The sequence below is a fragment of the Paenibacillus sp. USDA918EY genome, from assembly GCF_009870825.1.
In the GTDB taxonomy this organism is placed as follows: domain Bacteria; phylum Bacillota; class Bacilli; order Paenibacillales; family Paenibacillaceae; genus Paenibacillus_AQ; species Paenibacillus_AQ albilobatus.
This window is the reverse complement of the sequence record NZ_WTWY01000015.1, coordinates 113,934-158,398: the sequence shown is the minus strand read 5'-3', so window position 1 is coordinate 158,398 and position 44,465 is coordinate 113,934. Positions and strand designations below refer to the sequence as shown.

Below are 44,465 nucleotides of genomic sequence, written 5' to 3'. Positions count from 1 at the left end.
AACGATCGCTTCCCGCTGCCAGCTCTTCGAACATACGACTCCCGGCGCTATCGTATTTGTACAGGGTTAGCGCCTCGCGTAGCGAAGTGTTGTCTTCGCACTGAGAAGATTGCCAGTAGAGACGTCCTAACGAATAGGCGGAAAAATAGTGCATCCAGCTGTGATAGTAATGGTGAGCTCGTACATAGACGCGCGATTGCAGCCATAAACTCTCTTCTTCCGTCAGCCACTTGTTGAGCACACCGACCCGTGACAGAAACCCCATTCGAACATAATCCCAGGCTTTGATTCCCCCTTCCCCACAGCACATAGCGGTTTGGGCAACGAATTGGGTATAAATCAACCCTCTCTCCGAGCCACCAGCAATTAATGCTTTCCACTCTTCAGGCAGCGTCAGTTCCAGACTGTGTTTATGATGATGCCAAGGGATGCGGTCCGTTTCGATGGAACCTTTGACGGACGCCCCCAGTCCCCCGTACATTTCGTGTTCGCTTTGGAAAACCGGGACGTACGATCCGGATCGCGGGACGCCGATACGGTAACGCTCGCGCCGAACCGGAAGAAAATTGATCAGCACGATCAGCGTATCGCTTTGCTTCTTGCCTTTCCTCATGAATGAAATGACGCTCTGCGAAGCGTCGTGCGGACTGATCCATTCATACCCCTCCAAGGCATGGTCCAGCTCCCAAAGGGCTTTTTCCTCCACGTATAACCGATTCAGGTCCGACGCGTATCGCTGCAGCTGACGGTGCTTTTCATATTCGAGCAAAAGCCAATCCAGTTCATGCTGGTCCCTCCATTCGATGAACTGCCCGAATTCCCCGCCCATAAACAGCAGCTTTTTTCCCGGAAACGTCATCTGGTAGCCAAGCAGGAGGCGAAGGCCGGCAAATTGCTGCTCATAGGTTCCAGGCATTTTGCCAAGCAGCGATTTTTTGCCGTGGACAACTTCGTCATGGCTCAGCGGTAAAGCGAAATTTTCCGAGTAGGCGTACACGACCGGGAACGTCAGCAAATGATGCTTGGACGGACGCTCCTCGAAGGCGGCCTCCACATAATCCAGCGTATCGTTCATCCAGCCCATGTTCCATTTGTAATTGAAACCAAGCCCGTTTTCGCTTACGGGAGCCGTTACGCCCGGCCATGCGCTGGATTCCTCGGCCATCATCAGCGTGTACGGGTAATAGGAAAAAACGGTCGTATTCAGCTGCTGCAAAAACCGGACCGCTTCCAAATTTTCGACGCCGCCCCGCTCGTTTAAAGGATAGTGCCCTTCATTTTTCTCGAAATCAAGCCGAATCATGCTGGTCACGGCATCCACGCGAAGCCCGTCGATATGAAACACGTCCAGCCAGAACAGGGCATTGGAAATGAGAAACGAGCGGACTTCGGGTTTCCCGTAATCGAAGCTAAGCGTTCCCCAGCCCGGTTTTTCCGCTTTTAACGGATCTGCATATTCAAAGAGCGGCGTACCGTCGAACAAGCGCAGTCCATGGGCGTCTTTTGTGAAATGGGCCGGAACCCAATCCAAAATGACCCCGATACCGGCCTGATGGCATTGATCGACGAGGTACATAAAATCATGCGGCGACCCATAGCGGCTTGTCACAGCGTAATACCCCGTGCATTGATATCCCCATGACAAATCGTATGGATGTTCGGCCAGCGGCATAAACTCTACATGCGTGTAATTCATCCGCTTCAGGTAAGGGATCAGCAGGTCGGCGATTTCCCTGTACGTATGCAGTGTCCCGTCTTTTTTTTGCCGCCATGTTCCCAGATGCATTTCATAGATGTTGACCGGCTTGCCGTACACCCCCCGTTTTTTCCGCCGCCAGGCAGCGTCTCCCCAATGGTAACCGCTCAGGTCGGTCACGACCGAAGCCGTTGCCGGACGCACCTCCGCCTGAAATGCGTAAGGATCGGCTTTCAAAAAACGTTCGCGATGCGGGCCTTCGATATCGAATTTGTAAAAAGTACCTGTCCGGATCCCCGGAAAAAAACGAGTCCAAAAGCCCGATTCGGGTATCTTATGTAATGAATCCTTTGCTCCGTTCCAACCGTTGAAGTCGGAAGCCAAGCCGACGTGCCGGGCATGCGGGGCCCAGACGGTAAACCGGACGCCTTCCAGACCATCTTCCACAGCAGGATGAGCGCCCAAAATTCTGTAACTGTGGTAGGAGGTCCCTTCATGGAATAGGTATATATCTTCCTCCGTCGGCAAAAGTCCGGAAACAGCTTTCGTCATCACCAAGCGATCATCACCTTCTTTATACAAAGAGTGAACGTGTACCATTACCCCATTTTAGCCAGATTAAACATAAAAATGACTCCTGAAAAATAAATCCGTAATTTTTCAATTTTTTTTCAATATAATCGTTTCAGTGGGCGGGGCCCCGTTTAAGCAGTAATTACCTTGAAAAATTTTTGGGAGGGAAACGACATGAAGAAGAAAGAATGCATCGCCATGTTGCTTGCCGGGGGCGAAGGCCGCAGGCTCGCTCCTTTGACATCCAAACAGGCAAAGCCTGCCGTTCCGTTTGGCGGCTATTACCGGATTATCGATTTTCCTCTCAGCAACTGCGTGAATTCGGGGATCGATACGATCGGCGTCCTCACGCAGTACGAGGCGGAGTCGCTTCACCGCCATATCGGAGAAGGCGAACCTTGGGGCCTGAAACGCAGCGGAGATGAAGGCATCACGCTTTTGCCTGCAGGCACCTCCGGCTCTTTGACATATTTAGGGACGGCCGATGCGATCTACAAAAACATGGAATACATTGAACGCCAACACCCCGAGCATGTGCTCGTCCTTTCGGGTGATCATATTTACCATATGGATTACAAAAAAATGCTCCGTTTTCATAAAGAGCATCGTTCGGAAGCGACCATTTCGGTCATGGAGGTTCCTTGGGAGGAAGCAAGCCGCTTCGGCGTCATGAGCGTGGACGGAAATCACCGCATTTCCGAATTTGCCGAAAAACCGGCGGTTCCGCAAAGCAATTTGGCTTCGATGGGCATTTATTTATTCGAATGGGATTACCTCCGTCGCCACCTGATCGAGGATGCGGCCGACGCCGCATCGAGCCATGATTTCGGCAAAGACGTCATCCCTAAAATGCTCAACGAGCAAAACCGGATGTATGCCTACCGTTTCGACGGTTACTGGAAAGACGTCGGCACCGTTCACAGCCTATGGGAGGCTCATATGGACCTGTTGAGAAACGACAACGCTTGGAAGCTCCACAACAGTGAATGGCCGATGTACACACGCCCTTGGTCGGCAAGAACGGCTGCCCATCGTTCAAAAGCCGGTATGACGGCGAACTGCCTGGTTTCCGAATCGTCCGCCGTCGAAGGCACGGCGCATCAATCCGTTGTTTTTTGCGGGGTGGAAATCGGCAAATTTTCGGAAATCAAAGACAGCATCGTGATGCCAAACGTCAAAATCGGCAGAAACGTCCATATCGAACGCGCCATCATCGGCGAAGGAGCCGTGATCAAAGACGGAGCGATCCTGAAAGGCAGTCCCGATCAGGTGATGGTCATCGGACCGCACGAAACGGTGTTTCCGAAACCAACGATCCGCACCCAACCGACCCGCTTGCTGCAGGAAGTGTACGAAAAGACTGGACGGCTGCGCGCGGAAGGCTTATCTTCATAATATTCAACAAAAGGGAAAAGCTTGTTCTTTATTTTTCGCGCAATCTTTAAACCTATGCCCCAAAAACGAAAAGAGCGAAGTCCTTTGTTCGGATTCCGCTCTTTTCCTTTATGATTCGTGTATGCCTTGATCCCCGTCGGGAAGCTCGTAAGGCGTTGCCTGCAGGCCTTCAGCCTGCTCTTCTTCCAGCAATCTCGGCAGCCGGACGACAATCGTCGTCCCGACGCCCAGCTCGCTTTGGATCAGCAGGATGCCGTGATGAAGCTCGACCAGCTGCTGTGAAATGGCCAATCCGAGCCCGGTGCCGCCATTCAGCGGATCCACCTGGAAGAAACGGTCTTTCACCTTGACCAAATGGTCCTCGCTGATGCCGATGCCCGTATCGTGAACCTTGACGACGACGTTGTTGCCTTCGAACGTCACCTGCAGGTCGATAAACGAGTTTTCATGCGAAAACTTGATGGCGTTGTCCACCAGGTTCAAAAACACCTGCTTAAGCCGGTTGGCGTCCCCTTCCACGAGTGGTTTGTCAACCGAATCGAGACGAAGCTGAATGGAGCGTTTTTCCGCTTTGGTCCACAGATTCAGCATGATCTCCTGGAGAAGCTCCTTCAAATCCACCCGGCCGAACACGACCTTCATCTCGTTTTGCTGCAGCTTCGAGAAATCGAGGATTTCTTCCACCAGGCCGATCAGGCGCTCGGTCTCTTTCGTGATGATTTCCATCCCGATTTTCGTTTCCTCCGGATCGTATCCGCCGGAATTGATCGTTTCGCTCCAGCCCTTGATGCTGGTGAGCGGCGTTCGCAGCTCATGGGAAATCGACGATATGAAATCATCTTTTACCTGATTGCTGCGTACGATTTCCTGTGCCATATAGTTCAGCGTCGAAGCCAGCTCGCCCAATTCGTATTTGTAGTCGCCCTTGATCCGGACGTTAAATTTGCCTCTGGCCATCTGGGCGGACACCGCCGTAATGGTATTCAAAGGTTTGACGATCGAGTTGGCCAGCCCCAGGCTGAAAGCAAGCACGAGGGCAAGCACCGCGGCGGCCACGCCCGTGGCAAGCAGCGTGACGTTCAGCAGCTTTTCGTTCACCCTTTCCAGGGACGTGACGTATCGGACGATATACGTGTCCTGTCCGTTGGTCTGCTCCATTTTGGAAACGGCCATGACGTCTTCGCCCGTAATCGGCTGGCGCCCGACCCAGCGCCCGATATTGCCGGATTGGGCTTGGGAAATGTCGCTCGTTTTGATCGACACGTCGGGCTGGAACTCCGAGGAGTTGATCAGCACGTCGCCCTGCATGTTCAAAATCTGCAGCTCGGTGTAATTAAGCTTATAGTTCGAGAGCAGGTTGGCAAGATCGGTTCTGCCGTCGTCCGACGTGGTAATGAACTTCTGGTATTCCTCCATCAGCTTGATATGCTGGGTAATATGGCTGTATATGCTGTCATAATAATAGCTTCTTATCGCAAACAAAAAAATGACTTCGGCCAGCAGCAGCGTCGAAAACACCACGATAAAGTAGTGCATGACGATCTGCCGGCGAATGCCTTTTTTGATCATTGTCCCTGACCCTTCCATTTATACCCGTGACCCCATACGGTCTGGAGGAACTCGGGCTCGGAAGGATTATCCTCGATCTTCTGGCGAAGACGGCGGATGTTGACGTCCACGATTTTCGGGTCGCCCATATAATCCTTGCCCCATACATGATCCAACAGCACATCCCGGCTGAGCGGGGTATTTTCTTTTTCGAGGAAAAATTGCACCAGCGAAAACTCCGTTGGCGTAAGCTCAATGATATGCCCGTTTTTCCGAAATTGCTTGGAAATCAAATCCAGCGAAAACGGCCCGGATTGGAACGTCACCTTGGCGGATGTTTCGCGGTGAATGTTGACTCTCCGCAAAAGCGACTGAATCCGCGCGATCAGCTCGGTCGGGCTGAACGGCTTGCTGACATGGTCGTCGGCGCCAACCGACAGCGCGTAAACCTTGTCCTGCTCCTGGACCTTCGCCGTCAGGAAAATGATGCCGACACGCTGGTTGGTTTCGCGGATCCGGCGGCATACCTCGAACCCGTCGATGCCCGGCACCATAACGTCCAGCAGCGCAATATCGATGTCCGGCGTGCTCAGCAGCAGTTCGAGCGCCTCGTTCCCGTTTGACGCCTCCAGAACTTCGAACCCGTTGCGCTTCAAATTGATCACGGTAAACCCGCGGATCGAATCTTCGTCTTCCAAAATTAAAACTTTACTCACTTTGCCTGTCCTTCCTTTCTATTGGCGGTACTTCGTCTTTGGATTTGTTTTTGTTGTTTGTGATGTCAAAATCGAAGTTTTTCTTGTAGCCGATCACTTTGCCGTTGTTCCGGTACAGGTACCTCCAGTCATCGCTTTGCTTATCCCATTCGCTTTGCGTGAAATATTTGATTTCGGCGATCGTTTTGCCGGTGTCGGTCGCAACGAAACGCAAATATTTGCCAAGCTGCGATTTGGTGTCCACCGTAATTTTGTTATGCAGCTGCGGAGGGAAAAATCCGAAATCGAAATCATTTTTGAAATCGTGGAATTTCTCCGCCACGAACTTCAGACCGCTTTTGCCGTCCCAGCGGTAGTACGCATAAAAATAAGGCACATCGTCCTGGTTCTTGAAATACGACCAGCCGACGGGCGGCTCGAGCAGCGGGATTTCGATGATTCCGTCATCGTTGATATCCTCGCTGTACACCCGGTACATCCGTAAAGTCTGGTCTTCTTTCGGAAGCACCGATTTCAGTTTGCCGTCTTCCATGACGATGATGCTGGTAATCGAGGACTCCCCGACCGGGGAAAGCGAAGCGTCCAGCACGATGCCGTCCACGCTATTGCCTTCTGGATCGGTGTATACTTTACCTGCGACAACATTGTAATAATTGTAAATATACGGTTTCAGCTCAAGCTTATCCAGTTCCAGAAAGCTGCCATCCTTATATTGATACGTCGTGATGAAATTGCTTTCGCCCCGTTTCAGGTTCACGATCGTCAGATCGTTCACGTGATCCCGGTTCATGTCGCTGATGACGTAGTTGGTGTAAGGCAGCTCGAGGATCCGTTCGACGTTTTTGCCGTTGTAGCTGTATACGATAAGTCCGTTTTGAAGGTCCTCTTCGGATTCGTTGTCGCTTTTCCCGGAAAAACCCGCAACGATATCCACGCGGCCGTCGTTCGTCATGTCTTTAAAATATAAAGACTCGAGAACTTTGCCTTCGCCGTCGAACGTGGTTTGTTTCGCCCAAGCGTCGCCGGTCTTTTTAAAAATCATGCCATGAATGCCGACATTCTGATCCTGTGTCTCGTAAAAAACGACCGCTTCGTTCACGCCGTCCCCATCCAGATCGACAAAGTGAATAATATTGGTGTCTTCTTCCTGGTTGGAACGGATCAGGCTGGAATTTTCCGGACGGTTCGCCTCGATAATCGAGCGCAACGATTCCTTTTCGGCCGAAAGCTCCGGCGTTTTCATGAGCAGCACGGGATCGCTTATAAACGAGCAGCCGCTAAGCATCATCATTAGCAGCAAAGCTGCGGGAATATAAAACCAGTAGCGTTTTACCAAACATGATCACTCTTTCTATCCAAAGCCTTGGCTTGCAGGCTTATAGCATATTTCGTTCGCGCACCGTCAGCCGCCGTCCGGAAATATCGAAGGCGATTTCGCCGCCGGATAAGGCGACGATCCGCGTCGCGTAGCGTTCGGCCAGTTCGATCGGGATCACGGTCAGCACGGTGGCCCGCTCTTCTTCGCAGAGCTTTTTCAGCGTTTCCATGACGCTCTCCTGCGATTTCGGGTCCAGCCCGATCACGGGCTCGTCCGCAAGGATCACCTTGGCGCCGTGCACCAGGGCGCGCGCGATCGCGATCCGCTGCCGTTCGCCGCCGCTTAACTTCTCGCATTTATCATGCGCCTTCTCCAGCAGGCCCAGCTGTTCGATGACGTCCATCGCACCCATATAATCGTCCGACCGCACCATGCCCGTCGCCATCCGCCACAGCGGCGTTTGGCCGGCTTGACCGATCAACACGTTTTTCAAAGCCGTACGGTTCAGGTTCAACTGCGGGTTCTGTTCTAAGTATGCCCATTCGCGCCTTATTTTTCTTTTGCCGGCAAACGGATCTTTTAAAATGTCGGTTCCGTCGACGGCAAAGCTGCCTTGATCCCATTTTTCCTTCAGCGCCAAACAGCGCAGCAGCGTGCTTTTTCCGCTTCCGCTCGCCCCCACGAGCGCAATCATTTCCCCCCGCTGGAAATCGAGAGAGACGCCTTTTAAAACGGGAATTTTATCGACTCCGACGGATTTGGTCAAATGCTGAATTCTGATCATGACATTTCTCCTCTTGTCTCTCGTTCTCTTTCTTCTATCATAATGCATTCACAATCAGGAGTACAGCGATACGCCGGAATCGGCTTTTCGCCTTTTCCCGAAGAAAACGCCCAGCAGCCCGAAGACGATAAATCCCAAACCGAGCGCGACGAACAGCCCTCCGTTCCATCCGTACTGCATCAGCGTCCCGCCGATATTCGGTCCGGCGATGCTGCCGACGTTAAAATGAAAGGACGCGATGACGTTCGCCGCGGGCAGCAGCAGTTTCGGAAGGATGTCCGCCGCATACGCAAGCCCGAGCGAAAAGAAAGAACCGATCATGCCGCCGGCGAGGAGAAGCAGGACCAGGATCGCGGCCGTCGACGTCCCCGCCAGCGGCACGAGCATAAACGACAAGCCGCCAAGGATGCCGCAGATCATAAGGACCCGCTTCCGGCTGAAACGGTCGCTGAGCATGCCTAGCGGGAGCTGGAGGATCAGTCCGCCCACCCCGATAAACGGCAGCAAAAACGCGATCTGCTGCTCGCTCAGTCCGACGCGCAGGCCGTAAATCGGAAAGTTGCTGTTGATTCCCGATTCCATATAGCCGTACAGCAAGGCGGGAACAAGCGCATACCAGGCAAGCGCGTAGCTGCGGCGGAACCGTTTGGCCGGACGCTCCTCCGCGTCGACCTTCTCGGGGCGCAGGTCGGGCAGCTTCACAAGCACCAGCAGGAGCACGAGCAGAACAAGAACGGCCAGCACGATAAACGGCGCGCTGTCCCCAAGCTTAAGCAGCGGAATGCCAAGCGGGCCCAGACTGAATCCGAGGCCGTAGGACATGCCGTATATCGAAAGATTTCTGCCTCTTTTCTCTTCCGGGGTTACCATGAGCACCCAAAGCTGGGCGGTATAATGCACCGCGCTGTCTCCGATGCCGACCAACAGACGCAGGATGAACCAAAACGTGACGCTGGGCACAAGCGGAAACAGGATGACGGAGATCAATACAAGCACCAGCCCGGCGCTCGCAAGTTTTTTAAAGCCGAGTTTTCCGAGCGTCCGTTCGGCGATCAGCGTCATGGCAAACGAGCCGACGTAAAGGGCCGCCGCGTTTAATCCGTTCATCGAGGACGACACGCCGAGTCGTTCCAAAAATATCGAAAGCAGCGGCAAAAGCAGCCCTTGGCTGATCCCGGCTGCTACAATCACGGTAAGCAATATGAAATAATGAAAAGACGTGCTGCTATTTTTACTGCGATGGTTAGACACGAAAATAATTCCTCCTTCTAGACTTCCGGGCAAACTACTTGAACATTATAGTGGACAACCCGCTACTCAACAAGCCATAATGAATGAAGGTGCACTGATTTCATAGGAGGTTGTCAGTTTCATGAACTATGAAGTGAAGGTAGACGTTTCACCCATATACGAGCTGCTGGGCAGTTTCATGGTATATATATCGAAGAAATGGGTCCGCAATCTGGACATCGGGCCCGAATGGATCAGTGAAGTCGCAAACAAGCTCGCGCCGGAAGTGTCCGCGGCCTTGTCGCAAGCGGCGGCTTGGCCGTTCGATGATTACGACGTGCTTTATGCTTGGGCGATTCACCGAAACAACGGCGACTCGGTGCCGAACTTTTTGGAATGCCTGTACGAAACGCCCGAGGACGTGCTTTACGCGGCGGCATCCCCGTATCTTCCCGATTTTACGGTTGCGGAAGCCCGGCGAATTCGCGATCATTACACGCCGCTGCTCGAGCTGTGGTACGAGCATTATTTCAAGAACATCGAACCGGACATTATCCCGCTGATCGAAGAGGACGCCTTGGAAAAACGGATCCTGCTCACGAAAATGGACCCGCTGAGCCTCGTGGAGTACGCTTCGGGGGGACTCGTGATCGAAAACGCGCCGGAAGTGCAAACGATTGTTCTTTTCCCGACGGTTCATAACCGGCCGATCAACGCTTATTGTTATTACAAAAAAATGATGCTGATCCAATATCCCGTCGACGTGCCCGAGGAGGATGAAGACGAACCGCCTACATGCCTGCTGCGGATGACCCATGCGCTTTCCGATCCGAAACGGCTGCGCCTGCTGCGCTATGTGGCGGAAAAGCCGCATTCCCTCAAAGAAATGATCCGGGATTTGGACCAATCCGAAGAGCTGCTCAAACATCATTTGATGATCTTGCGGGTAGCCGGCTTGCTGCGGATCCACCTGGGCGTCGAGGAGAAAGAGAAATTCAGCATCCGTCCGGACGGTGCGTCGGAGCTCCAGATGTTTCTGGAATCTTACATGCGTCTATAAGGAGTGACAACGATGAATCATACGTTCAAGCAGCATATCATATTCGATCTGGATGACACGCTCATCCATTGCAATAAATATTTCGGGCTTGTATTGGGAGAATTTTTCGAGCTGATGCATCATTGGCTCGGGGCCGGCACGTTTACAACCGATGAAATCCGGCAAAAGCAAATCGACATCGACGTCGAGCGGGTAAGCCGGACCGGTTTCAGCAGCGGCAATTTCCCGAAATCCCTCATCGAAACGTACCGGTTTTTCTGCCGCAAATTGGGACGTCCGGTCCGTTCGGAGGAAGAGCTCGAGCTGAACAAGCTCGGTCTCAGCGTATACGAACGCGATGTCGAGCCATACCCCGGCATGGTGGAAACGCTCGAAACGCTGCAAAAGGACGGCCACCGGCTGTACCTTTATACCGGAGGCGAAACCAAGATCCAGCAGCGCAAAATCGATCAAATGAAGCTTAGCGACTACTTTGGCGACCGGATCTACATTACGCAGCACAAAAATGAAGCCACGCTGGAGAACATTTTGCAAAGCGGCGCGTTTGACCGCATTTGCACCTGGATGATCGGCAATTCGCTGCGGACGGACGTCGCTCCCGCCCTTTCCGCCGGACTGAACAGCATTTACATCCGGCAGGACAACGAGTGGGCGTTCAATATGGTGGAGCTTAAGCAAAAGCCGGACAGCTCATTTTACACGATCTCCTCGATCGAGGAAATTCCGGGCATCGTCGAACGGAAGGTCCAAGAGGAACAAAAACAACGGGCTCTGAATTAAGAGTCCGTTGTTTTTTTATATCGCTTCATTTACGATTCCTCAACCCCGATAAGGCCTTTTTCCCGATCCAGCAAAACAAGCGCGCCTTGCCGCTCCCGCCCGTCGCCCGTTACGTGAAAACTTCTCGCGGTTCTCCCGTTTGCCGCCAACGAAGCGATGTCTTCCGGTTCAAGCGAAACGCCGAATTGATCCTTCCAAATGACGAACGTGCAGCCCTCCTTGTATCGGGAACAGCCATAACCCCGTCGCCCCATGATCAAGGTGCCTTGGCAGCCGGCCCGCGGGCAAGGAGCGATGCCGGTCACGGTACGGGTTTCCGATCGGGATGCGCCAGGTTGGGTTGCCTCCCGGCTGCCTTCGTTCGCATCGCCTTTTGGTTCGGCCGTTTTTTGGGAAGCAGCCTTTTTCGCCGCCTTCGGTTTGGCCGACGCAGCCGCCGATGCAGTACCGTCCCCGTCCTTCGCCGTTTTTTTGCGGCTTCTGGCGGGTTTGGTTTCCTCGCCCGGCTTTTCCTCAAAGGATTCTTTGGCGACCCGGGACTGCATTTTCACCTTGCTGATGATCATGGTCGCAAACTTTTTTACGTTCGCCATAAACGTTTCATCCGAAGCGATCCCTTTGGCGATTTCGTTCAATCGGCGCTCCCATTGCCCCGTCATTTCCGGCGAAGTCAACAGATCGACCCCGGCCCCGCGGATGACCTCGACGGCCATTTTTCCCTTTTGGGTAATGACGATCCGTTTGCCTTTCATCACGATGTATCCGACCTGCTTCAAGCGCTCGATGATGGCGGCGCGAGTGGCCGGCGTGCCGAGGCCCGAATCCTTCATCGCATCCCTCAGCTCTTCGTCTTCGATCTGTTTGCCCGCGCTCTCCATCGCTTTCAGCAGCGTGCCTTCGGTGTATGGCTTGGGCGGCTGCGTTTCTTTTTCCTTCGCTTCGCTGCGGGCGCAGCGGACGCCTGCTTTCCCATCGAGATGAAAAGGCGTGGTGACCTCTTCTTCGGGCTGCGCGTCGTCCTCGTCTTCCTTGCCTTTTTTGGAACGGCTTTTTTTGGCGTCCTTTTTCTGATCGGCATAAATGATTTTCCAGCCTTCGGAAAGGAGCTGCTTCACCGTCGTTTTAAAGGATTCCTTTTCCACTTCCGTCATGACGGTATGCATTTTATATTCGGCCGGCGGGTAAAAATGGGACAAAAACCGGCGCACGATCAGATCGTATATTTTGGCTTCGTCCGGCGCCAGGTTGCGGGCCGTTTTGTTGGTCGGCAATATGGCGTGGTGATCTTCCACCTTGGCCGGATTGCACACCGACTTATTGTTTTTATGTACGAATTTCTTGTCGGCCTGCTCCGCCAATTTCGCATAATCCGTTCCCCGGAGCTGGTCCAACGATTTGTACATCTGCGGTATGTTTTGCTCGGTCACATAGTTCGAGGTGGTTCTCGGATAACTGATTACCTTGTGTTTTTCGTACAGCGCCTGCGCCAGGTCCAGCGTTTTTTTCGCGGAAAAACCGAATTTGGCGTTTGCCTCCCGCTGCAGCAGCGTAAGGTCGTACAGCTTAAACGGATATTCCTTTGTATCTTTGACTTCATAGCTGAGAATGACTCCGTCTTTTCCCTTCACTTTCGCGGCAATCGCCTTGGCTTTTTCTTCATCCTGAATGCGTTCGCCCTGCCATAAGCCTTTGTATTCGGTGTCTCCCTGCTTAAAAAACGCCTCTACGTCGTAAAATTTGGCGGAGCTGAACGCGTCGATTTCCTTTTGCCGGTCGTATACCAACGCAAGCACAGGGGTCTGAACCCGCCCTACCGACAGCAGCACATTATGTTTCGTCGTAAAAGCGCGCGAGCCGTTCATGCCGATCAGCCAATCCGCCTCGCTTCTCGCCCTTGCCGCTTTGGACAGGTTTTCGTATTCGCTGCCGTCCTTGAGCTCCTCGAAACCTTTCCGGATCGTTTCGGGCGTAAGGTCCGAAATCCACAGCCGTTTGACGGGCTGCCGCAGCTTCAGATGCTGCTGGATGAGGCAAAAAATATGCTGGCCTTCCCGCCCGGCGTCGCATGCGTTTATCAGCAAATCGCTGCGTTTGGCAAGCTCGGCGATCACTTTAAGCTGATCCTTCGTTTTCGGATTCGGCTTCAGCTTGAATTGATCGGGAATGATCGGCAGGTCGCCGATGTTCCATTTTTTATATTTGTCATCATAGGCGTCGGGTTCGGCCAGACCGATCAGATGCCCGATCGCCCAAGTAATGATGTAATTCTCGCCTTCGATGTAGGTGCGGGCATTTTTGGCCTTCGGTTCGATAACGGCCGCGATGTTGCGCCCCATATCGGGTTTTTCTGCAATGACAAGTGTTTTCAAACTACCGTCTCTCCTCAAGTGGACGTTCGCGTTTCCACGGCAATACCCCCGCAAATGGAAGCTTCAGCATGAATGGCCAGGCTGCTTTCCGGGGCTCTAAATCATATAGCTGTTAGGAATGCAAAAGGCCGAGAAAAGGAAGCTTCCTCGGGCCGCGTTTCGTTCATTTCATAGATTCGAATAGTAATAGGATAGCATAAAACCGACGTTCTTTCAATGAAAGCGACAATCTCGGCACGTGCGAAACGGCGACTTTGCGCATGCTCATTGAATGATCCCCCTGATTTGTTGAAAAGCGGTTATGCCGAGCCGTTTTTACAAGAGTAACTCTATCGACGTGCTTTTATAAAAGACAGGCCAGGATATTCTACTAAAAAAGACTTCCCTAAATAGGGAAGTCTTTTCGGAAAAGGATAATGAATAACGGATTATTTATACGAGGACCGTTGCGCCCATCAGGTATTTGTCCACCTCGCGCGCAGCCTGGCGGCCTTCGTTGATCGCCCAGACGACCAAACTTTGGCCGCGGCGCATATCGCCGGCGGCGAACACTTTATCGACGTTCGTCTGATATTTGCCGTAAGGTGCCTTGACGTTCGATCTGCGGTCGGTTTCCAAACCGAGCTGATTTACGATCGTTTGCTCCGGTCCGTCAAAACCGATGGCGATCAAAGCCATTTGCGCCGGAAACACCTTTTCCGTGCCCGGAATCGGCTGATAGATTTTGCGTCCGGTCTCGTCGACGATCCGCTGGATTTGCACGGTATGAAGCTCCTTGAGGTTGCCGTCCTCATCCCCGACGAATTTGGTCGTCATGATGGAAAACTCACGAGGGTCATTGCCGAATACCGCTTTGGCTTCTTCCTGCGCGTAATCGAGCGTATACACGTTCGGGAACTGCGGCCACGGGTTGCTGATCGGATCGCGTTCAAGCGGCGCCATCGGATGCGTACCGAATTGGGTTACGCTGCGGCAGCCATGGCGAAGCGCCGTAGCCACGCAGTCGGAGCCGGTATCGCCGCCGCCGATGACGATGACGTCCTTGCCTTCCGCGGAGATGTACTTCCCGTCGGACAACCCGGAATCCAGCAGGCTTTTGATGGTACCGTTCAAATAGGTCATCGCGTAATGAACACCGTTCAGGTCGCTGCCTTCGATATTGAATTCACGCGGTTTGGTTGCGCCGCCGCAAAGCACCACGGCATCGTAATCGTCAACGAGCTGCTGCGAGGAAATGTCCTTGCCGATTTCGGTATTCGTCACGAAGCGGATGCCTTCGGCAGCCATCAGGTCCACACGGCGCTGCACGACCGCTTTATCCAGCTTCATGGACGGAATGCCGTACATCAGAAGCCCGCCGATCCGGTCGGCCCGTTCGTAGACGGTCACGCTGTGGCCCGCCTTGTTCAATTGGGCGGCTGCAGCCAGGCCTGCCGGGCCCGAACCGACGACGGCGACGCGTTTGCCTGTGCGTTTTTCCGGCGGTGTCGGAACGATCCAGCCTTCTTCAAAACCTTTGTCGATGATCGCCTGCTCGATCGTTTTGATCGTTACCGGCTGGCCGATGAGGCCCACGGTACACGAGCCTTCGCATGGAGCCGGGCAAATGCGTCCGGTAAATTCGGGAAAGTTGTTGGTTTTCAGCAGGCGGTCGAGCGCTTCCTTCCAAAGCCCGCGGTAGACCAAATTGTTCCACTCCGGAATCAGGTTGTTCACCGGGCATCCCGACGTGCCTCCGGTCATGTCGATTCCCGTATGGCAATAAGGCGTGCCGCAATCCATGCAGCGTGCGCCTTGCGTGCGCAGCTCTTCTTCGGACAAATGCTTGTGGAATTCTTCCCAGTCTTTTATGCGTTCAGCCGGCTCGCGGTCGGCCGGCAGCTGGCGGCTGTATTCCATAAATCCTGTAGGTGTAGACATGACGTGTTTCCCCCATCCGTTCTTTTCCTGTTGATTCTACGCATCTATAAGAACGACGCAATGATATTTCAATTATAGTAGCATCCCATTCTTTGAATATTAAATGGATTATCCGAATAATTATTTGTACTAATTAACATGCTGTTTACATTGCGATGCCAGTTATGCGTTGAGGCTACCGTCGTTCGTACGTGCAAAAACGGTAATCAAACGGATTTTTTTCATCACGGATTCCTTGTACTTCCTGAATACATTTCCATTCGCTTTCGTCGATTTCCGGAAAAAACGTATCCCCTTCGAACGTCTCGTCGATTTCCGTAATGAGCAGGCGGTCGGCGTAGGGCATCAGCAGCCGGTAAATCTCCTCGCCGCCGATCACCATCACTTCTTCCCCCCGGCTCGTTTCGACCGCTTCTTCGACGGTATGGATCACCTGCGCGCCGGCGGCCGTATATTGAGGATCCCGCGTCATTACGATATTGGTGCGGCCGGGCAGCGGCTTGGCTCCGAACGATTCCCACGTTTTCCGCCCCATCAGCACTTTTTTGCCCATCGTCTGCTCTTTGAAAAATGCCATGTCTCTCGGCAGCCGCCAAGGAAGGGCGTTATCGCGGCCGATGACCCTGTTTTTTCCCATGGCCAAAATGTACGTCATGCTCATGCCATTCACGCTCCTATTTTCAGGGATAATGCAGTTGATTGCTTATATAGCGACCGGCGCTTTAATGCCCGGATGATGCTTATAATTGAGAAATTCGAAGTCTTCGAACTTGTAATCGAAAATCGACTCCGGCTTCCGTTTGATCACCAGCTGCGGAAGTTCGTACGGCTCGCGCTCCAGCTGCGTTTTGACCTGCTCCAAATGGTTCGTATAAATATGCACGTCGCCGCCGGACCAGACAAACTCTCCGGGTTCAAGCCCGCATTGCTGCGCGACCATATGCGTGAGCAGGGCATAGCTGGCGATGTTGAACGGAAGGCCCAGGAACGTATCGACGGACCGCATCGTCAACATGCAGGACAGCTTTCCTCCCGCCACGTAGAACTGAAAGACGAAATGGCATGGCGGAAGCTTCATCTGCTCGATTTCGGCCACGTTCCAAGCGCTGACGATATGCCGGCGCGAATCCGGATTGTTTTTGATCGAATCGATGACGTTTGCGATCTGATCGATGTGCGTGCCGTCCGGCGACTTCCAATGGCGCCATTGCGAGCCGTACACCGGCCCCAAATCCCCGTTTTCGTCGGCCCACTCGTCCCAAATGGTCACGCCGTTTTCCTTCAAATAACCTATATTGGTTTCGCCGCTGAGGAACCACAGCAGTTCATGCACTACCGATTTGATATGAATCCGTTTTGTCGTCAGCAGCGGAAACCCTTCGGAAAGATCGAATCTCAGCTGTCTTCCAAAAACCGAGATCGTGCCCGTTCCCGTGCGGTCCTCCTTTGGCGTTCCATTTTCCAAAATATCATGAAGCAAATCCAAATACTTTTTCATGTTCGTTTCAACCCTTCCACTTCGCTCTGTTTGCCTTGTCGGGACCAACTTACAATTAAGGCTCGGTCACTCGGTATACCCGCAGGGGCAACTTCCCTATGATCCGATCCTTCGTTTTAACCAAAATCCTTTTTACTAGTTTACCATGCCGCAAAGCTGCGAGAAAATACATAATTTCATCCTCCGGCATCCAAAACGTTCGGAAAAACCGTATATTGATCGCGTCATTTTGGTGTTATGTACAAGGATCGGAAGTAAATGCAAAAAAACAAGAGCCTGCAGCATGCAAGGCTCTTGTTCATCACGTTATTTAATGGAGACCTCATTATCTGCGCGGCGCAATGACATGAATCGGATTGCCAAGCGCAAGCTCAGCCGTTTCCATCACGATTTCGCCCAGCGTTGGGTGAGCATGGATCGTCAAAGCGATATCTTCAAGCGTAGCACCCATCTCGATTGCGAGACCCAGCTCGGCAATCAGGTTCGAAGCTTCGATACCGGCGATGTGGCAGCCCAGAACCAATTGGGTTTCTTCGTCGAAAATCAATTTCACGAAACCGTCGGCATTGTTCAGGGACAGCGCGCGTCCGTTACCCGCAAACGGGAATTTGGCCGCTTTCGCTTTGTAGCCTTTTTCTTTCGCTTCTTTTTCGGTGTAACCTACGCTTGCGCATTCAGGATCGACGAACGCTACCGCAGGAACCACTTTATAATCGACAACCGAAGGATGTCCGGCGATGGCTTCGGCAGCTACTTTGCCTTCATAGGAAGCCTTATGCGCCAATGCAGGTCCGGCAACAACGTCGCCGATGGCGAAGATGTTCGGCTTGTTGGTGCGTCCTTGATGGTCGACTTTGATGAGTCCGCGGTCGGTCATTTCGATGCCGATCAGGTCCAGACCCAGATCTCCGTCGGTGTTTGGACGGCGTCCAACCGTTACGAGCAGGTAGTCTGCCGTAACTTCTTTCGTTTCGCCGTTCACCTGATATTTAACCGTAACGTCTTTATCCGTTTGCTCTGCGCTTTCGGCTTTGGCATTCGTAATGATTTCGACGCCGGTTTTGTTCATGCTCTTCACGACCAGTTTCGTCATGTCCGGATCGAATCCGTTCAGGATCGTATCCATACCTTCGAGAATCGTTACCTTCGTTCCGAATTTCGAGAACATTTGGCCAAGTTCGGCTCCGATGTAGCCGCCGCCGATAACGACGAGGCTCTTCGGAATTTCAGGCAGGTTGAGCGCTTCTGTCGAGGACAGGATGCGTCCGCCGAACGGGAATGCTTTCAGCTCGATCGGACGGGAACCCGTCGCAATGATGCAGTGTTTGAAACGGTAACGAGGAGATTCATGCTCGTTGAAGCAGCGTGCCTCGTTTTCGCTGATGAACATGCATTCGCCATGGAAAACTTCGACTTTGTTGCCTTTCAGAAGGCCCGCAACGCCGCCTGTAAGCTTCTTAACAACGCTGTTTTTGAATTCCTGGGTTTTGGAGAAATCCACTTTGACGTTTTCGACGGATACGCCGAATGCGTCCGCATGTTTAGCCGACTCGTATTGATGTGCCGCGGCGATCAACGCTTTGGAAGGAATACATCCGCGGTTCAAGCACACGCCGCCCACTTCGGATTTGTCAACGATCAGAACTTTTTGACCCAGCTGTGCGGCGCGGATGGCGGCAACGTAACCGCCAGGACCTGCACCAATGACCAATGTGTCGATATCGAGAGAAGCGTCTCCTACTACCATGTCTTATACCTCCATTACCAGCAGCTCAGGATTGCTGAGCAGCGATTTGATATAGTTCATAAAGTTTTGAGCCGTCGCGCCGTCGATGATGCGGTGGTCAAAGCTCAAGGACAGAGCCATAACAGGAGCGGCAACGATTTCGCCGTTTTTCACGACAGGTTTTTCCGTAATGCGTCCGGTACCCAAAATCGCAACTTCAGGGAAGTTGAGGATTGGCGTAAAGAACATGCCGCCGGCGGAACCGATGTTGGTGATGGAGATCGTGCCGCCTTTCATTTCAGCCGGAGTCAGTTTGCCTTCGCGGCCGCGTGCCGCGAGGTCGCGGATCGCGTCAGCGATCATCCAGATGCTCTTACGGTCCGCATCTTTGATAACCGGTACGATCAGGCCGTTGTCCGTATCCGTAGCGATACCGATGTTGTAGTACTTTTTGTAAACAATTTCGTTGTTTTCTTCGTCGATCGTCGCGTTCAATGCAGGGAATTGGCGGGAAGCCGCAACCAGCGCTTTGACGATGAAAGGCAGATAGGTGACTTTCGTGCCTTTTTTCTCGGCGATCGGTTTCATGCGCGCACGGAAGGCAACCAGCTCGGTAACGTCCACTTCGTCCATAATGGTAACGTGAGGCGCCGTGTAAGCCGATTTAACCATCGCATTGGCGATTACTTTGCGGATGCCTTTGAATGGTACGCGTTCTTCTTCTGCGCGAGCATCCACTGCCGGAGCTGCTGCGGACGCTGCCGGAGCGGCTTTTTCCTCTTTCGCTGCCGGAGCTGCTGCTTGGCCTCCGCCGTTTTTGAATGCTTCGACGTCTTCTTTGGTGATTTTGCCGTTGTTGCCTGTGCCTGTCACTTGAGTGATGTCAACGCCTTGTTCGCGCGCAAATTTGCGTACGCTCGGCGTAGCCAGCACTTCTTTGTTTGGAGCTGCCGGAGCCGGAGCGTTTTCTCCGCCTTGCTTAGCCGCTTCAGGGCTGTTTTGGGCTGGAGAAGAAGTCGTTTCCGCGCCGCCTTGAGCCGCGTCAGCTTCCATGGAATCATGATCCGCTGCAGGAGCCTCTTGTTCCGGAAGTTCGCCTTCCGCATCGATAATGGCAACGACCTCGCCTACGCGGCACACTTGTCCGTCCTTGGCGAAAACTTCCTGCACCGTACCGTTCACCGGGCAAGGAACCTCGACCACCGCTTTGTCGTTTTGTACTTCCATGATGATGTCGTCGTCTGTTACTTTATCGCCTGGCTTGATGTGCATTTTAATAATTTCGCCTTCATGCAAGCCTTCGCCCAATTCCGGGAACCGATATTCAAATTTTGCCACCTTTAGTACCTCCTATCAAAACTCTTTTTCTTAGAATTCCATGACTTTGTTGACTGCAGCGATAATCCGAGCCGGCGTAGGAAGCCATGTATCTTCGATTTGCGCAAATGGATATACCGTGTCCGGAGCCGCTACGCGGAGAACCGGCGCTTCCAGGTGCAAAATGGCTTTTTCGTTGATTTGCGCGATAACTTCTGCGGCAACGCCGGAAGTTTTTTGCGCTTCCTGCACGACGATGGCACGGTTTGTTTTCTTCACCGATGCAACGATCGTGTCGATGTCCAAAGGATTCAGCGTGCGCAGGTCGATGATTTCGGCTTTGATGCCTTTCGTTTTTTCAAGCTCTTCGGCAGCTTTCGTCGCGGTGTGAACCATCATGCCGTAAGCGATGATCGTTACGTCGGAACCTTCGCGAACCACATTCGCTTTGCCGATTTCTACGGTATAGTCCCCTTCAGGCACTTCCGCGCGGAACGCATGGTACAAGTTCAAATGCTCCATGAAAAATACGGGATCGTTGTCGCGGATGGCCGCGATAAGCAGGCCTTTGGCGTCGTACGGGTTCGAAGGCACTACCACTTTAATACCCGGAGTTTGCACCGCCAAACCTTCGAGCGAGTCGGTATGGAGTTCGGCTGCTTTAACCCCGCCGCCGAAAGGCGTGCGGAACACGATCGGAGCGTTGTAACGGCCGCCGGAACGGTAACGCATGCGAGCCGCCTGCACGAACATTTGGTCCAGCGCTTCGAAAATAAAGCCGACGAACTGGATTTCGGCTACCGGACGGAAGCCTTGGATTCCCAAACCGACAGCCAGGCCGCCGATCGCGGATTCAGCCAGCGGCGTATCGAAAATGCGCTCTTCGCCGAATTCTTTTTGCAGCCCTTCCGTTGCACGGAACACGCCGCCCACATTACCAACGTCTTCACCGAACACAATGACGTTAGGGTCACGCTTCATCTCCACGCGGATTGCGTCGCGGATTGCTTCTTTCATATTCATTTGTGCCATTGCTTCATTTCCTCCTTAACATTCACAGTTCACGTTGCAAGTCCAAGTAGCGGATTTTCGATTATTGGAAATCGGCTTTTTGCTCTTCCAAATGTTTCGGCGTCGTTTCGAACATGCTGTCGATGAGGCCAGGAACAGTCATTTTCTCGGTTTGTTCCGCTTTTTTGATTTCTTCGTTCACTTTCGCTTTCGCTTCTTCTTTTACGCGAGCCGTATCTTCTTCGGACCACAGTCCTTTTTTCTCCAGATATTTGCCGAGGCGGATGATCGGATCCTTCGCGTTCCATTCGCCTTCTTCGTCTTTCGTACGGTATTTCGTCGCGTCGTCGGACAAGGAGTGCGGACGGAAACGGTAAGTTACCGCTTCGATCAAAGTAGCGCCTTCGCCTTTGCGGGCAAGTTCAGCAGCTTCGCGAACCGCGCTGATGACTGCGAACACGTCCATTCCGTCGACTTTGACGCCGCGGATGCCTGCCGCTACCGCTTTGTGGGCAATGGACAACGCCGCCGTTTGTTTCGAGAAAGGAGTTGTAATGGCATAGCCGTTATTTTGCACAAAGAAAATGACCGGAAGCTTGTAACGTCCAGCATAGTTGAGGCCTTCGTAGAAGTCGCCTTCGGAAGAACCGCCGTCACCGGTGTAAGTGATGACCACTTGTTTTTGCTTTTTCAGCTTGTAACCCATCGCGATGCCCATCGCATGCAAAATTTGCGCGCCGATGATGATTTGCGGCATCAATACGTTGACGCCTTCCGGAATTTGGCCGCCATGCTGATGGCCGCGGGAGTAGAGGAACGCTTGATACAATGGCAGTCCATGCCATACGATTTGCGGCATATCGCGGTAACCAGGGCAAATGAAGTCGTCTTTTTCCAATGCAAATTCACTGCCGACCATCGTCGCTTCTTGACCGGATACCGGAGCGTAGAAGCCCAGGCGGCCTTGACGGCCAAGGTTCACGGCGCGGTCATCCCAGGTGCGGGTAAATACCATGCGGTACATAATTTCTTTCAGTTGATCATCAGTAAGGTTAGGCATTTTATCTTCGTTAATGATTTCACCTTCGGGAGAGAGCACGGAAAGTGCTTCGACTTCCTCGGTATACACTTCATAAGGCACCTTGCTCATTATCTTCACCTCAACAAAAAAATTTGAATATCAGGCTCTGCTGTTATAGAATTATTATACACCTGTTTTACTCGATTCGTCAAAGCTATTGCGGATAAATTTCGAAAATATCGAGTTTTGTATATGTAACAGTGTATTGATAAAACTATAACAGTTTTCGAGTATTTGACAAAAGCTTGAATATTCCCACATGATGGAAACGCAAACGGCAACGTTTATGGGGATGAAAAATCAACTGCAAGAAGGGTGAACACGGATGACGGATTCAAAGTATTTAAAAAGAACGATTCTTAAGGAACAAATCGAAAGCCGGTTTCTGAATGAAACACGCAATCTTCGCGTTTACCTCCCGCCGGGATATAATGAAATTTTGAGCTACCCTGTCGTGTATTGCCAGGACGGCGAGGAGTTTTTTAACTTCGGACGGATCGCGACGACCGCCAATTATTTGATTCTCGACGGTCATGCCGACCCTTTCATCATCGTCGGGGTTGACGTGGATACCTCGGTCCGCACCGATGAATACGCGCCGTTCGGCAGCCGTTTCGACGCCTATACGCGCTGCTTCGCAGAAGAGATTATTCCCTTCATCGAAGCCAAATATCCCGTGCGGCGGGAAGCATCCGAGCGGGTTCTGGCCGGTGACTCCCTCGGCGGCAGCGTCTCTTTGCACCTGGCTGTCCGGTATCCGGAGCTGTTCCGGCGCATCATCAGCCTTTCCGGCGCGTATTATCCGGCTTCCCAGGACATCTTCGAAGCGCAGGACGACTTGTCCTGGCTGGACGTTTATATGATTGTCGGACTGCAGGAAACGGCATTCGAAACCGATCACGGCACCCATAATTTCGTGGAGTTAAACCGCCAGACCCGCGAACTGCTTCTGGACAGAGGAGCTAAAGTGGAGTATGCGGAAAAAGACGGCAAGCATATTTGGGGATTTTGGCAAAAAGAACTGCCGAATGCGCTGACGTATTTTTTCCGCGCGTGATACTGCACAATCATGCGGGTTAAGACTTAAAAAGGTGAACTGAAGACGTACGCCGACTTGCGGGATAACGTTCTTTGGTTCACCTTCTTTTTTTCGAACCTCCCCTCATTCAGAAATGATTGCGTTTTCATTGTTTTTCCGAAAAAACGGCAACAATGCCGCTTTTTCATGAAAAATGTACGGTTCATTTGCAAAATCTTCAGCAGGTTACAGCTTCTCTGAACGGATTTTATTTAATAATGCTTCGCAGCCGGCATCGATCAACTCGTACACCTGCTCAAAGTTCCCCGTGTAATACGGGTCCGGCACTTCCCGAAGCTCATGCTCCGGCAGCAGATCCATAAATTTGAGCAAACGTTCCGTTTTGGCTCCCGGAAGCTTTTTCACGTTTTCGAGATTGCTGTTGTCCATGCACACGATGTACTCGAAGGTTTCAAAATCCGGGCTTGCGATGCGGCGGGCCGAAATGCCTTCGTAACCGATCCCCTGCTCGTCCAGCATACGGCGCGTGTCCTGATGCGGTTTTTGGCCAAGGTGCCAGTCTCCGGTTCCGGCCGAGTCCACCGTGATCAGGTTTTGAAGCCCGGCTTGCTTTACTTTATGGCGCATGACGGCCTCGGCCATCGGCGAACGGCATATGTTGCCCAAACATACGAATAATACGGATACCATGTTGTTGAATTGCCTCCTCTGTTATGCTGTCTTCCGGCTTTGTTTGCCCTTGGTTCCCTTTATGGATAGATCGGTCGAAGAAGACATGTGAAGCGAGCGCCGCGGAAGCTTCCATCTATAATGTACGGAAAGCATGCGCAGCAGGACGATCACAGCAAAGAGAAGGACCGCCTGCCAGGTCGAACGGACCCAGTCCAGCCCGATCATCGCACCGGCGATGGCTGCCCATACGGCGTAGATTTCATCCTTGAGCACTAGCGGCTTGCGTCCCGCAAGCAAATCGCGGATAATCCCTCCGCCGATGCCTGTCATCACTGCGGCAACCACGACGGCCGACAGCGGATGGTGCATGTTTGCGGCGTAAAGCGCTCCCTGAATGGCGAAAGCCGACAGACCGATGGCGTCGAAAAAAGCCTCCGTCCGCTTCCAATGTTTGATCCAACCCAATGGCAGCAGGAACGCCACGATAATCGACAAAATCGCCAGCTTGATCAGCAGGCCTTGGCTCCATAACGTCGTAACCGGCACGCCGATCAGCACGTTTCGGATGACGCCTCCGCCGAACGCCGTCACAAGTCCTAGCACCAGGATGCCCAGGATGTCGTATTCTTCCTCCATGGCGACGAATGCGCCCGACATCGCAAAAGCGATGGTGCCGATGATGCTGAATATTTCAAATGCATGCATGTCCAATTTCTCTCTAACCTCTCCCCTATCCTATGTCTTCATTATTGTAGTCGTGCCCGGCCGGATTGCGCAAGATCGATTTTATCTTTTTGGATTTTTGCGAACTCCTCCTTTATACTGGAATCACAACTTAGTAGGAATGAAATGGATTTAGGGGGAAACGTCGATGAACCGTAAACGCGTCGTTATTTTTTCCGGAGGGGATCTGTATCCCCAATACATCAACGAAATTCAGCCGGCGGATTTTGTCATTGGAGCGGACAAAGGAGCTCTGTTTTTGATTCGCCACGGCATCAAACCCGATCTCGCCGTCGGCGACTTCGATTCGATATCGCCGCAGGAATTGAAGCATGTCCGTGCGGAAAGCGGAAATATCATCGAATGCGATCCGGTCGACAAAGACCTATCCGACACCGAGCTCGCGTTCGAAATGGCGGCGAGGCAGGAGCCGGACTTTATTTTGCTGATCGGCGGGACGGGAACGCGCATGGACCACACGCTGGCCAATGTGCAAATGCTGAACTGGGCGCTCCAGCATCAAATCCGATGCGCCATCATGGACCGCAACAATTACATTACGTTAACCGGCTCCACGATCGAAGTGCTCGACCGGGGCTTCAAATATGTATCCTTGCTTCCGATGACGCCGGAAGTTACGGGAATTACCCTCGAAGGGTTTCAATATCCGCTTGAAGACGCCACGCTCAAAATGGGCGATTCCCTCGGCATCAGCAACGTTCTTCTTGGAGACCGCGGCCAGGTAAGCATTGCAAGCGGACTGCTGCTCGTGATTCAAAGCCGTGATTAACCGATTGGAAAAAGGATGGTACGCTGCCATTGAAAGAGTTTAAAATGGTTACAGCCTTCTGAAATCGAACCGTCGAAAAGACACCGAAAAACCCTTGTGTATCAAGGGTTTTTCTTTATTTTCACACCAGTTGCAATCAATTTCTTAATTTTTTGTAACTTTTAATCGTTTTTTAATAAAGCGGGAAATTTGTTGGCGTCGCAATGGTTTGCGGCATGCCATCCATATTTTAGGTTGTTACAAAACTGTTATACTCGGAATCGAGCCTGAAAGAAAACGAAATTTGGAGGTAATCACAACATGACTCAAAAACATCTATTCCAAAAATTAGTAGCCGTAGGGCTATGTGCAACCATAGGTATTACAGGAATGCTGGCAACGGGAACATCTGTAACGGAAGCAGCTTCTTCCAAGTCCGTAAAGGCTACTTCCTATTCTTCTTCCAAAGGACAAGCTATCGTAAATTATGGCAAAAAGTTCATGGGCAGACCGTATAAATTCGGTGCTTCTACGAGCACAACGAAAGTTTTCGACTGCTCTTCGTTTATGAAATACATCTTCGGACATTATGGAATCAAATTGCCGCGCACGTCCGTGGAGCAATCCAAAGTCGGCAAAGCGGTTTCCAAATCGAACCTGAAACCCGGCGATCTCGTATTTTTCTCCAGAGGCGGCAGAGCCAACGGCCACAACGTAACACACGTGGCGGTGTATGCGGGCAACGGTAAAATCCTGCACACTTACGGTTCCCCTGGCGTAACGGTCTCCGATTTGAACTCCGGCAACTGGAAAAGAACTTACCTGAAAGCACGTCGCGTGCTGTAGCATTCGGGTATCCCCAGCTTATAGGAAGGCGGTAAGAGATATCTTACTCGCCTTCTTTTATTATATATCCGACTCCGCGTACGGATTGAATCAATTTTCTGCTGTAACCTTTATCCATTTTCGTTCGGAGATGCCTGATATAAACATCCACTACGTTGGTCCCCATGTCAAAATCGTAATCCCACACATCTTTTAAAATGTCTTCCCGCGAACAAACCTCGTTTGCATGGCGTGCCAAATAAAGCAGCAAATCGAATTCCTTAACGGTCAATTCAATGTCATTTCCTCCCCTGACGACTTTCCGGCTTCCGGGGTCGATGCTCAAATCCCCCACCGTCACTTTTTTGCGGCTTCGCTCCTCCCCGATCCGGAAAATCCGGAGCAGGTTCCGAATACGCGCCATCAGTTCCTCTTTTGAGACCGTTCGCGGCACCACATCGTTTGCTCCGGCTTCAAGCCCTTGAATGACCGCACGCTCATGAAACGGATTTTCAAACAAAATGATCGGAAAAGGCCGGTCGGCTTGTTCCCGAAGCAGCGCCTTGATAAATTTGGGCAAGGAGCTCCCTTCATAATCCGCATGGTCCAAAAAAAGCAGGTCGATCGTATGCTCGCCGATGGCGCGGAGCGCTTCATATTCGCTTGATGCCTTCATGATTTCGTATCCGTCTGCCCGAAGGGCGTCGACAAAGCCGCTTTGTACAAAAAACTCCCCTACCGCCAGCAACCGTTCATGCATTCATATCACCCGAGTTTCTGCTAGTTGTCCGTCTGGAACGCTTACCATAGGGTTGCCGCCCAGCAAAAAAACCATTCCGTCCGGAATGGTTTGTCGAAAGACATGATTAGCCAAAATAGCGGTGATATATCGATCTTGCTTCAGCGATATCTTTGGTCCCGTGAATGAGCGCCCTGCCGTCCGCAAAAATAACGAGCCGCCGCCCGTCCGTCTCGAATGAGACGAGAAACGGATTGGCTTCGACTTTCCCTTCCCCCAGCTTGGACAGGCGTTTTGCGGTTTCGTCCAAATCAAGCCGACGCTTCTGGGCAGGACGGATTTGCACCGTGTCCCGACCGCATAACACGTCGGTTTTTTCCAGATTGGATGCCGATAAATACGGAAAGGTCCGGCTTTCGCCGCAGGAAAGGCAGTCCGTTTTCCGGGCGTGCCGCACGCCCATGGACATCTGTTCATTTCTCCAAAGGTCGAAAGTATGCAGCTTATCGCGAAGCGCTTCCGGATGTCCGCTCAACAGCTTTATGGCTTCGACCGTCTGATGCGCCGTTACCATTTGAACCGCTTGAGGCAGGATGCCCGAAGTATCGCATGTATCCCCTCCAAGCGGAACCGTGCCAAGCAAACAGTTCAGGCAAGGGGTCTCGCCGGGCAAAACGGTGTACGTAATGCCGTAGCTGCCTACGCATCCTCCATAGATCCACGGGATCCGGTATTTCTGGGAGATATCGTTGATCAAAAGCCGCGTATCGAAATTATCCGTTCCATCCATGATCAGATCCACCCCTTGGACCAGCGAGACCAGTTCGTCGAGCCTCACGTCCATGACATGGCTGTCGATCCGGATGGAAGAGTTGATCGCCTCCAGCCTTTGTTTGGCGGCAACCGCTTTTGGCAGCCTTTGCTCGGCGTCCCTTTCGGAAAAAAGCTGCTGTCTCTGCAAATTGCTCCATTCGACGTAATCCCGGTCGGCGATCGTCAAACGCCCGATTCCCGCTCTGGCGAGCGTTTCGGCTATCGAAGTCCCCAGCGCGCCTGCGCCGACGATCAACACATGGCTTTCCCCTAACTTGCGCTGGCCTTCCGGGCCTAAAGGAGCAAACCGCTCTTGTCTGGAATAACGATCATTTCCGATGCTCACATGCCCCATCTCCTATGCTGTGTTCTGTCGTTGCAAACATCCGCGTAAGGCGGATGTCCCAACCTGTATGGCTTTCCCCGCGGCAACCGGCGACCGCGACATCACGCGGTTGACTTGAAAAAGCCGCGTTCCTTGCGGAACACGGCAGCAGTTGAATGAAACCGAGGAATCAAGCCTTCTGATGCGACCATTCTTCGACGTTCCAAGTTTTCGTGACCCAATCTTCATAAAAATCAGGTTCATGGGATACGAGCAAAATGGTCCCTTTATACTCCTGCAGAGCGCGTTTCAGCTCGGTTTTGGCGACGACGTCCAAATGGTTCGTCGGTTCGTCGAACAGAATCCAGTTCGATTCGCGCATCATCAGCTTGCATAATCTGACCTTGGCTTGTTCGCCGCCGCTCAGCATGTTCAACGGACGGGTAATATGCTCGTTTTTCAGTCCGCAGCGCGCCAAATGCGCGCGAACCTCATGCTGGTTTAGCGACGAGAACTCGTTCCAGACGTCATCGATTGGCGTGATGTTGCCCGGGCGCACCTCTTGCTCGAAATAAGCAGGATATAGGAAATCGCCCAAATACGTTTTCCCGCTGATCGGCGGAATTTTGCCCAAAATCGTTTTGAGCAGCGTCGATTTTCCGACCCCGTTGCAGCCGACGATGGCGATTTTATCGCCGCGTTCGATCGTCATGCTCATCTTAGGCAGCAGCGGATGGTTATAGCCGATCTCGAAATCGATGCCTTCGAACACAATCTTGCCGCTGGCGCGGGCTTCCTTGAAGTTGAACACCGGCTTCGCCGCTTCTTCCGGCTTGTCGATCCGCTCGATGCGGTTCAACTGCTTTTCGCGGCTTTTCGCCCGGCCCGAAGTGGAATAACGGGCTTTGTTGCGCTGGATAAAATCTTCCTGTTTCTTTATGAATTCCTGCTGTTTTTCATAAGCATCGATATGCTGGTTTTTCGAAATGTCGGCCATCTCCAAAAACTTCTCGTAATTGGCCGAATATCGGGTTAGCTTGGCGAATTCCAAATGATAGATCACGTCGACGACCTGATTCATGAATTCCGTGTCGTGGGAAATCAGAATAAAGGCGTACGGATAGGATTTCAAATATTGGGTCAGCCATTCGATATGCTCGACGTCCAAATAGTTGGTCGGTTCGTCCAGCAGCAGCACGGTCGGCTTCTCCAGCAGCAGCTTGGCCAAAAGTACCTTCGTGCGTTGGCCGCCGCTTAGCGCGGATACGTCCCGGTCCAGTCCGATGGCGGACAATCCGAGTCCGTTTGCCATTTCCTCGACTTTGACGTCGATCATGTAAAAATCGCCGATTTCCAGCTGCTCCTGAATTTCGCCCATCTGCTCAAGCAAGGTTTCAAGTTCTTCCGGCGTCGCATCCGCCATTTTGTTTGTAATTTCCATCATTTCCTGCTCCAGCTCAAGCAGCGGCAGGAAAGCGTCCTTCAGGACGTCGCGCACCGTTTTGCCGGGAGTCAGCTTGGAGTGCTGGTCGAGGTAGCCGTAACGAACCTTAGGCGTCCACTCTACCTTCCCGCTGTCCTTTAACAGCTGTCCCGTCAAAATGTTCATCAGCGTCGACTTGCCGACGCCGTTTGCGCCGACGAGGCCGACATGCTCGCCTGCCAGCAGGCGGAAGGAAACGTTTTTAAACAATGTGCGCTCCCCGAAGTTATGGGAGACGTTTTCAACGGTCAATAAACTCATAAATACGTTCTGGCTCCTGTCTATGATAAATAGTTCTTTGCTGGATTGATTCCATCCCCTATAAGGGCATTCAAGATACCATTTTATCATAAGTAGGAGTTTAGTTGAAAGACATGAAAAAACGTTGATCGCGATCATGTAGGTGATGAGTGTTCCGCACTCACCCCCGCCTCTTTCGCCGTTCCAGAACTTCGCGTTTCTTTAGCGATAGCAGCTTCTTTCGAAATAACCGTTGGCTGAGGCTTCTTTGGCATCGGTAAACGTTTCTTCGTAAACGAGTCCGCTTCGGCAGCTTCCGCGTTCAAAATAACGAATGCCCGTGGCAGGATCCGATCCGGCGAACAAATTCGGCCGCTTGACGAGCCTGCCACCGCCGAGGGCATAGTTGTTGATGTAGTCATGGCCGACGGGTATGCCCTGAATGAATGCCATCATGCCGATATCCCGAATCGAGTTGTTCCACTCCTCCCCGGAGATTGAAGGCAGCGTGAACAAATAGGAGGCGCCGTTTTTGGCGGCAAATTCGTTATGCCGGTTAATGACATTGGCCAAATCGTTTTGGATCGTTTGCACGATGGTCGTCCTCCTTACCTGCTCAAACAACTCCGGACGGGCAAGAAGAGGGACGTTCGTCGAAGCCGCCAGCTCCCTCTGCAGGCCGCGAATCCACTGTCCTGCGGTAAAATCGTACGCTTCCACCTCGTTATCCAACGTAAAACGGACGAGATTGCCGTTTTCGTCGCCGTAGGCAAAAGGTTTTTTGGGACTCCAGACATGCCGGGCCCGCGGGGAACCATCTTCACCCGTGTACTCTTCGTCCGCGTAAACGTAATAACCGTCGTAATCGATGACGGCCACGGCCGGTATATAATGATCCAGCGCCGCCTGCGCGGGCAGATCGTCTTCGATCCCCAAATTCGCGTACAAGCTTTTGTAGAAAACCGCCAACGCCTCTTCTTTGTCGGCCCGAAAAAACTTTTCGGACCCGTATCCCGCCTCGAACTCCTGCTTTTCGTTTCGGTTCAGCACGCTGGCTCCGTCTTGCACCGCCGTCCGCAGGGCGGTAACGTATTTTAGTTCAAGGAACCGTACCGTCTGCTGATCTTTGTCGTAAAACCCGCTGAGCAGAAATGCCGGGACAAAAATGAGGACAAACACGATCGAAAAATCAGTAATCTTCATTAAGCACCATGCCTCCATACGGAAAAGCCAGGACGGGAGCATCCCCCGGAACGGCTCCGGAAATAAAATCCGTCATGATCGTGCCTGCCGTTCGGTTGACGTTTTTAACCGTTACCTTAAAAAAATCGCCCGCATTCATCCGGTACATTCTGTCTTCATGATCTTTCGGCAGCACATTGTCCGGATAGATGACAGACAAAATATCCGCCGTATAAAAGCCTTCATAGGACACATCGACTTTCTGCTGGAACGTTGCCGGATTCGCCGCGTCCGAATATACGGGCGTATATTTTTTATGCAAATGCTCCATTTGAACGTCAAATTCATTGCCGGTGGCTGCCATTTCACTTAGAAAATCCTGATACATGACAGGTGTAACGTATCCTTTGTTCCGAACGGCGTCAACAAACTGGGTTACCGCGTTATAGACGACGATCCGCGACAGGTCATCCTGCTTCCGGTATGCTTCTGCCGCCGGGTACACGAACATGAGCGCAACCGCCAACAAGACGGCTACAAACTTTGAAACGGCGCTGCTCATAGGTCATCCTCGCCGGGCATCAGCTTGGCAAACCGTACTTCCTCCAACAAGCCGTTCACATTCCTTATATATTCCGCCCGGTATCCGGCATTCGATTGAAATATGGATTTTCCCGCAAGCTCCAGCGGTTCGACCGAAGCAATCGGAACGCCATCAACCCAAATGCGGACTCCCGCCTTCATCTGATCCGAAGCAAGCACCAATGCTTGCGGACCGTTGTAGCGATCGGGCCTCGCTTGGATCAACGTTTCATAAACGCTCCGTTTTTGTCCGGAAACCACCGGAGATGTTTCGTGCAGGGCTGCATTGATCCGGCCGGTCAGTCCCAACGTAAAGTAGCAGGCGCTTAAAAACAGGGCAAGGATGACGCTTAAGCCGATCATGTTCTGAACGTTGTCGTTCATGATGCCTTCCCTCACCTTCGTTTCGTTTACTGCTCAAAGACTAGTCCGCGCACGACGTTGGATCTGTCTTTAATGATGCTCGCCTTGAATTTTCCGCTCGGATTGACGTACTCGTCGCTGGACTCGATCATCGTATTCCGCAAATCCCCGACCCGGTTATTAATGTCAACGACCGAGCCGTATTTGTCGTCCGCGACGTTGCCGATATACAGGCTGTTGCCATACCATTGCCCACCCCTGTTTTTCCCCGTTTTAACGAGGATGCCGAACTGGTCCTTATCCCTGAATTTCCGCAAGGCGTTCGTCACCTGCGATCCGCTGATGCTCGTGCCGTCATAGACCGTAAAGGAAGCTTGCGACAGTTCGGTTTGAATGTCCGAAAAATTGTTCTGGGCCGTTTTGGTCGCTTCCTGGGCCGAAATAAACAAGATAACGACGATGGTAATGAGGGCAATGGTCAGAAAAATGCCTGCGGCAACCTTTAGTGCGCTGGATGCGTTATTCATTGGACAACATCTCCTTAAATTTTTTGGATTTGTTCATAATACACATTCATCTGCATGAAACTCATCACGATCAACGGGATGACCAGGTACATAAATACAAGGGCATACATCGGCGCAAAACCGAGCGTCTTTCCGATCGCCGCTTTCGTGTCGATGATTTTTTCGTATTCCTGCTTGCGCTGCTCGAAATAAAAGGCCATTTCGTTTTCGAGATCGTCAAAAGCCTGGGCGATCGGAATTTTTTCGACGCATAAAAGCAACTTGTCCACCAGTCTTTGAAACTCCGTCAATCGGACCTCTTCCCTCAGCACGGCAAGAGCTTGCTCGGCCCCGTGGTCATAATGGAGCACGCATTTTTGTATCGGCGTTTTAAAAATGATGGCGAACCGATTCATCCATTCCAAAATCTCCTCCACCGAAATCCGTTCCATTTCCCGCAGCATGGAGATGACGGTTTGAAACTGATATACTTCATGCCGCATGTCCATATAACGAATCTTCCGCTGGAAGTAAAGCAGCCAAAGCGGAAACTGGTATCCCGCCCAAGCCGCCAGAAAAGCGGACAGCAGTTCCCACCATTTGAGATATTCCGCATTGTAAGCTTTCAGTTTGGCAAGGATCCGGTTCGCGGCCGCCGCCATCGTATCTTTGTTCGAAGGGTTTCCCTGCCCATGTTTGATGGTCCAACGGCTCGCAATATCGTCGTAACTGGCCCCGGGAGACATGCCAACCTCCTCCATGATTTCCCGGTCCTGGTCGCTGAGCTTTTGCCCTTCCGCCTTTTGTTCAGTCGATACCTGTCCGAAAAAGGTCGTTCCTTCCACCGGATCGATCAGAATATGCTTTTGGGCCGATTGATGCAAAAACAGGAATAAGGTCAACGTCGCCGCGAAGGCCAACAGGAAAAATGCAATCCGGCGGATATAAAACCATTCGTACCGCAGATGGGTGCTGCTCTCCCGAAGCAAACGGATGATTTTGGCGTAAGCCGGCGTCCCGGATCGCGGAGCCGCAAAGTAAACAGCCGCCCGAATCGCGGAAAAAGAGTACAGCCATTGCTCCCACGGCTTTTTCCGGTCTGCCGATCGGTACGCCGTTTCGTTGTCCTGCTGCAGCCGCTGCAACAACACAAAAGACAAAATAATCACGACGTAAATAACGATTTTGGTCACGTACCCCAGTTTGCTTGTATAAAACGCGTCCATGGCCGGGAAATTTCCCCGGGCCCATCGTTCGATCGGTTTGGCAAAAAACACGGGGGCCAGGGCGATCACGTTTAATCCCTTCAGAAGATAATCAAGCTTGTCCCGGCGCAGAATCTCGAGATGGATTTCCTTGGTCAACCCGCTGAGCCCTTTTAAGTAAATCGAACCCTGCTCCTTCACCTTGTCCCCGAACTCCATAATCATGTAGGAAATGCCCGCGAACGCCTTTAAAAATCGGTTGGGAGCCGTTTCGTAGTATTTTTCCAGCTCCTGCGCCGGGTCCTTGGCATTTATCGCTTCATAGATTTTGCGGGTATGGACCGCTGCCTCGTAGCCGGCCGTTTCGGCCGCTTCGTAAAGCGCTTCGTCGATCATTTCATGCTGCTGGTAACGGTGCCTGACTTCCGAAAACAGGTCTACCATTTGGACCAGAAGCCGCTTTTCCAAGCGGTTCACGTACATGTCGACCAATAAGCTGTTGATGATGACCGCCGTCAGCAGCACCAGAAGCAAAAATCCGAAGCTCGGATTCAGCAGCAATAAAATAACGGACGCAAGGCTTAACAAGCCTAAAATGGCTGACGTGATTTTTGCCGTTTCTTGTCTCAGCTTAAATTCATCATAGGCGTGAACGCCTGAAAGCCGTTTTCGGATCCGGCGGATGTAAGCCGATAGCAGCGGAACCCGCACCATCAGCACGTATGCTTTTTGCAAGGCACGGTTCCAATGGGCCTTCCATCCTATGCCGCGGTTTCCCGCAGCTCCGAAAAACTCCAAATGAACGGCTTGCCTCCGCCTGCTGCCGATCCAGGCCAAAACCGCAAAAGCCGACGCAAACAAAACGAGAGACGCAACCAATACGACAAGCAAAATGGATTTAATACTCATAACGTCCGCCCCAATGCTGGTTTAGAAAATCGATGAACATGCCGGCATCTTCAGGACTCATCTGGTCCGCCATCTCGAGCACGTTCCGCTCCGAAACGGCACTGGCGGCGACATACCGCCCGTCCCGGTATTCCACAATATTTCGGGCAAGAAACAGCCTTCGGCTTTCGTTGTTCCTTGCATCGTCCTGAAGCCCGCGAAAACCGCCGGGCATCGGCGTGAGCGTTTCCTCTCCGCTCCGTCCGCTTTCGGTTTGATCCGCCGCATCCGCTTGCGGCACGCATTCGGTGATCCGTTCGATGTACCGTCTGCCATCCTTGTCCCTTTTCAAGTGGACGTCAAAATTAATGACCTGAATCACCTGCTCCTCAGCGATCCGTTCATGATGGAACACCCCGATTTTAAGAAGCGAGTTCCGCAGGGAGAACACAAGGTCCTTGAACGTTTTGGCATGATGGGTAAACACGGTGAACAAGCTGGCCACCTGCGACATTTGAATCATCCAAGCGGCCACCTCGTCGCTTGCGACTTCGCCCAAAATGTTGACCGTACCGTCCGTCTTCTTCTGCAGATCCAGTCCTTCCTGCCCCGTAATCCGTTCCGTCTCGCGGAAGGAAAGAATGTTCCTCCGGCTGTATATTTTCCTTAAATGAAGCTCAAACGCCATTTCCTGAACGCGCAACGTATATGTAGGATCGATATGCTCTACCATCGCCATCAGCAGCGTCGTTTTGCCGGAGCCCTGCGCGCCCGTGATCGCGGTGATCCTGCTGCCTTTCATGAGGTAGCCAAGCAGCGCGATCGGCAGTTCGGCGTTTTCCCCCGTAACCAGCTGTTCCAGGGACGCGTTCGGGATATCGAACTTCCGCACGAAAAACGCCCACGACTCCGCAAAAGGCGGCCGGACGACGACCACCCTCGATCCGTCCTTCATCTCATTGACCTTGTAGCCGCTTGATTCCGATAACTGCCCTGGATGATTGTATTTATAAATGTTCTGGCAAACCCGTTTCAGCTCTAGCTCCGATCCGAAAGAAAGGAAGGACATATGCACCGATTTCCCTTTATAAAACACCCATACGCTTTCGGTCACGGAGAGCGGCCTGCGGCAATCTTCATGCAGCGGCGGATATAGGAAACCGGCATTCTCCGGATACATGTCAAGCAGCCCGTCGTCCGCCAAAATTCCGCTCACCCCTCCGCTTACGCCGTCGATCCGCTGATCCCGCAAATCGTCCACGACGGAAAATCCTTTATATTGCTGATAGATGCGCTGCACGACGATATCCAACTTCTCGCTGAACGCAAGATCGCGATATTCGGCCATAAATATCAGGTCGATGTCTTCCGCCGTCACGGCATACACCGGCTGATCCCCGTAACCGTCCAGGATCCGGGGTTCAGCCAGTCCGTAATGTTCGAACAACATAGACAACGCCTCCGGGCCATACTGCTTTTGATATAAATAAAAAATGATTTCAAATTGATCCTGGGGCGTCAGCCGCCCGATGTCCTCAAATGGAATCGCGTCTTGAATCCGTTCTTCATTGAGACCGAAACTTTTGACAAGAAGATCGGCCATAAACTGCTTGACGTATCGTTTTTCGCGCACATCGCCGGAAATGCAATCCTTCAGCGCTTTACGCAGCTCGCTCCGCTTGTTGATCCTCCGCCTGTATTCCTCTTCGTGAAGCCCAAGATCTGTCAGCTGCCTGTGGGTCAGCTCATGCAGCGTCTCCTTCACGAATTCCGTCATCGTGTCGATCGTGTATTGTTTGCCCCCCGCAGGGTTTACGGCCGGCGGACGCCGGTAGTCGAGCCATTTGACGTAAAGGAGCAGCAGGATGAACAAAACGATGAGCGCGATCATCAGAATGTTGACGATCATTCCGGAGATCATTTACGCTCCCCTTTCGACCAGCTTCAGCAACGAGGTCATTTCCAGCTGCGTCAAAATGTCTTTGGCGAGCGAGCGGATGCTTGCCAGAAAGGCTGCAGCCGGCTGCCTGCCGTTCAGGCTGCGGCTTCGCTGCAGGAACGGCAGAACGCCGCGCATATTCCATGCATCCAAAAAATCCGTCGTGTAAGGAATGCCATGCACGCCGCCTTTATAACCGAACCTGCGCTTGACGTTATTCAAGGTGCAATGGGAGTATTTATCGTACCGGCCAAGCACGACGATATGCGGTTTTTCCTTAACCATCGGCGGACAGTTTCCACCTTTAAAAAACGAATCCAAACCCTCGATGCCCTGATTCAGGCTGACCACGACCAGGTCCGCCGCTTCAAGCAGGGCATGGTCACCGCTTCCTTCCTTCGGGTTCCCGCTTCCCGCATCAAGCATGACGAGGTCGTAACATTGACTCGCCACTGCGCATATAGACTGCAGCAGCTGCTTCCGGTAACCGGGCATCGTTCCCTCCGGCTTGGCGTTCCCCTGGACCAAATCGAGGCGGTCCGGAAGAAGCGGGAGCGTATAGTCCTGCAAATTTTCTCGGGTCAGTCTGCGGTTCAAGCAAAGTCTTTCCAACGCGTCCATCCCATGATCCTGAAAAGAAAGCAATCCGTGATCCAGTGTATGGGCCGACATCGGGAAGGCGCCTTCCACCCTTTCTTTGGCCGTGCCGCCATGCACAAGCAGCAATTTCAACCGGTAATCCATCGCTATCGCCGCGGCCGTCGCCGCTGCATGCGCCGAATTCCCACTCCCGCCCGATAGTGGGCTCCAAAATGCAATCGTACTCATCCTTTTCTCCTTTCCGCATTCCGCAATGCGCGGTGTACCTGTTTTCGATCCCGGTCCGTGAGGTTTTGAACAAGGTTGCACAATTGTTTTTTATAGCCCCGGGTCAACGGCTTCATTTCAAGTTTTTTCGTATGTTCGTTTCTAAGCTTTAAAGATAGGTCCAGTTCATTCCACGGCAGGACGAATGTCTCTCCTTTCCAGCGGACCGGAAGATCCGCAAAATACCCGTCCAGATAGGAATCGCCGAACCACTCGTCGACGGCCCGAACGGCGACCTTCCGCATTTCCGGGATCACGCCTTGTTCGAACTGCCGATGAGCCGCTTGCTTCAGCCATCTTCCCCCCTCTTCCAATGTCCAGACTTCATAATCCGTCGCCCAAACGAGCGCCGAAGCGCGTTCCCAATCCTCTTTCGAACAGAACCCCAGAAGCTCCAAATCGTAGATTACATAATCATAGTTTTCAAAACCCCCGCCATGGCTTTGCAGATGAGCTTCCAAACCGTCCGCATCCTCAAAGCCGCATGCGACGTCGAATCCGGAAAACTCGGTGATGCCCAGCCGCTCATCAAGCCCTCCGACGAAATAGGGATACTTTCTTTTCTCGGTCGCATCCACAAGCAGCACCTTGCCGCCTCCGCCGGCAAGCAATTTGCATATGTACAGCAGCATGTCGCTTTTGTCGCACAAGCCGGCAAAAATCCAACTATTCAATGACCGTCCGTCTCCTTTCCCCGACTCTCCGGCCGGCCTATGGTTGATCCGAAGTCGGTGTTCCGCTTCCCTGGTTTTCTTTTATGCTTTTTTCCAAAAGCTTGTTATCCTGAACGTCCCCGAGGGAAAAGCTGTCCTGGCTCGAATCGGCCGCAGATAGATCGCCGGATGGCCCTTCCGCAGAATTCGAGCCTGCCCGGGCCGGCTCTACCATGTTCCCGTTGTTTGACGTGGCGTCCCGGAAGGCCGATCCGGATCGGTCCTGTCCGGCGGAACCAATTGATCCCGGATACATTCCGGCGCTTAAACCGGAAGGTGCGAACTCCGACTCCGCAAAGCTCCCGGCCGCCTTATCCGGCGCGGCTTTTTCCAAATCCTTTTCCAATGCGGCGCGTATGCTTTCGGACAGCTTACGCTCCGCTCTGTTCACGATATTCGGGTCGCTGGCGATCAGTTTCAGCACTTCCTTGTTGACCGGGTACGTCGGGACCGCTTTATCCTGCATCTCCGGCTCCACGTAGGTCACGGCGTACAGCTTGGCATCGTGCAGATATGCATCCACCATTGCGCTGGACAATGCCAACATCTCCTGCTCCGTCATTTGAATCCACATAGCCGGGCTAAGCAGCTTGTCGATTTTCTTTTTGGATAATATGATGTAATCCTGCCCCGTCGGAAATTGAATGCGCACATCGACCACATCATGCTGCCGCAAGTCGGAAGGCAATACGATCGCCTGCAGCTCCCTATTCCGCAAATCCGCCTGAAGCGGATGGGCGACGTACACCATGGCATCGGTAAGCGCGGTTCCTTTTCTCAACTCGATCTTTGCGATTTTGACCTCTCCGTCGCCACCGCTTTCGAGCAGATTGGCGGGAGCAGCCCCCTGTGGCAGCCTGACACGCACAAGATCTTTCGGAGTGACGGTCTCGCCCGCGGCGACGTCACGCGCCAGCGCCCAACCCGACACCATTTGCTTCTCTTCATTCAGCCGCGCCTGCTCCAGCTTGGCGATTTGCCGGCGATACTCCTCCCTGATTTCGTTTTCTTTGGCATGATGCCTCACGCCGCTAACCGCCGCATAACCCGCAAACACTACGCCGACGGCGGCGGCCCCCGCCAATCCGGCGTAGAGCATATGCCTCGTTCGCTGTCTCAGCTTTGACATTGCCTCGAACCATCTCCTCTCTTTCATCGCGGATCAAGTGAGCCCGAATCGGAATCTCCTTCTCCGCTGGCCGCCCGGCAGCCCCTGAAAAACGCGGCCCAGAACCTTGTCGGTCTCTTCGCTTTTGTCGAACGGATCCATTTGAAGCGGCAGCGAAAAAACGTGCGGGGAATTTAACTGCCTGCGAAGCCGCTGCACGGCATCCCCCCCGGCAAGAGGCAAAAAGTACACCCATTTCTGCTGCGGGTACCGCGACAAGCCGTGGACCATATCCAAGATGTCCTGCTGGCGCCATTCCGCGCCGGAAGCGACGATGACCGGGACATCCGCGCGCAGAAACTCCTCGAGCCGTTCCCGCTCCCGATACGTTCCCAAATCGATCACGACATAATCGTAACTGCCGGACAATAATGAAATGACGTCGCTTCTTGCCGTCTGCCGCCAATAATCCACGCCCTGCACCTCGAACTTGCGGCTGCCGGGGCTGCCGGAACGGTCGCCGTCAACAATTTGCTGTATCCTCCGAAATGCCGGAGACCGGACGTTCATCTCGATGAGCGCCACCTTGCCGCGGCCTCTCGCTAGAAAATGGCTGATGGCAATCGCCGTATGCGTCGTCCCCGTGCCGCCGCTTGCTCCCATCACGGCAATCACCTGCGTGCTTTTTCTGCCTGCGATATCCTTGCCCCGCCTTGCATCGGGCTTCATCTCGAGCCGGACGGCCGCGGCGATCTCTTCGCGGACTTCGGCAGCCGAGGCGTAGCGGTTCTCCGGCGACGTCTGCAGCAGCTTGCGCATGATCGGCATGAGCTTGCGCGGCAAATCGGGACGGATGCTCCGCTCGGCTTTCTCCGTCCATTCGGTGTGTGCCCCGCCGGTCGACAAGTACAGCAGCAGCGCGCCGAAACCGTACAAATCCGATCTCGCGTCGCTTTGGCCTGAGCCGTATTGTTCCGGAGCGGCAAAACCGACCGTACCGAGCTTGACCGTATCCTGTGCCTGCTCCCGCTTGTAATTCCGGGCGATGCCGAAATCGATCAGCCTAAGCTCCAAATGCTCCGTCAACATAATATTCGAAGGCTTCAAATCCCTGAAAATAATGACCGGCTCATGCGTATGCAAATAATCAAGCACTTCCAGCAGCTGATCCGCGAGCTGAAGGATCGAATCCACCGGTATCCGGCCGCGGTAACCGGCAAAGTATTTTTCCAGCGTAATGCCTTGAATGTAATCCATCACCAGATAGGTATAACCGTCCTCGTCCGGAGGAAAAAAATCGACGATCCGCGGCAGCCTGGCGTGGCTCAAGGAGATGAGAAGCTGGGCTTCATCCCGTATGCTGCCGTATTGCCCCGGGTCGGAAACGCTCTCCTTCACGGCCCAAAGCTTGCCGGGAAGCTTCAAATCTTCGGCCAGGTAGACATGGCTCATGCCGCCCTCCCCGATCTTGCGTACGATTTCGTATCTTCCTCCCATCGTAAGCCCGGCATGAAGTTTGGAAGGATGATTCATATGCTGTTCCCTCACTTTCAACACAAAAAGGGAAAGCCCCCTGATAAAGACGCTTACGATAACCGTAAGGCTTTACTCAGGGATGCTTTCCCTTTTAAGGTCATATAGTCGATTTGGTATCATTATAAAGCAATGGGAATATCTGTGTAAAGTGTTATTTTCTAAATTCTACTTCTCTCTTAAATAACCGAGCCGATTCAGGATGTTAATATTTAATCATGTATAATGTGATCTCATCCCGGTTGTGGAACAGCTGTTTCGCGCGCTGAACCTGCATCTGCGCTTCTTCGAAGGAAGCGATGACTTCACCGATAAGCGCCATGGGCTTTTTGTGCATGAGCTTGACCGTGACGATGGCCGTACCGCCCGTTCCCAGGCTTGGAAGAAGTTCCTTTACGAGCTTCACCATCTGTTTCGGGCTCCAGCTCATGTCGCAGACAAGCAGATCGAATTCGTTTTCCCGAAAACGAACCTCGGATGCATTTTTCTTTAAAATCCGCAGGTTCGGATGGTTGCGCAGCGACTCATGCATCAGGGCAGGGTCAACCGCCGTTACCTTGAGCCCACGCTCCAGAAGGAACGAGGTCCAGCCCCCGGGAGCGGCACCGACGTCAAGCGCGCTGCCGAAGGATCGAAAATCGATCCCGAAGCTTTGTTCCGCCTCCAGCAATTTGAACTTGGCCCGCGAAATTTGCCCTTCCTCCCGCTGAAACCGGATCGCTCCCCCGCTCCAGTCGGACAGGTTCTCCGCCGGGCTCGAAACGCCGATATACAGCATGTCTTCCGCTGCAAATACCGAGATGACCCATTCGGGGTCACGTACGACAAAATCGGCGTTTAACCCCGTTAAACGCTGCAGCAGCTTTTCGCGCAACTCGCCGGCGCTCTCGGCCGCAACGCTGCGTTCCGCTTTTCTTGCCTGCAGCGAAATGCTCGCTTCGTAAAGCTTGTCCTGCCGAAGCAAATATTGGGCGGTTTGCTCCAAAGCTTCATCGGCATCCGCCCTTAGTTCGAGCTGCACGGGCTGGATATGGCGCAGAAAAATCGGCGGATTCGAAACGATGTTCGCAACCGCCTGTTCCGCCTCCTCGAAAAGCGTCACGAGAAAAACCTCGCCCGATACGAGCACGCTGCTTTTCAGCTTGCCGAATCTTCGGCGCAGCTCTTCTTGGGCATAAGGCGCGAAACCGTGGTTGGCCGTGCATATAAACCGGGATGTGGTTGTGTGTTTTTGTTCGTCATTCGTCAATATTTTGTCATCCAAAACGGAATTAACCTCCAGAAACCACTTTAATCCAAGGCCGCCCGCCCTCCCATTCGATCCGGGCCGGAATATCGTAGGTTTGTTTTATCATTTCGTCGTTCAATACTTCCTGTTTCGGACCCGCTCCGGCGATTTTTCCGTCACGGATCAAAGCCACATGCGTAAACAGCGGCATGATCTCTTCGACATGATGCGTAACATACACCACGGTGATGTCGCGTTCGCCGAGCCGTTCAACCTCCGCCAGCATCTTTTCGCGTTCATATAAATCAAGGCCAGCGCAAGGCTCGTCCATAATCAGCAGCTTCGGCTCGCTCATCAAGCTTCTCGCCAGCATAACCTTTTTGCGTTCGCCCTGCGACAATGTTCCGAGCGGATGGTAGGACAGCTTGCCCAAATTCATCTCTTCCAGCAGCTTCAGCGCCCTTTCCTTGACCTCTTCGGGTATTTCCTGATAAAAGCGCAAAAAAGCGTAGGCGCCCGTTGCAACCACTTCCCACACCGGATCGCTCAAATTGAGCTTTTCAAGCAGATTCGGACTGATATACCCGATCTCCTTGCGTACTTCGCGCACGTCGCATTCTCCGTAAACGTTGCCCAGCACTTCGATTCGGCCGCTGCTCGGAAAAAGATATCCCGTCAGCATTTCGAGTATCGTCGTTTTCCCGGAGCCGTTGCGCCCGAGTATAACCCAGTTTTCCCCTTTTTGAATGTTCAGCGATACATGGTCCAAAATCTGGTTTTCTTCCCTCCGCAGAGACACATCCCGCATCGTAATCATGAAAGCACTCCCCTTATTTGAGCTAACAAGTCTCCGACCGATCCCATGGAATAAACGATTTCAGGCTTTCCGCTCCGCTCCTTGTCCGCAAGAAGCAGGGCGGGAACGCTGCGGATTTTGTACTGCTCCACCACCTTCGGCGTCATGTTGACGTCCGCTTCGCGCAGCAAGCCGTCCGGCAGCATATGTTCGGCAACCTCCAGCATCCTCCGCGCCACTTTGCACGTTCCGCAAAAAGGAGTGTGCAGAAAAACGGCCAAGGGCTCGCCTTTGCGCCACAGCTCCTCCAAAAGCTGCCTCTCGTCAAGCGTCCTCATGCCCGCTCCTCCTTGGCGATCCGCTCCAGCAACTCCTGGGGCACGGGGCCGTTATGCAGTTTGACGTGCTCCGGCACGGATTGGTACAGCAGCTCGTACATTTCCCTTTTCCCCCGCATGCTGGACGTATGCAAAAAGATTTCCCGCGGGAACAGCTGGCCTGCGATCATGCCGCGCACCACATCCATGCCGGTAGGCTCGCCGATGCCAAGGTCGTAATCCAGCGACAAAATGCCGACCTCGCACTCCTCCAGCATGATCAGGCATTCCTGGGCGTTTCTTGCCAAAACGAAGCCGTCCGGGCAGCGCCGGTAATCATCCAGATAAACATGCAGCACGTCCGTCCCCCCTTTCTCCCGATTTCCAACGTTTTATTTTTTCTCTCCCAAAAGGCGGTGCAGCAATTCGAATTCGTCCCCGTGCGTACCGTCCGGACCCGGATCCGTCTCCAAAACGACCGGTTTGCCTTCAAACTCCGGAAACGAAATGAGGCCGGCCAAACGTTCCGCTCCGATGCAGCCCTCACCGATCCTGGCATGGCGGTCTTTGCCCGAGCCGGACGGATATTTGGAGCCGTTCAGGTGAACGGCCGCCAGGTTTTGCCAATACCCAAGCTCCCGCCCCCGTTCCATGAAGCGGTCGGTTTGGTCCGGTTTCCACGTTCCTGATGCGTAAGCATGACAGGTATCCAGACAAAACGCGATTTTCTCCGGCTCATCGGCCAAATTTCTGACATAGACCAGTTCTTCGAGCGTAATGCCCATCGATCCGGGCAGCCCCGCCTGGTTTTCGAGCAAAATTTTAGCCTTGCCCTGCCAGCCGCCAAGCGTTTCATTTAAACATTGTATTATATTTTTATAGCCCTGTAACGGGTCGCTGCTTTTCAAATGGCCGAAATGCACGACGATGCCTACGGAGCCGCAGGCTTCGGCGATGATCAAGTCGTTTTTGAGCGAAGCGACGGTGGCGTCGTATAGATCCCGGCCGCGGGTTTCTCCAATCGCGATATTAACCGGGTAAGGCGTATGGGCGATGCTCGGCAAATCCATTTCCCGGCAAAAACGAAAGCAATCCGCCGCAGCCGATCCATCAAGCTCTTTGATCGAAAGGCTGCGCGGATTTTTCGGAAAATATTGAAACGATTTTGCCCCCATGTCCCATGCCCGCCGGGCGGCTCTCCCAAACCCGCCGCGGGTGCTGACATGGCAGCCGATTCGTCTTTTAACGCTCATGCTGGCAGGACGGACAGAAAAAAGCTTTTCGGCCCGTCAATTCGATTCGGGTGACGACCCCGCCGCAGCGAACGCAGCTTTCCCCATCGCGGTCGTACACCTTGCACATTTCGTCATAACCTCCGGTCAACGTATCGCCGGCCATAAAAGGCGACTCCATATATCCGCCGTGTTCCAGCGCATCCGGCAGCACTTTGACGGCGGCATCATACAATCGGCCCAGCGTTTCCTCGGACAGGTCCTGTATTTTCGCCGACGGCAGCAGATCTGCCTCAAACGCGATTTCGTCCGCATAACAGTTGCCGATCCCGGCAATGACGTGCTGATTGACGAGC

General features: G+C 52.8%; 41 protein-coding genes and 1 pseudogene (1 of these 42 only partly in view). 6 read left to right on the top strand and 36 right to left on the bottom strand.

Annotation, left to right across the window (positions count from 1 at the left end):
• Together GQY55_RS31605 and glgB are read right to left on the bottom strand one after the other, a co-directional pair.
• On the bottom strand, positions 1-343 hold a 343-nt coding region (locus tag GQY55_RS31605; RefSeq protein ID WP_236575830.1), incomplete at its 3' end, for a DUF1266 domain-containing protein.
• 42 nt (positions 344-385) lie between these two features.
• Positions 386-2,248 (bottom strand): annotated as a pseudogene (gene glgB, locus GQY55_RS24130) (1,4-alpha-glucan branching protein GlgB); the annotation flags it as partial.
• 195 nt (positions 2,249-2,443) lie between these two features.
• Between glgB and GQY55_RS24125 the strand changes: the two are divergent.
• The gene (locus GQY55_RS24125; protein WP_160044467.1) at positions 2,444-3,664 is read left to right on the top strand and encodes a glucose-1-phosphate adenylyltransferase; all 1,221 of its coding nucleotides are present in this window, start codon (positions 2,444-2,446) and stop codon (positions 3,662-3,664) included.
• 108 nt (positions 3,665-3,772) lie between these two features.
• Here GQY55_RS24125 and GQY55_RS24120 read toward each other — a convergent pair whose 3' ends face one another.
• Genes GQY55_RS24120 through GQY55_RS24100 form a run of 5 tightly spaced genes read right to left on the bottom strand, consistent with a single transcriptional unit; the run spans position 3,773 to position 9,281 of the window.
• On the bottom strand, positions 3,773-5,233 hold the full coding sequence (locus GQY55_RS24120) for a sensor histidine kinase (protein WP_160044466.1): 1,461 nt from the start codon (positions 5,231-5,233) through the stop codon (positions 3,773-3,775).
• Positions 5,230-5,928, bottom strand: a complete 699-nt coding sequence (locus GQY55_RS24115) for a response regulator transcription factor (protein WP_160044465.1) — start codon at positions 5,926-5,928, stop codon at positions 5,230-5,232. Before GQY55_RS24115 ends, GQY55_RS24120 begins: the two co-directional genes overlap by 4 nt.
• Positions 5,921-7,264, bottom strand: a complete 1,344-nt coding sequence (locus tag GQY55_RS24110) for a hypothetical protein (RefSeq protein WP_160044464.1) — start codon at positions 7,262-7,264, stop codon at positions 5,921-5,923. The genes GQY55_RS24115 and GQY55_RS24110 overlap by 8 nt, the downstream gene beginning before the upstream one ends.
• 40 nt (positions 7,265-7,304) lie before the next feature.
• The gene (locus GQY55_RS24105) at positions 7,305-8,030 is read right to left on the bottom strand and encodes a phosphonate ABC transporter ATP-binding protein (RefSeq protein ID WP_160044463.1); all 726 of its coding nucleotides are present in this window, start codon (positions 8,028-8,030) and stop codon (positions 7,305-7,307) included.
• A 54-nt stretch (positions 8,031-8,084) separates the two neighbouring features.
• Positions 8,085-9,281 carry an MFS transporter gene (locus GQY55_RS24100; protein ID WP_160044462.1) on the bottom strand — a complete coding sequence of 399 codons (1,197 nt, stop codon included), beginning with the start codon at positions 9,279-9,281 and terminating at the stop codon, positions 8,085-8,087.
• A gap of 121 nt (positions 9,282-9,402) precedes the next feature.
• On the opposite strand from GQY55_RS24100, the gene GQY55_RS24095 reads away from it, so the two are divergent.
• Both GQY55_RS24095 and GQY55_RS24090 read left to right on the top strand, forming a co-directional pair.
• Positions 9,403-10,320: an ArsR/SmtB family transcription factor gene (locus GQY55_RS24095; protein ID WP_160044461.1), complete on the top strand. Its 918-nt coding sequence runs from the start codon at positions 9,403-9,405 to the stop codon at positions 10,318-10,320.
• 12 nt (positions 10,321-10,332) lie between these two features.
• A complete protein-coding gene (locus GQY55_RS24090; protein WP_160044460.1) occupies positions 10,333-11,100 on the top strand; it encodes an HAD family hydrolase in 768 nt (255 codons plus the stop codon).
• A 29-nt stretch (positions 11,101-11,129) separates the two neighbouring features.
• Here the strand turns inward: GQY55_RS24090 and GQY55_RS24085 are convergent, their stop codons facing one another.
• The 8 genes from GQY55_RS24085 to pdhA all read right to left on the bottom strand — a co-directional run bounded on the left by GQY55_RS24085 (position 11,130) and on the right by pdhA (position 22,091).
• Positions 11,130-13,469, bottom strand: a complete 2,340-nt coding sequence (locus GQY55_RS24085; protein WP_160044459.1) for a DNA topoisomerase 3 — start codon at positions 13,467-13,469, stop codon at positions 11,130-11,132.
• A gap of 432 nt (positions 13,470-13,901) precedes the next feature.
• A complete protein-coding gene (locus GQY55_RS24080; RefSeq protein ID WP_160044458.1) occupies positions 13,902-15,389 on the bottom strand; it encodes a glutamate synthase subunit beta in 1,488 nt (495 codons plus the stop codon).
• A 175-nt stretch (positions 15,390-15,564) separates the two neighbouring features.
• Entirely contained in the window at positions 15,565-16,050 is a 486-nt protein-coding gene (locus GQY55_RS24075; RefSeq protein ID WP_160044457.1) for a dihydrofolate reductase, read from the bottom strand.
• Between the two features lie 42 nt (positions 16,051-16,092).
• On the bottom strand, positions 16,093-16,887 hold the full coding sequence (gene thyA, locus GQY55_RS24070) for a thymidylate synthase (RefSeq protein ID WP_160044456.1): 795 nt from the start codon (positions 16,885-16,887) through the stop codon (positions 16,093-16,095).
• Positions 16,888-17,212: 325 nt separating this feature from the next.
• The gene (lpdA, locus tag GQY55_RS24065) at positions 17,213-18,634 is read right to left on the bottom strand and encodes a dihydrolipoyl dehydrogenase (RefSeq protein ID WP_160044455.1); all 1,422 of its coding nucleotides are present in this window, start codon (positions 18,632-18,634) and stop codon (positions 17,213-17,215) included.
• Between the two features lie 3 nt (positions 18,635-18,637).
• Positions 18,638-19,951 carry a dihydrolipoamide acetyltransferase family protein gene (locus GQY55_RS24060; RefSeq protein WP_160044454.1) on the bottom strand — a complete coding sequence of 438 codons (1,314 nt, stop codon included), beginning with the start codon at positions 19,949-19,951 and terminating at the stop codon, positions 18,638-18,640.
• A gap of 30 nt (positions 19,952-19,981) precedes the next feature.
• The gene (locus tag GQY55_RS24055; RefSeq protein ID WP_160044453.1) at positions 19,982-20,962 is read right to left on the bottom strand and encodes an alpha-ketoacid dehydrogenase subunit beta; all 981 of its coding nucleotides are present in this window, start codon (positions 20,960-20,962) and stop codon (positions 19,982-19,984) included.
• Between the two features lie 61 nt (positions 20,963-21,023).
• On the bottom strand, positions 21,024-22,091 hold the full coding sequence (pdhA, locus tag GQY55_RS24050; protein WP_160044452.1) for a pyruvate dehydrogenase (acetyl-transferring) E1 component subunit alpha: 1,068 nt from the start codon (positions 22,089-22,091) through the stop codon (positions 21,024-21,026).
• A gap of 256 nt (positions 22,092-22,347) precedes the next feature.
• On the opposite strand from pdhA, the gene GQY55_RS24045 reads away from it, so the two are divergent.
• Entirely contained in the window at positions 22,348-23,079 is a 732-nt protein-coding gene (locus GQY55_RS24045; RefSeq protein WP_160044451.1) for an alpha/beta hydrolase, read from the top strand.
• Positions 23,080-23,286: 207 nt separating this feature from the next.
• Here GQY55_RS24045 and GQY55_RS24040 read toward each other — a convergent pair whose 3' ends face one another.
• Both GQY55_RS24040 and GQY55_RS24035 read right to left on the bottom strand, forming a co-directional pair.
• Complete coding sequence (locus tag GQY55_RS24040) at positions 23,287-23,751, bottom strand: low molecular weight protein-tyrosine-phosphatase (RefSeq protein WP_160044450.1); 465 nt, start codon at positions 23,749-23,751, stop codon at positions 23,287-23,289.
• 21 nt (positions 23,752-23,772) lie between these two features.
• Entirely contained in the window at positions 23,773-24,438 is a 666-nt protein-coding gene (locus GQY55_RS24035; RefSeq protein ID WP_160044449.1) for a trimeric intracellular cation channel family protein, read from the bottom strand.
• Positions 24,439-24,604: 166 nt separating this feature from the next.
• Here GQY55_RS24035 and GQY55_RS24030 point away from each other — a divergent pair, with 166 nt between their 5' ends.
• Positions 24,605-25,246, top strand: coding sequence for a thiamine diphosphokinase (locus GQY55_RS24030; RefSeq protein WP_160044448.1), 642 nt, complete (start codon positions 24,605-24,607; stop codon positions 25,244-25,246).
• A gap of 300 nt (positions 25,247-25,546) precedes the next feature.
• Positions 25,547-26,071 (top strand): C40 family peptidase, encoded by a 525-nt coding sequence (locus tag GQY55_RS24025; RefSeq protein ID WP_160044447.1) that lies wholly within the window; start codon positions 25,547-25,549, stop codon positions 26,069-26,071.
• A gap of 43 nt (positions 26,072-26,114) precedes the next feature.
• Here GQY55_RS24025 and GQY55_RS24020 read toward each other — a convergent pair whose 3' ends face one another.
• The 19 genes from GQY55_RS24020 to GQY55_RS23930 all read right to left on the bottom strand — a co-directional run.
• Complete coding sequence (locus tag GQY55_RS24020; protein WP_160044446.1) at positions 26,115-26,810, bottom strand: response regulator transcription factor; 696 nt, start codon at positions 26,808-26,810, stop codon at positions 26,115-26,117.
• A 106-nt stretch (positions 26,811-26,916) separates the two neighbouring features.
• Positions 26,917-27,948 carry a MoeB/ThiF family adenylyltransferase gene (locus GQY55_RS24015; protein WP_236575829.1) on the bottom strand — a complete coding sequence of 344 codons (1,032 nt, stop codon included), beginning with the start codon at positions 27,946-27,948 and terminating at the stop codon, positions 26,917-26,919.
• A gap of 169 nt (positions 27,949-28,117) precedes the next feature.
• Complete coding sequence (locus GQY55_RS24010) at positions 28,118-29,671, bottom strand: ABC-F family ATP-binding cassette domain-containing protein (protein ID WP_160044444.1); 1,554 nt, start codon at positions 29,669-29,671, stop codon at positions 28,118-28,120.
• A gap of 201 nt (positions 29,672-29,872) precedes the next feature.
• A complete protein-coding gene (locus tag GQY55_RS24005) occupies positions 29,873-30,853 on the bottom strand; it encodes a hypothetical protein (protein WP_160044443.1) in 981 nt (326 codons plus the stop codon).
• Positions 30,840-31,394, bottom strand: coding sequence for a hypothetical protein (locus GQY55_RS24000; RefSeq protein WP_160044442.1), 555 nt, complete (start codon positions 31,392-31,394; stop codon positions 30,840-30,842). The genes GQY55_RS24005 and GQY55_RS24000 overlap by 14 nt, the downstream gene beginning before the upstream one ends.
• The gene (locus GQY55_RS23995) at positions 31,391-31,798 is read right to left on the bottom strand and encodes a hypothetical protein (RefSeq protein ID WP_160044441.1); all 408 of its coding nucleotides are present in this window, start codon (positions 31,796-31,798) and stop codon (positions 31,391-31,393) included. Before GQY55_RS23995 ends, GQY55_RS24000 begins: the two co-directional genes overlap by 4 nt.
• A 26-nt stretch (positions 31,799-31,824) precedes the next feature.
• On the bottom strand, positions 31,825-32,304 hold the full coding sequence (locus GQY55_RS23990; RefSeq protein WP_160044440.1) for an ABC transporter permease: 480 nt from the start codon (positions 32,302-32,304) through the stop codon (positions 31,825-31,827).
• 14 nt (positions 32,305-32,318) lie between these two features.
• Positions 32,319-34,397 carry a hypothetical protein gene (locus tag GQY55_RS23985; RefSeq protein ID WP_160044439.1) on the bottom strand — a complete coding sequence of 693 codons (2,079 nt, stop codon included), beginning with the start codon at positions 34,395-34,397 and terminating at the stop codon, positions 32,319-32,321.
• Positions 34,387-36,297 (bottom strand): ATPase, T2SS/T4P/T4SS family, encoded by a 1,911-nt coding sequence (locus tag GQY55_RS23980; protein ID WP_160044438.1) that lies wholly within the window; start codon positions 36,295-36,297, stop codon positions 34,387-34,389. The genes GQY55_RS23985 and GQY55_RS23980 overlap by 11 nt, the downstream gene beginning before the upstream one ends.
• The gene (locus GQY55_RS23975) at positions 36,298-37,143 is read right to left on the bottom strand and encodes a hypothetical protein (RefSeq protein ID WP_160044437.1); all 846 of its coding nucleotides are present in this window, start codon (positions 37,141-37,143) and stop codon (positions 36,298-36,300) included.
• Entirely contained in the window at positions 37,140-37,856 is a 717-nt protein-coding gene (locus GQY55_RS23970) for a hypothetical protein (RefSeq protein WP_160044436.1), read from the bottom strand. The genes GQY55_RS23975 and GQY55_RS23970 overlap by 4 nt, the downstream gene beginning before the upstream one ends.
• Before the next feature lie 37 nt (positions 37,857-37,893).
• The gene (locus GQY55_RS23965) at positions 37,894-39,024 is read right to left on the bottom strand and encodes an SAF domain-containing protein (protein ID WP_160044435.1); all 1,131 of its coding nucleotides are present in this window, start codon (positions 39,022-39,024) and stop codon (positions 37,894-37,896) included.
• Between the two features lie 33 nt (positions 39,025-39,057).
• Positions 39,058-40,536 (bottom strand): protein kinase domain-containing protein, encoded by a 1,479-nt coding sequence (locus tag GQY55_RS23960; RefSeq protein ID WP_160044477.1) that lies wholly within the window; start codon positions 40,534-40,536, stop codon positions 39,058-39,060.
• Between the two features lie 205 nt (positions 40,537-40,741).
• On the bottom strand, positions 40,742-41,800 hold the full coding sequence (locus GQY55_RS23955; RefSeq protein ID WP_236575828.1) for an SAM-dependent methyltransferase: 1,059 nt from the start codon (positions 41,798-41,800) through the stop codon (positions 40,742-40,744).
• 7 nt (positions 41,801-41,807) lie between these two features.
• On the bottom strand, positions 41,808-42,581 hold the full coding sequence (locus GQY55_RS23950) for an ABC transporter ATP-binding protein (protein WP_160044434.1): 774 nt from the start codon (positions 42,579-42,581) through the stop codon (positions 41,808-41,810).
• Positions 42,578-42,898, bottom strand: coding sequence for a thioredoxin family protein (locus GQY55_RS23945; RefSeq protein ID WP_160044433.1), 321 nt, complete (start codon positions 42,896-42,898; stop codon positions 42,578-42,580). Before GQY55_RS23945 ends, GQY55_RS23950 begins: the two co-directional genes overlap by 4 nt.
• The gene (locus GQY55_RS23940; RefSeq protein WP_160044432.1) at positions 42,895-43,236 is read right to left on the bottom strand and encodes a cyclic-phosphate processing receiver domain-containing protein; all 342 of its coding nucleotides are present in this window, start codon (positions 43,234-43,236) and stop codon (positions 42,895-42,897) included. Before GQY55_RS23940 ends, GQY55_RS23945 begins: the two co-directional genes overlap by 4 nt.
• Before the next feature lie 33 nt (positions 43,237-43,269).
• Positions 43,270-44,130, bottom strand: coding sequence for a deoxyribonuclease IV (locus GQY55_RS23935; RefSeq protein ID WP_160044431.1), 861 nt, complete (start codon positions 44,128-44,130; stop codon positions 43,270-43,272).
• Positions 44,120-44,465, bottom strand: partial view of an Fpg/Nei family DNA glycosylase gene (locus GQY55_RS23930; protein ID WP_160044430.1) — the end only. 470 nt of this gene lie beyond the right edge of the window; only the last 346 of its 816 coding nucleotides appear in the window; its start codon lies beyond the right edge, outside the window; the stop codon is at positions 44,120-44,122. Before GQY55_RS23930 ends, GQY55_RS23935 begins: the two co-directional genes overlap by 11 nt.

Bases quoted from the DNA above. Each gene is read 5' to 3' on its own strand.
- GQY55_RS24125 (WP_160044467.1), top strand. From the start codon at position 2,444: ATGAAGAAGAAAGAATGCATCGCCATGTTGCTTGCCGGGGGCGAAGGC.
- GQY55_RS24120 (WP_160044466.1), bottom strand. From the start codon at position 5,233: ATGATCAAAAAAGGCATTCGCCGGCAGATCGTCATGCACTACTTTATC.
- GQY55_RS24105 (WP_160044463.1), bottom strand. From the start codon at position 8,030: ATGATCAGAATTCAGCATTTGACCAAATCCGTCGGAGTCGATAAAATT.
- GQY55_RS24095 (WP_160044461.1), top strand. From the start codon at position 9,403: ATGAACTATGAAGTGAAGGTAGACGTTTCACCCATATACGAGCTGCTG.
- GQY55_RS24090 (WP_160044460.1), top strand. From the start codon at position 10,333: ATGAATCATACGTTCAAGCAGCATATCATATTCGATCTGGATGACACG.
- GQY55_RS24080 (WP_160044458.1), bottom strand. From the start codon at position 15,389: ATGTCTACACCTACAGGATTTATGGAATACAGCCGCCAGCTGCCGGCC.
- GQY55_RS24075 (WP_160044457.1), bottom strand. From the start codon at position 16,050: ATGAGCATGACGTACATTTTGGCCATGGGAAAAAACAGGGTCATCGGC.
- thyA (WP_160044456.1), bottom strand. From the start codon at position 16,887: ATGAAAAAGTATTTGGATTTGCTTCATGATATTTTGGAAAATGGAACG.
- lpdA (WP_160044455.1), bottom strand. From the start codon at position 18,634: ATGGTAGTAGGAGACGCTTCTCTCGATATCGACACATTGGTCATTGGT.
- GQY55_RS24055 (WP_160044453.1), bottom strand. From the start codon at position 20,962: ATGGCACAAATGAATATGAAAGAAGCAATCCGCGACGCAATCCGCGTG.
- pdhA (WP_160044452.1), bottom strand. From the start codon at position 22,091: ATGAGCAAGGTGCCTTATGAAGTGTATACCGAGGAAGTCGAAGCACTT.
- GQY55_RS24045 (WP_160044451.1), top strand. From the start codon at position 22,348: ATGACGGATTCAAAGTATTTAAAAAGAACGATTCTTAAGGAACAAATC.
- GQY55_RS24040 (WP_160044450.1), bottom strand. From the start codon at position 23,751: ATGGTATCCGTATTATTCGTATGTTTGGGCAACATATGCCGTTCGCCG.
- GQY55_RS24035 (WP_160044449.1), bottom strand. From the start codon at position 24,438: ATGCATGCATTTGAAATATTCAGCATCATCGGCACCATCGCTTTTGCG.
- GQY55_RS24030 (WP_160044448.1), top strand. From the start codon at position 24,605: ATGAACCGTAAACGCGTCGTTATTTTTTCCGGAGGGGATCTGTATCCC.
- GQY55_RS24025 (WP_160044447.1), top strand. From the start codon at position 25,547: ATGACTCAAAAACATCTATTCCAAAAATTAGTAGCCGTAGGGCTATGT.
- GQY55_RS24020 (WP_160044446.1), bottom strand. From the start codon at position 26,810: ATGCATGAACGGTTGCTGGCGGTAGGGGAGTTTTTTGTACAAAGCGGC.
- GQY55_RS24010 (WP_160044444.1), bottom strand. From the start codon at position 29,671: ATGAGTTTATTGACCGTTGAAAACGTCTCCCATAACTTCGGGGAGCGC.
- GQY55_RS24005 (WP_160044443.1), bottom strand. From the start codon at position 30,853: ATGAAGATTACTGATTTTTCGATCGTGTTTGTCCTCATTTTTGTCCCG.
- GQY55_RS24000 (WP_160044442.1), bottom strand. From the start codon at position 31,394: ATGAGCAGCGCCGTTTCAAAGTTTGTAGCCGTCTTGTTGGCGGTTGCG.
- GQY55_RS23995 (WP_160044441.1), bottom strand. From the start codon at position 31,798: ATGAACGACAACGTTCAGAACATGATCGGCTTAAGCGTCATCCTTGCC.
- GQY55_RS23990 (WP_160044440.1), bottom strand. From the start codon at position 32,304: ATGAATAACGCATCCAGCGCACTAAAGGTTGCCGCAGGCATTTTTCTG.
- GQY55_RS23985 (WP_160044439.1), bottom strand. From the start codon at position 34,397: ATGAGTATTAAATCCATTTTGCTTGTCGTATTGGTTGCGTCTCTCGTT.
- GQY55_RS23980 (WP_160044438.1), bottom strand. From the start codon at position 36,297: ATGATCTCCGGAATGATCGTCAACATTCTGATGATCGCGCTCATCGTT.
- GQY55_RS23975 (WP_160044437.1), bottom strand. From the start codon at position 37,143: ATGAGTACGATTGCATTTTGGAGCCCACTATCGGGCGGGAGTGGGAAT.
- GQY55_RS23965 (WP_160044435.1), bottom strand. From the start codon at position 39,024: ATGTCAAAGCTGAGACAGCGAACGAGGCATATGCTCTACGCCGGATTG.
- GQY55_RS23960 (WP_160044477.1), bottom strand. From the start codon at position 40,536: ATGAATCATCCTTCCAAACTTCATGCCGGGCTTACGATGGGAGGAAGA.
- GQY55_RS23950 (WP_160044434.1), bottom strand. From the start codon at position 42,581: ATGATTACGATGCGGGATGTGTCTCTGCGGAGGGAAGAAAACCAGATT.
- GQY55_RS23945 (WP_160044433.1), bottom strand. From the start codon at position 42,898: ATGAGGACGCTTGACGAGAGGCAGCTTTTGGAGGAGCTGTGGCGCAAA.
- GQY55_RS23935 (WP_160044431.1), bottom strand. From the start codon at position 44,130: ATGAGCGTTAAAAGACGAATCGGCTGCCATGTCAGCACCCGCGGCGGG.